The organism is Sphingomonas sp., assembly GCF_035910975.1.
Classification (GTDB): domain Bacteria; phylum Pseudomonadota; class Alphaproteobacteria; order Sphingomonadales; family Sphingomonadaceae; genus Sphingomonas.
Genome location: NZ_JAMHWM010000039.1, coordinates 111,824 through 166,630 on the forward strand (window position 1 = coordinate 111,824; position 54,807 = coordinate 166,630).

59 protein-coding genes (2 of these 59 only partly in view) are annotated in these 54,807 nt (G+C 68.7%); 31 read left to right on the forward strand and 28 right to left on the reverse strand.

Features of this window, described 5'->3' with window-relative positions:
* The 3 genes from VYI76_RS13825 to VYI76_RS13835 all read right to left on the reverse strand — a co-directional run.
* Positions 1-1,000, reverse strand: the 5' portion of a protein-coding gene (locus VYI76_RS13825) for an ATP phosphoribosyltransferase regulatory subunit (RefSeq protein WP_326525378.1). Its footprint begins 95 nt before the window's first position; the window shows 1,000 of its 1,095 coding nt (coding positions 1-1,000); its start codon is at positions 998-1,000; its stop codon lies off the left edge, out of view.
* Positions 1,001-1,142: 142 nt separating this feature from the next.
* Positions 1,143-2,720 (reverse strand): phosphoglycerate dehydrogenase, encoded by a 1,578-nt coding sequence (serA, locus tag VYI76_RS13830; protein ID WP_326525379.1) that lies wholly within the window; start codon positions 2,718-2,720, stop codon positions 1,143-1,145.
* A 102-nt stretch (positions 2,721-2,822) separates the two neighbouring features.
* The gene (locus VYI76_RS13835; protein WP_326525380.1) at positions 2,823-3,953 is read right to left on the reverse strand and encodes a phosphoserine transaminase; all 1,131 of its coding nucleotides are present in this window, start codon (positions 3,951-3,953) and stop codon (positions 2,823-2,825) included.
* 171 nt (positions 3,954-4,124) lie between these two features.
* On the opposite strand from VYI76_RS13835, the gene VYI76_RS13840 reads away from it, so the two are divergent.
* Positions 4,125-5,081 carry a hypothetical protein gene (locus VYI76_RS13840; RefSeq protein ID WP_326525381.1) on the forward strand — a complete coding sequence of 319 codons (957 nt, stop codon included), beginning with the start codon at positions 4,125-4,127 and terminating at the stop codon, positions 5,079-5,081.
* A gap of 90 nt (positions 5,082-5,171) precedes the next feature.
* Here VYI76_RS13840 and VYI76_RS13845 read toward each other — a convergent pair whose 3' ends face one another.
* Entirely contained in the window at positions 5,172-5,774 is a 603-nt protein-coding gene (locus tag VYI76_RS13845; RefSeq protein WP_326525382.1) for an EF-hand domain-containing protein, read from the reverse strand.
* A 185-nt stretch (positions 5,775-5,959) separates the two neighbouring features.
* Here VYI76_RS13845 and purB point away from each other — a divergent pair, with 185 nt between their 5' ends.
* The gene (gene purB, locus VYI76_RS13850) at positions 5,960-7,273 is read left to right on the forward strand and encodes an adenylosuccinate lyase (protein WP_326525383.1); all 1,314 of its coding nucleotides are present in this window, start codon (positions 5,960-5,962) and stop codon (positions 7,271-7,273) included.
* 73 nt (positions 7,274-7,346) lie between these two features.
* On the opposite strand, the gene VYI76_RS13855 is transcribed toward purB, so the two are convergent.
* The 5 genes from VYI76_RS13855 to dnaK form a co-directional block, all read right to left on the reverse strand.
* Entirely contained in the window at positions 7,347-7,490 is a 144-nt protein-coding gene (locus tag VYI76_RS13855; RefSeq protein ID WP_326525384.1) for a hypothetical protein, read from the reverse strand.
* Positions 7,491-7,576: 86 nt separating this feature from the next.
* The gene (locus tag VYI76_RS13860) at positions 7,577-7,975 is read right to left on the reverse strand and encodes a bactofilin family protein (RefSeq protein ID WP_326525385.1); all 399 of its coding nucleotides are present in this window, start codon (positions 7,973-7,975) and stop codon (positions 7,577-7,579) included.
* Positions 7,965-9,017: a M23 family metallopeptidase gene (locus VYI76_RS13865; RefSeq protein ID WP_326525727.1), complete on the reverse strand. Its 1,053-nt coding sequence runs from the start codon at positions 9,015-9,017 to the stop codon at positions 7,965-7,967. The genes VYI76_RS13860 and VYI76_RS13865 overlap by 11 nt, the downstream gene beginning before the upstream one ends.
* A 189-nt stretch (positions 9,018-9,206) precedes the next feature.
* Entirely contained in the window at positions 9,207-10,343 is a 1,137-nt protein-coding gene (gene dnaJ / locus VYI76_RS13870; protein WP_326525386.1) for a molecular chaperone DnaJ, read from the reverse strand.
* A 129-nt stretch (positions 10,344-10,472) separates the two neighbouring features.
* Positions 10,473-12,383: a molecular chaperone DnaK gene (gene dnaK, locus VYI76_RS13875; protein ID WP_326525387.1), complete on the reverse strand. Its 1,911-nt coding sequence runs from the start codon at positions 12,381-12,383 to the stop codon at positions 10,473-10,475.
* Between the two features lie 174 nt (positions 12,384-12,557).
* Here dnaK and VYI76_RS13880 point away from each other — a divergent pair, with 174 nt between their 5' ends.
* Complete coding sequence (locus tag VYI76_RS13880; protein ID WP_326525388.1) at positions 12,558-13,016, forward strand: copper chaperone PCu(A)C; 459 nt, start codon at positions 12,558-12,560, stop codon at positions 13,014-13,016.
* A gap of 6 nt (positions 13,017-13,022) precedes the next feature.
* On the opposite strand, the gene VYI76_RS13885 is transcribed toward VYI76_RS13880, so the two are convergent.
* Positions 13,023-13,406, reverse strand: a complete 384-nt coding sequence (locus VYI76_RS13885) for a hypothetical protein (protein ID WP_326525389.1) — start codon at positions 13,404-13,406, stop codon at positions 13,023-13,025.
* Positions 13,407-13,635: 229 nt separating this feature from the next.
* Positions 13,636-14,460, reverse strand: coding sequence for a flagellin N-terminal helical domain-containing protein (locus VYI76_RS13890; protein ID WP_326525390.1), 825 nt, complete (start codon positions 14,458-14,460; stop codon positions 13,636-13,638).
* 279 nt (positions 14,461-14,739) lie between these two features.
* Between VYI76_RS13890 and VYI76_RS13895 the strand changes: the two genes are divergently transcribed.
* From VYI76_RS13895 to VYI76_RS13990, 20 genes are all read left to right on the forward strand, one after another.
* Positions 14,740-16,023: a sigma-54 interaction domain-containing protein gene (locus VYI76_RS13895; protein WP_326525391.1), complete on the forward strand. Its 1,284-nt coding sequence runs from the start codon at positions 14,740-14,742 to the stop codon at positions 16,021-16,023.
* A 23-nt stretch (positions 16,024-16,046) separates the two neighbouring features.
* Positions 16,047-16,379, forward strand: a complete 333-nt coding sequence (gene fliE / locus VYI76_RS13900; protein WP_326525728.1) for a flagellar hook-basal body complex protein FliE — start codon at positions 16,047-16,049, stop codon at positions 16,377-16,379.
* A 3-nt stretch (positions 16,380-16,382) separates the two neighbouring features.
* The gene (gene fliF / locus VYI76_RS13905; protein WP_326525392.1) at positions 16,383-18,074 is read left to right on the forward strand and encodes a flagellar basal-body MS-ring/collar protein FliF; all 1,692 of its coding nucleotides are present in this window, start codon (positions 16,383-16,385) and stop codon (positions 18,072-18,074) included.
* Complete coding sequence (fliG, locus tag VYI76_RS13910) at positions 18,071-19,096, forward strand: flagellar motor switch protein FliG (RefSeq protein ID WP_326525393.1); 1,026 nt, start codon at positions 18,071-18,073, stop codon at positions 19,094-19,096. Before fliF ends, fliG begins: the two co-directional genes overlap by 4 nt.
* Before the next feature lie 132 nt (positions 19,097-19,228).
* Complete coding sequence (locus VYI76_RS13915) at positions 19,229-19,960, forward strand: FliH/SctL family protein (protein WP_326525394.1); 732 nt, start codon at positions 19,229-19,231, stop codon at positions 19,958-19,960.
* Positions 19,954-21,273, forward strand: a complete 1,320-nt coding sequence (locus tag VYI76_RS13920) for a FliI/YscN family ATPase (RefSeq protein ID WP_326525395.1) — start codon at positions 19,954-19,956, stop codon at positions 21,271-21,273. The genes VYI76_RS13915 and VYI76_RS13920 overlap by 7 nt, the downstream gene beginning before the upstream one ends.
* Entirely contained in the window at positions 21,266-21,697 is a 432-nt protein-coding gene (locus VYI76_RS13925) for a hypothetical protein (protein WP_326525396.1), read from the forward strand. Before VYI76_RS13920 ends, VYI76_RS13925 begins: the two co-directional genes overlap by 8 nt.
* A 38-nt stretch (positions 21,698-21,735) precedes the next feature.
* Positions 21,736-23,895, forward strand: coding sequence for a flagellar hook-length control protein FliK (locus VYI76_RS13930; RefSeq protein ID WP_326525397.1), 2,160 nt, complete (start codon positions 21,736-21,738; stop codon positions 23,893-23,895).
* Between the two features lie 19 nt (positions 23,896-23,914).
* Positions 23,915-24,544: a flagellar basal body-associated FliL family protein gene (locus VYI76_RS13935; protein ID WP_326525398.1), complete on the forward strand. Its 630-nt coding sequence runs from the start codon at positions 23,915-23,917 to the stop codon at positions 24,542-24,544.
* 4 nt (positions 24,545-24,548) lie between these two features.
* Entirely contained in the window at positions 24,549-25,496 is a 948-nt protein-coding gene (locus VYI76_RS13940; RefSeq protein ID WP_326525399.1) for a flagellar motor switch protein FliM, read from the forward strand.
* A complete protein-coding gene (fliN, locus tag VYI76_RS13945) occupies positions 25,493-25,789 on the forward strand; it encodes a flagellar motor switch protein FliN (RefSeq protein WP_326525400.1) in 297 nt (98 codons plus the stop codon). The genes VYI76_RS13940 and fliN overlap by 4 nt, the downstream gene beginning before the upstream one ends.
* Before the next feature lie 5 nt (positions 25,790-25,794).
* Complete coding sequence (locus VYI76_RS13950) at positions 25,795-26,067, forward strand: flagellar biosynthetic protein FliO (RefSeq protein ID WP_326525401.1); 273 nt, start codon at positions 25,795-25,797, stop codon at positions 26,065-26,067.
* Positions 26,068-26,152: 85 nt separating this feature from the next.
* Positions 26,153-26,911: a flagellar type III secretion system pore protein FliP gene (gene fliP / locus VYI76_RS13955; RefSeq protein ID WP_443018978.1), complete on the forward strand. Its 759-nt coding sequence runs from the start codon at positions 26,153-26,155 to the stop codon at positions 26,909-26,911.
* A gap of 5 nt (positions 26,912-26,916) precedes the next feature.
* Positions 26,917-27,186: a flagellar biosynthesis protein FliQ gene (gene fliQ / locus VYI76_RS13960; RefSeq protein ID WP_326525402.1), complete on the forward strand. Its 270-nt coding sequence runs from the start codon at positions 26,917-26,919 to the stop codon at positions 27,184-27,186.
* Between the two features lie 2 nt (positions 27,187-27,188).
* Positions 27,189-27,968, forward strand: coding sequence for a flagellar biosynthetic protein FliR (gene fliR, locus VYI76_RS13965; protein ID WP_326525403.1), 780 nt, complete (start codon positions 27,189-27,191; stop codon positions 27,966-27,968).
* Positions 27,968-29,092, forward strand: coding sequence for an EscU/YscU/HrcU family type III secretion system export apparatus switch protein (locus tag VYI76_RS13970; RefSeq protein ID WP_326525404.1), 1,125 nt, complete (start codon positions 27,968-27,970; stop codon positions 29,090-29,092). Before fliR ends, VYI76_RS13970 begins: the two co-directional genes overlap by 1 nt.
* A 45-nt stretch (positions 29,093-29,137) precedes the next feature.
* A complete protein-coding gene (gene fliD / locus VYI76_RS13975; RefSeq protein WP_326525405.1) occupies positions 29,138-30,544 on the forward strand; it encodes a flagellar filament capping protein FliD in 1,407 nt (468 codons plus the stop codon).
* The gene (locus VYI76_RS13980) at positions 30,544-30,942 is read left to right on the forward strand and encodes a flagellar export chaperone FliS (RefSeq protein ID WP_326525406.1); all 399 of its coding nucleotides are present in this window, start codon (positions 30,544-30,546) and stop codon (positions 30,940-30,942) included. Before fliD ends, VYI76_RS13980 begins: the two co-directional genes overlap by 1 nt.
* Before the next feature lie 32 nt (positions 30,943-30,974).
* On the forward strand, positions 30,975-31,511 hold the full coding sequence (locus VYI76_RS13985; protein ID WP_326525407.1) for an NADPH-dependent FMN reductase: 537 nt from the start codon (positions 30,975-30,977) through the stop codon (positions 31,509-31,511).
* A 50-nt stretch (positions 31,512-31,561) separates the two neighbouring features.
* Complete coding sequence (locus tag VYI76_RS13990) at positions 31,562-33,139, forward strand: amidase (RefSeq protein WP_326525408.1); 1,578 nt, start codon at positions 31,562-31,564, stop codon at positions 33,137-33,139.
* An 18-nt stretch (positions 33,140-33,157) separates the two neighbouring features.
* Here VYI76_RS13990 and VYI76_RS13995 read toward each other — a convergent pair whose 3' ends face one another.
* Genes VYI76_RS13995 through VYI76_RS14005 form a run of 3 tightly spaced genes read right to left on the reverse strand, consistent with a single transcriptional unit; the run spans position 33,158 to position 34,821 of the window.
* Entirely contained in the window at positions 33,158-33,772 is a 615-nt protein-coding gene (locus VYI76_RS13995; RefSeq protein ID WP_326525730.1) for a YbhB/YbcL family Raf kinase inhibitor-like protein, read from the reverse strand.
* 15 nt (positions 33,773-33,787) lie between these two features.
* Entirely contained in the window at positions 33,788-34,120 is a 333-nt protein-coding gene (locus VYI76_RS14000; RefSeq protein WP_326525409.1) for a hypothetical protein, read from the reverse strand.
* Positions 34,121-34,146: 26 nt separating this feature from the next.
* Positions 34,147-34,821 carry a glutathione S-transferase family protein gene (locus VYI76_RS14005; protein WP_326525410.1) on the reverse strand — a complete coding sequence of 225 codons (675 nt, stop codon included), beginning with the start codon at positions 34,819-34,821 and terminating at the stop codon, positions 34,147-34,149.
* A 57-nt stretch (positions 34,822-34,878) separates the two neighbouring features.
* On the opposite strand from VYI76_RS14005, the gene VYI76_RS14010 reads away from it, so the two are divergent.
* Positions 34,879-35,391 carry a hypothetical protein gene (locus VYI76_RS14010; protein WP_326525411.1) on the forward strand — a complete coding sequence of 171 codons (513 nt, stop codon included), beginning with the start codon at positions 34,879-34,881 and terminating at the stop codon, positions 35,389-35,391.
* On the opposite strand, the gene VYI76_RS14015 is transcribed toward VYI76_RS14010, so the two are convergent.
* Positions 35,385-35,834, reverse strand: coding sequence for a hypothetical protein (locus tag VYI76_RS14015; RefSeq protein WP_326525412.1), 450 nt, complete (start codon positions 35,832-35,834; stop codon positions 35,385-35,387). The two genes, VYI76_RS14010 and VYI76_RS14015, sit on opposite strands and share 7 nt — an antisense overlap.
* Positions 35,835-35,954: 120 nt before the next feature.
* Here VYI76_RS14015 and crtY point away from each other — a divergent pair, with 120 nt between their 5' ends.
* The 6 genes from crtY (at position 35,955) to VYI76_RS14045 (ending at position 41,024) form a co-directional block, all read left to right on the forward strand.
* Positions 35,955-37,115 (forward strand): lycopene beta-cyclase CrtY, encoded by a 1,161-nt coding sequence (crtY, locus tag VYI76_RS14020; protein WP_326525413.1) that lies wholly within the window; start codon positions 35,955-35,957, stop codon positions 37,113-37,115.
* The gene (locus tag VYI76_RS14025; protein WP_326525414.1) at positions 37,112-38,590 is read left to right on the forward strand and encodes a phytoene desaturase; all 1,479 of its coding nucleotides are present in this window, start codon (positions 37,112-37,114) and stop codon (positions 38,588-38,590) included. The genes crtY and VYI76_RS14025 overlap by 4 nt, the downstream gene beginning before the upstream one ends.
* 64 nt (positions 38,591-38,654) lie before the next feature.
* Entirely contained in the window at positions 38,655-39,236 is a 582-nt protein-coding gene (locus tag VYI76_RS14030; RefSeq protein WP_326525415.1) for a TIGR00730 family Rossman fold protein, read from the forward strand.
* Positions 39,233-40,168, forward strand: coding sequence for a phytoene/squalene synthase family protein (locus VYI76_RS14035; RefSeq protein ID WP_443018969.1), 936 nt, complete (start codon positions 39,233-39,235; stop codon positions 40,166-40,168). Before VYI76_RS14030 ends, VYI76_RS14035 begins: the two co-directional genes overlap by 4 nt.
* A 38-nt stretch (positions 40,169-40,206) precedes the next feature.
* Complete coding sequence (locus VYI76_RS14040; RefSeq protein ID WP_326525416.1) at positions 40,207-40,410, forward strand: hypothetical protein; 204 nt, start codon at positions 40,207-40,209, stop codon at positions 40,408-40,410.
* Positions 40,411-40,451: 41 nt separating this feature from the next.
* Complete coding sequence (locus tag VYI76_RS14045; RefSeq protein ID WP_326525417.1) at positions 40,452-41,024, forward strand: response regulator; 573 nt, start codon at positions 40,452-40,454, stop codon at positions 41,022-41,024.
* On the opposite strand, the gene VYI76_RS14050 is transcribed toward VYI76_RS14045, so the two are convergent.
* The 6 genes from VYI76_RS14050 to VYI76_RS14075 form a co-directional block, all read right to left on the reverse strand.
* Entirely contained in the window at positions 41,011-42,594 is a 1,584-nt protein-coding gene (locus VYI76_RS14050) for a GMC family oxidoreductase (protein WP_326525418.1), read from the reverse strand. The genes VYI76_RS14045 and VYI76_RS14050 overlap by 14 nt on opposite strands.
* Before the next feature lie 79 nt (positions 42,595-42,673).
* The gene (locus VYI76_RS14055) at positions 42,674-44,017 is read right to left on the reverse strand and encodes a PQQ-dependent sugar dehydrogenase (protein WP_326525419.1); all 1,344 of its coding nucleotides are present in this window, start codon (positions 44,015-44,017) and stop codon (positions 42,674-42,676) included.
* 131 nt (positions 44,018-44,148) lie between these two features.
* Positions 44,149-46,332: a catalase/peroxidase HPI gene (katG, locus tag VYI76_RS14060; RefSeq protein WP_326525732.1), complete on the reverse strand. Its 2,184-nt coding sequence runs from the start codon at positions 46,330-46,332 to the stop codon at positions 44,149-44,151.
* A 221-nt stretch (positions 46,333-46,553) separates the two neighbouring features.
* On the reverse strand, positions 46,554-47,465 hold the full coding sequence (locus tag VYI76_RS14065) for a hemolysin family protein (protein ID WP_326525420.1): 912 nt from the start codon (positions 47,463-47,465) through the stop codon (positions 46,554-46,556).
* Between the two features lie 9 nt (positions 47,466-47,474).
* Positions 47,475-47,987, reverse strand: coding sequence for an rRNA maturation RNase YbeY (gene ybeY / locus VYI76_RS14070; RefSeq protein ID WP_326525421.1), 513 nt, complete (start codon positions 47,985-47,987; stop codon positions 47,475-47,477).
* On the reverse strand, positions 47,980-48,978 hold the full coding sequence (locus VYI76_RS14075; RefSeq protein WP_326525422.1) for a PhoH family protein: 999 nt from the start codon (positions 48,976-48,978) through the stop codon (positions 47,980-47,982). Before VYI76_RS14075 ends, ybeY begins: the two co-directional genes overlap by 8 nt.
* Before the next feature lie 268 nt (positions 48,979-49,246).
* Here VYI76_RS14075 and VYI76_RS14080 point away from each other — a divergent pair, with 268 nt between their 5' ends.
* Positions 49,247-49,678 carry a pyridoxamine 5'-phosphate oxidase family protein gene (locus VYI76_RS14080; RefSeq protein ID WP_326525423.1) on the forward strand — a complete coding sequence of 144 codons (432 nt, stop codon included), beginning with the start codon at positions 49,247-49,249 and terminating at the stop codon, positions 49,676-49,678.
* Here VYI76_RS14080 and VYI76_RS14085 read toward each other — a convergent pair.
* The 7 genes from VYI76_RS14085 to VYI76_RS14115 form a co-directional block, all read right to left on the reverse strand.
* Positions 49,668-50,579 carry a DMT family transporter gene (locus VYI76_RS14085; RefSeq protein ID WP_326525424.1) on the reverse strand — a complete coding sequence of 304 codons (912 nt, stop codon included), beginning with the start codon at positions 50,577-50,579 and terminating at the stop codon, positions 49,668-49,670. The two genes, VYI76_RS14080 and VYI76_RS14085, sit on opposite strands and share 11 nt — an antisense overlap.
* A gap of 10 nt (positions 50,580-50,589) precedes the next feature.
* The gene (gene miaB, locus VYI76_RS14090; protein WP_326525425.1) at positions 50,590-51,894 is read right to left on the reverse strand and encodes a tRNA (N6-isopentenyl adenosine(37)-C2)-methylthiotransferase MiaB; all 1,305 of its coding nucleotides are present in this window, start codon (positions 51,892-51,894) and stop codon (positions 50,590-50,592) included.
* 35 nt (positions 51,895-51,929) lie between these two features.
* Positions 51,930-52,685 (reverse strand): lysophospholipid acyltransferase family protein, encoded by a 756-nt coding sequence (locus VYI76_RS14095; RefSeq protein WP_326525426.1) that lies wholly within the window; start codon positions 52,683-52,685, stop codon positions 51,930-51,932.
* Between the two features lie 105 nt (positions 52,686-52,790).
* On the reverse strand, positions 52,791-53,213 hold the full coding sequence (locus VYI76_RS14100) for a Fur family transcriptional regulator (protein ID WP_326525427.1): 423 nt from the start codon (positions 53,211-53,213) through the stop codon (positions 52,791-52,793).
* Positions 53,214-53,266: 53 nt separating this feature from the next.
* Positions 53,267-53,752 carry a GNAT family N-acetyltransferase gene (locus tag VYI76_RS14105; protein ID WP_326525428.1) on the reverse strand — a complete coding sequence of 162 codons (486 nt, stop codon included), beginning with the start codon at positions 53,750-53,752 and terminating at the stop codon, positions 53,267-53,269.
* A complete protein-coding gene (gene tsaB, locus VYI76_RS14110) occupies positions 53,749-54,354 on the reverse strand; it encodes a tRNA (adenosine(37)-N6)-threonylcarbamoyltransferase complex dimerization subunit type 1 TsaB (RefSeq protein ID WP_326525429.1) in 606 nt (201 codons plus the stop codon). The genes VYI76_RS14105 and tsaB overlap by 4 nt, the downstream gene beginning before the upstream one ends.
* On the reverse strand, positions 54,351-54,807 hold the 3' portion of the coding sequence (locus tag VYI76_RS14115; protein WP_326525430.1) for a malonic semialdehyde reductase. The gene runs 137 nt beyond the window's last position; only the last 457 of its 594 coding nucleotides appear in the window; its start codon lies beyond the right edge, outside the window; the stop codon is at positions 54,351-54,353. The genes tsaB and VYI76_RS14115 overlap by 4 nt, the downstream gene beginning before the upstream one ends.

The window sequence follows — 54,807 nt, forward strand, 5'->3', positions numbered from 1 at the left end:
CTTCGCCCCGCAGGCGCGCGCCGACATCCGCGGGCGTACCCATGGGCAGGAACAGGCGGCGGCGCTCCGGGCGCACGGCGGTCGCATCGACCAGCGCGTCGGGATAGAGCGACACCCCGACCGCGGCCTCCTCGCTGCCGTCGGCGCCCAGCACGACATAGCTGCCGCCGCGCCCGATCTCGCCGGACAGCCCGGCCGCGAACAGCGAGAAACCGAACCAGCTTTGATATTCGAACCCATGGCGCTCGGTCGGATCGAGCGTCAGCGTCACGCCGCCGGGCAGTGCCCCGGCGATGGCGACCAGCCCGTCGATCCGGCTCGCGAGCGCGCCGCCGGTGTCGTGCGCGCGCAGCCGCGCGATCGCGCGGTCGAACGGCCCGGCCGCCTCGATCAGCGGCAGGTAGGCCGGATCGATCGCCGCGACGCGGCCGGCGTCCTTGGCGTCGAGCGCGTCGCGCAGTTCGGTCAGCCGTGCATCGGGCCAGCTCTCCGCCAGCGTCGGCACCAGATCGGGCAGGGTGAAATCGACCGACACGCCGGCAACGCCCGCTGCCGCCAGCGCCTCCACGGCCACCGCCACCACCTCACGCGCGGCGGCGACCGAATCGCGCCCGATCAGCTCGAAGCCGATCTGGCGCATCGCCCGCGCCGGACGCAGCTCGCTGCCGCGCAGCTTCAGCACCGGCCCGGCGTAGGACAGGCGCAACGGGCGCGGGTGGTGCCCCATGCGCGTCGCCGCGATCCGCCCGATCTGCGCGGTGATGTCGGGCCGGATCGCCAGATTGCGCTGCGACAACGGATCGACGAAGCGTACCGCGCCGCGTGCGCCGCCCTCTTTCAGCCGCCGGGCGAGTTCGTCCTCATATTCGGCGAGCGGCGGATCGACCTGCTCATAGCCATAGCCGTGCGCGGTATCGAGCATGCGCCGCTCGACCCGCGCCGCGACGTCGGCGAACGGCGGCAGGCGATCGTCGAATCCTTCGGGGAGAAGACCGGTCATAGGTTCAGAACCCCTACGGGCCGAGCCTGTCGAAGCCCTGCCCTTCCTTTCAACCGTCGGCTAGAAGAAGGGCGGCCCTTCGACAAGCGTGGGCCGAACGGCTGGAGAAGAATGGGCGAAAGTACCACTTCCGCCCAGACCGTCAGAACGCCAGCGCCATCGCGGTCTTTACGCCGGGCAGCGCCTTGACCTTGGCCAGCAGCTCGGGCGTCACCGCCTCGTCGATGCTCAGCAGCAGCACCGCCTCTCCGCCCGCCTCGCGGCGGCCGAGGTGGAAAGTGCCGATGTTGACGCCGCTTTCGCCAAGAAGCGTCCCCAGCCGGCCGATGAAGCCCGGCGCGTCCTCGTTGACGACATAGAGCATATGGCCTTCGAGATCGGCCTCGACCTTGATCCCGAACAGCTCGACCAGCCGGGGAAGGGTGTTGCCGAACAGCGTGCCGGCGACCGAACGCTCGCCAGCGTCGGTCTTCACCGACACGCGCACCAGCGTGTGATAGTCGCCCTCGCGCTCGGTCCTCACCTCGCGCACCTCGATGCCGCGTTCCTTCGCCAGGAACGGTGCGTTGACCATGTTCACCGTCGCCGTCTGGGTGCGCAGGAAGCCCGCCAGCACCGCCGAGACGATAGGCTTCTGGTTGAGCTCGCTCGCGGCACCCTCGGTATGGATCGAGACGCGCGGGATCGCGCCGTGCGAGAGCTGGCCGATCAGGCTGCCCAGTTCCTCGGCCAGCGCCATATAGGGCTTGAGCCGCGGCGCTTCCTCCGCCGACAGGCTGGGGACGTTCAGCGCATTGGTGACGCCGCCCGACAACAGATAGTCCGCCATCTGTTCGGCGACCTGGATCGCGACGTTGACCTGGGCTTCGGACGTCGATGCGCCCAGGTGCGGGGTGGCGACGAAATTCTCGGTGCCGAACAGCGCATGTTCCTTGGCCGGCTCGGTCACGAACACGTCGAGCGCGGCACCGGCGATATGGCCCGAATCGAGCCCCGCCTTCAGCGCCGCCTCGTCGATCAGCCCGCCGCGCGCGCAGTTGATGATGCGCACGCCCTTCTTCGCCTTCGCGAGGTTTTCCGCCGACAGGATGTTTCGCGTCTGATCGGTCAACGGCGTGTGCAGGGTGATGAAGTCAGCCCGCGCGAGCAACTGGTCGAGCTCGACCTTCTCGACGCCGAGTTCGACCGCGCGTTCGGGCGACAGGAAGGGGTCGAAGGCGATCACCTTCATGCGCAGGCCCAGCGCGCGATCGGCGACGATCGACCCGATATTGCCGGCGCCGATCAGCCCGAGCGTCTTGCCGGTCACCTCGACGCCCATGAAGCCGTTCTTCGGCCACGTCCCCGACTGGGTCTGCGCATTCGCCTCCGGCAGCTGGCGGGCGAGCGCGAACATCAGCGCGATGGCGTGTTCGGCGGTGGTGATCGAGTTGCCGAACGGGGTGTTCATCACCACGACGCCCTTGGCGCTGGCGGCGGGGATATCGACGTTATCGACACCGATGCCGGCACGGCCGACCACCTTCAGGTTGGTCGCCGCGTCGAGGATCGCCTTCGTCACCTTAGTCGACGAGCGGATGGCGAGGCCGTCATAGTCGCCGATGATCGCGATCAGTTCCTCCGGCGTCTTGCCGGTGATCTCGTCGACCTCCACTCCGCGCTCGCGGAAGATCTGCGCGGCCTTGGGATCCATTTTATCGGAAATGAGGACTTTGGGCATTTTCATTCACCTCGTCACCCCAGCGAACGCTGGGGTCTCGTGCGTCGAAGCGCACGGATTGTAGAGAAAGGCTCCAGCGTTCGCTGGAGCGACGTATTTGAATTACGCAGCCTTCGCGGTCTCGTAGGCCCAGTCGAGCCACGCCCCGAGCGCCTCGATATCGGCGGTATCGACGGTCGCGCCGCACCAGATGCGCAGGCCCGGAGGGGCGTCGCGATATCCGGCGACGTCATAGGCCGCGCCGGCCTTTTCCAGCGCGCCGGCCATCGCCTTGATGAACGCCTCATCGGCGCCCGCGACCGTCAGGCACACGCTGGTCTTCGATCGCGTCGCCTCGTCCTGCGCAAGATGGCCCAGCCAGTCGCGTTCGGCGACGATGCGGTCGAGCGCGGCGGCATTGGCGTCGGACCGGGCGACCAGCCCGCCCGCGCCCAGCGACTTCGCCCATTCCAGGCTGAAGATCGCATCCTCAACCGCCAGCATCGACGGCGTGTTGATCGTCTCGCCCTTGAACACGCCCTCGGTGAGCTTGCCCTTGGAAACGAGGCGGAACAGCTTGGGCAGCGGCCACGCCGGAGTGTAGCTTTCCAGCCGTTCGACCGCGCGGGGGCCGAGGATCAGCACGCCGTGACCGCCTTCACCACCCAGCACCTTCTGCCAGCTGAAGGTGGCGACATCGATCCTGTCCCACGGCAGATCATAGGCGAACACCGCGCTGGTCGCGTCGGCGAAGGAGAGGCCCTCGCGGTCCGCGGCGATCCATTCGCCATCGGGTACGCGCACGCCGCTGGTGGTGCCGTTCCAGGTGAACAGCACGTCGTTCGACCAGTCGACCGCGCCCAGGTCGGGCAGCTGGCCGTAATCGGCGCGGAGCACGGTGGGATCGAGCTTCAGCTGCTTGGCGGCATCGGTGACCCAACCTTCACCGAAGCTCTCCCACGCCAGCGTCGTGACCGGCCGCGCGCCGAGCATCGTCCACATCGCCATCTCGAACGCGCCGGTATCGCTGCCGGGGACGATGCCGATGCGGTGGGTGTCGGGCAGCTTGAGCAGCTCGCGCATCAGGTCGATGCAATAGGCGAGGCGCGCCTTGCCGATCTTCGACCGGTGCGAACGGCCAAGGCTGTCGGTGGCGAGTTTTGCGGGGGTCCAGCCCGGCGGCTTGGCGCAGGGACCGGAAGAAAAGAACGGACGCGCCGGCTTGATTGCCGGGGCGGCGGGTAGATCAGTCATGTCAGACTCTCCTCACAGAGAGCACGCGCGGCGTTGGGACCGCGTGGCCCGGCGCCGCCCCTAACGATCCTCCGGCCCGCGTCAACCGCGATTGTACCAAACCGCGATTGTAAGTTGCGCGAAAAGCGCCCGTGGCGACAATTCCGCGCACCTCATCGAGGGAGAAGGGTCGTGAAGAAATTTTCCATCATCGCCGCGCTTGCGGCGCTCGCCTTGCCGTCCGCGGCATCCACGCAAACCGCGTTTCCGCTCAAGATGACCGGCCAGCATGGCTCGCTCGTCAAGGGCAAGACCAGGGTCGCGATCGCATCCTACGGGATCAACTTCATCGTCGCGCAGAAGGGCACCGCCGTTGCCGGCGTCGGGCTGAACAGCCGCGTCGTCACCGGCCTGTCGGGGGTTGACGAGGCGACGATGCGGCGGCTGGCCAACGAAGGCTATGCCGACCTGAAGGCACAACTGGCCGCCGCCGGCCTGACCCTGGTCAGCGAGGCGGAGACGCGCGGCGCGATCCAGCAGGCGGGCACGGTGCTGCTGCCCGGCAATACCGAAAGCAACCGTGACGGCGGGATCACCATCGGCAAGGGTGTGAAAAAGGCCAGTGTCGCGTACGGCGCGGACGGCGCGCCGTTGACCGACATTTACCCGGCCAGCGGCAAGGCCGGCGGATTCGGGATGCTGGCGGCGATCGGCAAGGTCAACAAGCTCGCCGCGCCGGGCAAGGCGCTCGACACCATCCTGCTGTTCCCACTGCTGACGGTGGACTATGCCGATACCGAGGCGAAGCAGACCCGCACGCTCACCGGCGCCCGGCGCGGCATCGTCGAGACCAACGTCGCGTTCGGCATCCGCATGCAATCGCCCGTCAACGTGGTGAATCCGGGGTATATGGCCGGCGCCTTCTATCCGTCGAAGGACGTCTGGGTGGATACGCCGTTCAGCAAGGGCGCGACTGAAATGACCGCGATGGCCAACGACAGCGCCTATATGATGAACGTCCTGAAAGAGCAGAAGGCGGGCAATGTCGCCGTCGATCTGCCGGCGTGGACCGCGCTGGTGAAGGATGCCTATCGCGCCTACAATGCGTCGATCGTGGCGATCCTGAAGGACCTGAAGGCGAAAGGCTGATCCGGTTCCTCCCGGCCCTCCGACGAAAGCAGCCGCCGGACCCTTGGGGAGTCCGGCGGTCGCTCCCCGGGAGGAACGGGACGTCAGCGATTACTCGCCGCTGTTCTGCGACAGATAGGTCGTCAGTTCCGCCTTGGTGACCGTCGCCGACTGGTCAGTGTCCGCCGAGGCGAAGGCACCGCTGATCCACTGCACCGTGGCGGGATCGTCCGCCTTGGTCGCCGGATCGCTGGCGGTCTTCAGCGCGACCATCCAGGCACCGAATTCACCCTTGTCGAGCGCGTTGTCGGCGTTCTTGTCGTAGGCCGGGAACTCGGTGTCGACGACCTGTGCGATCTGCGACGCGCCCGTCACCGGAGCATTGGCGTCAGCCGGGGCAGGGGCCGACGCAGCGGCCGTCTGGTCGGGCTGGGCCGGCGGCTGCGCGGGCGTCGTCTGCGGAGCCGGCGTCGCTGCTTCTGGCGGAGTCGGCGCGGTTACCGGAGCACCGGGAATCGGATCGCCCTGGGGCGCGGCGGGCGGCGTATCCTGCGCCGTTGTCGGCGTATCGGCCTCCGTAGCCGGTTCGGCAGCAGGGGTTTCATCCTGCGCTGGAGCAGTGGTGTCGGTGTCCTGCGGCGGGACCGGCTTGTCCTGCGCGAAGGCGGGGGCGGCAAGCGCAATGGCGCTGGCAAACATGACGGTCTTGAGCATCGAATTCTCCTGTTGTGATGTTGCCCAGTACTTCGCGGAAAGCCGCGGACCGGACGGAGGTCTTTCCTTGGACTTCGAGATGTTCAACGATGTTTTTATGTCACGGTTCCGGAATTTCGCATTTTGCGGGCTCGACTCAACCCTGCTACCGGCACGGTTCATCCCGCTAGCCGCTGAGAGGTCCCATGATTCCCCGCTATTCGCGGCCCGAGATGGTCGCGATCTGGTCACCCGAGACCCGTTTCGCGATCTGGTTCGAGATCGAGGCGCACGCGACCGAGGCTCTGGCCGATCTGGGTGTGGTGCCGAAATCGGCGGCGAAGGCGCTGTGGGACTGGTGGGCGACCCGGCCCGTCATCGACGTCGCCGCGATCGACGCGATCGAGGCGGTGACCAAGCACGACGTCATCGCGTTCCTGACATGGGTCGCCGAACAGGTCGGCGACGAGGCGCGCTTCATGCACCAGGGGATGACGTCCAGTGACGTGCTCGACACCTGCCTGGCGGTGCAGCTTGCGCGCGCGAGCGACATCCTGCTCGCCGATCTCGACGCGCTGCTGGCGGCGATCCGGCGCCGCGCGCACGAGCACAAGCTGACCCCGACGATCGGCCGCAGCCACGGCATCCATGCCGAGCCGGTCACCTTCGGCCTCAAGCTGGCGCAGGCCCATGCCGAGTTCGACCGTTGCCGTGCGCGGCTGGTCGCGGCGCGGGCGGAGATCGCTACCTGCGCGATTTCCGGCGCGGTCGGCACCTTCGCCAATATCGATCCGCGCGTCGAGGCGCATGTCGCGGCGAAGCTAGGCCTCGCGGTCGAGCCCGTCTCGACCCAGGTGATCCCGCGCGATCGCCACGCGATGTTCTTCGCGACGCTGGGCGTCATCGCCTCGTCGATCGAGCGGCTGGCGACCGAGGTCCGCCACCTGCAGCGGACCGAGGTGCTGGAGGCGGAGGAGTATTTCTCGCCGGGCCAGAAGGGCTCGTCGGCGATGCCGCACAAGCGCAATCCGGTGCTGACCGAGAATCTGACTGGCCTTGCCCGTATGGTGCGCGGCTACGTCACCCCGGCGCTGGAGAATGTCGCGCTGTGGCACGAACGCGACATCAGCCATTCGTCGGTCGAGCGCTATATCGGCCCCGACGCGACGATCACGCTCGATTTCGCGCTGGCGCGCCTGACCGGCGTGATCGACAAGCTGCTGGTCTATCCCGAACGGATGGAAAAGAACCTCAATCGCATGGGCGGGCTTGTCCATTCGCAGCGTGTATTGCTGGCGCTGACCCAGGCGGGGGTGAGTCGCGAGGATGCGTACCGGCTGGTCCAGCGCAATGCGATGAAGGTGTGGGAGAGCGACGGCGCGCTGTCACTGCTCGATCTGCTCCTGGCCGATACCGAGGTTACAGCGGCGCTGGCCGCCGACGAGATCGCGGCGAAATTCGACCTCGATTACCACCTGGCCCACGTCGACACGATCTTCGCGCGGGTGTTTGGCGATTGAGGGTAGCGCAATCGTTTCGCTGGCGGTTGCGTTTCTTGCAACGGTAATGATCGTGTTTGCGGTTGTAATTTAATTACTGATCGTTGAAATATGGCGCACCGCACAAAAGCGGTGTCGCCGGTGCGATTTCCGCGCCGGTCATTCGGAGATCAACGATGCGCAATCTGGAAACCTCGGCGTTCGGCGCCGCGGCTCTGGTTGCCCAGGCGCTGGTCATCGCCGCGATCCTCGTGGCCTAACCAAGCTCTGGGCACCCCGCCCGCCGCGTATTCCACGCGCGCGGGCGGACGACCAGCGGCCTCGTCACTCCGCCGCAGCGATCACTTTCAGCGTAGGCGCGGTTGCCGATCGCGGCGACATCCGCCCCTCGATCGCCGCGCCGACCTCCACCTGGAGCGAGCCATAGCTGCAGTCGCCGGTGATCCGCGCGCCGCGCTCCACCACCAGTTCGTCGGCGGTCACGCCGCCTTCGATCGTGCCGGCGACCCGCGCCGTCTTAGCGGTGATGTTGCCTCGGATCACGCTGTCCGCGCCCTGCACCAGCGCGGCGCACGACACGTCGCCTTCGATCCGGCCATCGACGTGAAGATCGACGCTGGCGGTGATGCTGCCCGTCAGCACCACATCCCCGCCGATCAGCGAAAACGGCGCCTGTTTGGTGCCGGTGGCCGGCGTGCCTGCGGGCCGCTTGTTATTGAACATCGGCGATCTCCCCGTGGAGCGACAGGAAACGGATCGGGTTGACGGCGACCCCGTCGATCCGGACCTCGAAATGCAGGTGCGTGCCGGTCGATCGGCCGGTCGATCCCATCCGGCCGATCTGCTGCCCGCGGGCCACGACCGCGTCCGGCCGGGCGTCGAAGCCGGACAGATGGGCATAGCGGGTCAGCGTGCCGTTCCCGTGATCGATCTCCACGACCTGGCCGTAACCGGCCCGCTGCCCCACGAAGACGACGCGGCCCGACGCCGCCGCGCGGATCGGCTGGCCATAGGCGCCGGTGAAATCGAGCCCCGCATGGAACGCCGGCCCGCCGGTGAAGGGATCGCCGCGCACGCCGTAGGAACTGGTCACCGGCGTCCCGTCGGTCGGCGCCGCGGACGGCAGCGCCAGCAGATTGTCGCGCAGCACCGACCAGCGCCCCACGGCGTCGGCGAGGCGCGTGAGCGCGGGGGTCATCGTCGCCCGATCGGCTACCGGGACCAGCGGACCGCCCTGCGCACGACGCCCCGCCGTCACCATCTCGTCGGGATCGAAGCCGAGCCGCGCCAGCGTCGCGGCGGCGACGCGGCTGCGTGCATCGAAGCTGGCTGCGAGCCGTTCCGCGAACCGGTCCTGCCGCGCGGCGAGTGCCACAAGGGTCGCACTATCGGGCAGCGCCGTCGTCTTGGTGCCTGCCGGCGCCGGCTTTTCGGGCGGCGGCGCATCGGGTTCGCCGAGGCGCGAGGTCACCAGGCGCTCGATGATGGCCTGCCGCCGCGCTAGGTCTTCGGCGACATTGCCGGAGGTGCGGCGAAAATCGGCGACAGCGCGGGCGTCACGCGCAACGTCGGCCTGTCGCCGCTCGAACGCCGAACGCTCGGCCGCACCATGGAGCTGCAGCGCGAGCATCGTCACCGTGACCAGCGCCCACAGGCCGATCGCGGCCGCGACGGCGCCGGCGACGCGCAGTTGGGCGGTGCGGGTTACGTGCAGAAAACGCACCCGACCCTGCGACCGCAGGAAAATCTCGCGATCGACGAACATGGCATTCACGCGCGCCGGCCACGCGCCGATATTTCGCCTGAAGAACAACAGCGACCCGCCCCCCGAGTTCGGACAGGGGGGGCGTCTATCAACCCGTCCGCGATTCGCCGAATCGTTGCGGAACCGAATCGTTGAGTCGAGCGAGTCGCACGGCGAGCCGATCCGGTCCGTCAGCGCGTTTCGCCAGCGTCAGCCGCCGACCGCCTTCTTCACCCGCGCGAAGAAGCCCTGGCTTTCGGGGCATTCGTCGCCCGTCTCGGTTTCCCGGAACGCCTCGAGCAGTTCGCGCTGCCTGGCCGACAGCTTCGTCGGCGTCTCCACCTCGATCCGCACCACCAGGTCACCGCGCCCGCGCCCCTGCAGCACCGGCATGCCCGCCCCGCGCTGGCGCAGTTCGCGGCCGGACTGGATGCCGGGCGTGATGCGGATCGTGTTGGGCTTGCCGTCCGGGCCGGGAATCTCGATCTCGCCACCCAGCGCGGCGGTGGTGAAGCTGATCGGCGCGCGCGCGTAGAGCGTGGTGCCCTCGCGCTCGAACAGCGCGTGCTTGCTGACATGCAGGAAGATGTAGAGGTCACCCGGCGGCGCGCCGCGCTGGCCCGCCTCGCCTTCGCCCGACAGGCGGATGCGCGTGCCTTCGTCCACGCCCGGCGGCACGTTGACGCTCAGCGTCTTGGTCTTCTCGACCCGGCCTTCGCCACGGCACTTGCCGCACGGATCGGTGATGACATGGCCGGCGCCGTTGCAGCCCGGGCAGGCGCGTTCGAACACGAACGGCCCCTGCTGCGACCGCACCTTGCCATGGCCGTTGCACAGCGCGCAGTCGCGCGTCCCGGTGCCCGGCGTCGCCCCCGATCCGTGGCAGGTATCGCACGCGCTGGAGACATCGACGGTGATCTCGGTGGCCTTGCCGTGGAACGCCTCTTCCAGGCTGATCTCCAGGTCGTAGCGCAGGTCGGCGCCGCGGCGCTGCTGGGGACGGCCACCCTGGCGCCCGCCGCCCATGAATTCGCCGAACACGCTTTCGAAGATATCGGAAAAACCGCCGAAATCGGCCCCGCCGCCGCCGAACGGCCCCTGTCCGCCGCCGCCGCCGTTCTTGAATGCGGCATGGCCGAACCGGTCATAGGCCGCCCGCTTCTGCGGGTCCCTCAGGCAATCATAGGCTTCGCTGACCGCCTTGAACTTCGCCTCGTGATCCTTGCATCCCCCGTTCTTATCGGGGTGATACTTGATCGCGAGCTTGCGATACGACGCCTTGATCGCGCCGTCGTCGGCGGTGCGCGAGACCTCGAGCAGTTCGTAGTAATCGACTTCGGTACTCATCGCTTCATAGCCCTCTCCCCTTCAGGGGAGAGGGTCGGGAGAGGGGGAGGTCTCACCGAGACAATCCGCCTGCCGCACCGCCCCTCTCCCCGACCCTCTCCCCGCAAGCGGGGAGAGGGAGAAGAGTCTTCACGCCTTCTGGTTGTCGTCCACTTCCGAGAATTCGGCGTCGACGACGTCTTCCTTCGGAGCCTCTTCACCGGCGCCGTCGGCAGACGGCGAGGCTTCGGCCTGCTGCTGCTTCTCGTAGATCGCCTGGCCGAGCTTCATCGCGACCTGCGCCAGCGCCTCGGCCTTTTCCTTCATCGCATCGGCGTCGCCGCCCTCGACCGCAGCCTTCGCCTCGGCGACCGCACCCTCGATCTCGGACTTGAGCGAGGCATCAACCTTGTCGCCATGCTCGGCGAGCTGGCGTTCGGTCGTGTGGATCAGCGATTCGGCGTTGTTCTTCGCCTCGGCCGCCGCGCGACGCTTCTTGTCCTCGTCGGCGAAGGCTTCGGCGTCCTTGACCATCTGGTCGATGTCGGCGTCGCTGAGGCCGCCCGAGGCCTGGATGCGGATCTGCTGTTCCTTGCCGGTGCCCTTGTCCTTGGCACTGACGTTGACCAGTCCGTTGGCGTCGATGTCGAACGTCACCTCGATCTGCGGGACGCCGCGCGGCGCCGGCGGGATGCCGACCAGGTCGAACTGCCCGAGCAGCTTGTTGTCCGCCGCCATCTCGCGCTCGCCCTGGAACACGCGGATCGTCACCGCCTGCTGGTTGTCGTCGGCGGTCGAATAGGTTTGCGCCTTCTTGGTCGGGATCGTCGTGTTGCGGTCGATCATCCGGGTGAACACGCCGCCCAGCGTCTCGATGCCCAGCGACAGCGGGGTCACGTCGAGCAGCAGCACGTCCTTGACGTCGCCCTGCAGCACGCCGGCCTGGACGGCCGCACCGATGGCAACGACCTCGTCCGGGTTGACGCCGGTGTGCGGCTCCTTGCCGAAGAAGTCCTTCACCACCTCGCGCACGCGCGGCATGCGCGTCATGCCGCCGACCAGCACGACCTCGTCGATCGCATCGGCCTTCATGCCCGCGTCGGCCAGCGCCTTCTTGCACGGCTCCAGCGTGCGCTTGATGAGATCCTCGACCAGCTTCTCCAGGTCGGCGCGCGTGATCGTCTTGACGAGGTGCTTCGGCCCGTTCTGGTCGGCGGTGATGAACGGCAGGTTGACCTCGGTCGAGGCGGCCGACGACAGCTCGATCTTCGCCTTTTCGGCCGCTTCCTTCAGACGCTGGAGCGCCAGCTTGTCCTTGGTCAGATCGATCGATTCGTCCTTCTTGAACGCGTCGGCCAGATACTGAACGATCTTGGCGTCAAAATCCTCGCCGCCCAGGAAGGTGTCGCCGTTGGTCGCCTTCACCTCGAACACGCCGTCGCCGATCTCGAGGATCGAGATGTCGAAGGTGCCGCCGCCGAGGTCATAGACCGCGATCGTCTTGTTGGTGTCCTTCTCCAGACCATAGGCGAGCGCGGCCGCGGTCGGCTCGTTGATGATGCGCAGCACTTCCAGGCCGGCGATCTGGCCGGCGTCCTTGGTCGCCTGGCGCTGCGCGTCGTTGAAGTATGCGGGCACGGTGATGACCGCCTGGGTCACCGTCTCGCCGAGATAGCTTTCGGCGGTTTCCTTCATCTTCTGGAGGATGAACGCGCTGATCTGCGACGGCGAATAATCCTCGCCGCCGGCCTTCACCCACGCATCGCCGTTCTTGCCCTTCACGATCGTGTAGGGGACCAGTTCGGTGTCCTTCTTGGTCACGGGATCGTCGAAGCGGCGACCGATCAGGCGCTTTACCGCGAAGATCGTGTTGTCGCCGTTGGTCACCGCCTGGCGCTTCGCCGGCTGGCCGATCAGCCGCTCGCCGTCCTTGGCGAAGGCGACGATCGACGGCGTGGTGCGCGCGCCTTCCGCATTCTCGATCACCTTGGGCTTGCCGCCTTCCATCACGGCGACGCAGCTGTTGGTGGTGCCCAGATCGATGCCGATAACTTTTGCCATAGTCTTGCCTGTACCCCCAGGGTTTCAACGCATTGAAATCGCAGCCCGCGCCCCGATGAGAGGCGACGCGGAACCGTTCGCTACCGGCGCGATATAGGTGGGGTCCGCCTTGCCGCAAGGGTGCCGCAACCCCTAGGGACGATTCGGTTTTCCGTGGCTTGGGGAGTGGGTTCCATGCGTTTGGTGATGATGGGCGCGATGGCGGCGGTGTTGCTGGCGGGGTGCGGACAGCGCGCGGAACCGCAGGTGGAGGGTGCGTGGGTACGCCTGCCCGCCGTGGAAGGGCGGCCGGCGGCGGCCTATTTCACGCTGAAGGCAGGCGGCGCGCCGGTGACCCTGCTGTCCGTGCGCACGCCCGCCGCGGTGCGCACCGAACTGCACGAAAGCATGAAGGGCCACGGCGGCATGATGACGATGAAGCCGCTGAAACAGATCGATGTCGCGGCAGGTGCGACGCTCGCCTTCGAGCCGGGGGCCAAGCACGTCATGCTGTTCGACGTGAACCCCGCGCTGAAGCCCGGCGGCGAGATGGTGCTGACGCTCGCCTTCGCCGACGGCAAGACGGTGGAGGCCAAGGCGGCGCTGCGCGGCGCAGGCGACGCCGGTGCCGGCGGCCACGGCGCCGGCCACTAAGGCTCGTCAGTCGACGAACTCGCAGGTCGTCGGCGCCGCGGCGAGGCGGAACCTGTACTGCTGGTTGGCGGGCACCTTGACGAAAGCCTTGCTGCCGTCGGCCAGCGTATAGTCGATGACATAGTCGCTCGGGCGGCGGCACGGCTTGAGTGGGCTCTTGAACGTGGCGCAGTGGACGACGCCCGGTCCGTTGGAAAGCGACACCGTCCCGCCCGCAGAGACGCTGGCGGTGCCGCTGGCGGCGCCCGCGGCGATAGCGGCGGCATGATCGGCGGCGGTGATGGCGGTGCACGGCCGCCCCGGCGCGTGGATCGACGCGAATGGCTCTCCGCAGCCCGCGACCAGGCACCCGCCCGCCGCCACATATATAAGAAGCGTCGTCCGCCGCATCTTTCCCGCCCCTTGAAGGAAGAACCCGCGATCCCGGCGGTATCCTACGCCGTTCGTTCCGGGGATCAATCCGCCTCGTCGCCGTCGTCGTCGATGGCCGGACGACAAGAACCCCGGCGGTCCGTGGACCACCGGGGCTCTGCCTCGCCCTGCCTTGCGGCCGGGCATCTTTGCGGGAAGAGGCGCCCTGTCAGGGGGGTGACGCCACCCCCGCTAAGCCAGGTTTCCCTTAGCGCAGCAGCTGGAGGACCGACTGCTGGCTCTGGTTCGCCTGCGCCAGCATCGCGGTCGATGCCTGGCTCAGGATCTGCGCCTTCGCCAGCGCCGCGGTTTCCGCCGAGAAATCGGCGTCCTCGATGCGGCTGCGGGCGTCGGTCAGGTTCACGGTCGTCGTGGTCAGGTTGTTGACCACCGACTGGAGGCGGCTCTGCGAGGCGCCCAGCGTGGCGCGCTTGCTGGCGACCGACTCAAGGGCGGTATCGACGGCGCCGATCGCGGTCTGCGCGTTCGCCGAGGTATCGACCGCCGTCGCGTTGACGCCCAGCGTGGTCGTGGTGGTCGAGGCGAAGGTCAGGCCGACCGTCACGTTCGCGTCGCTGCCGACCTGGACGTTCACCGTGCCGCCCGAACCGGCGTTGCCGTCGAACAGCTTGACGCCGTTGAATTCCGAGTTGGTCAGGATCGCGGTGATCTGGCTCTTCAGCTCGGTGACTTCGGTGTTCAGGTTGGTGCGGTCCGACGTGCCGTAGGTCTGCGACGCCGACTGGACGGCCAGTTCGCGGATACGCTGCAGCATGTTGCCGACTTCTTCCAGCGCGCCTTCAGCGGTCTGCGCCATCGAGATGCCGTCATTGGCGTTGCGGATCGCCTGGCCCATGCCGCGGATCTGCGAGGTCATCGACTGGGCGATGGCGAGGCCGGCGGCGTCGTCCTTGGCAGAGTTGATGCGCTTGCCGGTCGACAGGCGCTCCATGCTCTGGTTGAGCATCTGGGTGGCCTTCGTCGAAGCGTTTCCGGCGCGAAGCGAGCCCAGGTTGGTTCCGATAACAGTCATGTCATGTCTCCATTCCAGCTGACGATCCCGCCACCCCCCCAACTGCGGAAGTTCGAGCCGTCGAGATGGGTAACGGCCGGTTCTCGGGCGGCTTAAGCGATTTTCTGACATGAATGTTTTTCGGGTGCCACAGCCCTGAATCACGAATCCCGCACGCGATACGCGAGGGCGCCCGCCCGGAGAGCAGGGGCAAAAATTTGCCGGCAGGCAATCGTGTTTTACACGCCGTTAACCATTGCTGGCGCATCTCCATCCTCGTTCAGGGGATGAATTTCAGCGATGGTGTCTCTCTTTCCTTCGGCCGCGGTGCTCCGCCAGAAATACGCACTGGTCTCCGGCCTGCGCGCCCAGGGCTTCGCGATCGGCTCGTTCGAGACCGGCAAGCCGACGCCGGGCGACCTGTTCCTGATCGCGGACGGGGAAACCCCGCCGGTCGCCGGCCGCACGATGGTGGTGGGTGACGGCGCGCTGGTCGCGCTGCCCTTTGCCGACGGCAACCCCGCGCGGCTGAGCTTCGGACAGGACGACGCGGCACTCGGCGCGGGCTTCGCCGCCGCTATGCTCCGCCCCGGCGCACCGGTCGCCGCCGATCCCGAGAGCCTGGCCCTGTTCACCCTGGCCGAGCGGATCGCCGCGTCAGACATCACCGTGCTCATCAATGGCCCCACCGGCACCGGCAAGGAAGTGCTGGCCAAGGCGATCCACAACGGCAGCCCCCGCGCCGAAGGGCCGTTCATCGCGATCAACTGCGCCGCGCTGCCGGAGACGATGCTGGAGGCCATGCTGTTCGGCCATGTGAAGGGCAGCTTCACCGGCGCGTCCTCGGGCGGCGACGGCTTCTTCCGCGCGGCGAACGGCGGCACGCTGCTGCTCGACGAGATCGCCGAGATGCCGCTGGGTCTCCAGGCCAAGCTGCTGCGCGCGCTGCAGGAGCGCGAGGTGGTGCCGATCGGCGCGACCGTGCCCGAAAAGATCGATGTCCGCGTCATCGCCTGTGCCAACCGCGACCTGCAGGCCGAAGTCGCCGCCGGCCGCTTCCGCGCCGACCTCTACTATCGCCTTTCCGTCTTCCCGCTCGCCACCCGCGCGCTCGCCGACCGGCGGCAGGACATTCCCGCGCTCACCGCGGCGATGATCGTGCGGCACGCCGGCAACCGCGCGCAGCTCCCGTGGATCGCGCCCGCCGCGCTCGACATGCTGATGGCCCACGACTGGCCCGGCAACGTCCGCGAGCTGGAGAATGTGATCCAGCGCGCGATGCTGCTGGCGCGCGGCGACGCGATCGAGATCGCCGACATCATCTTCGACCGCCCGACCCCTGCCGCGCCCGTGTTCACCGCGACCGAAAGCTCGAACGACGACGAGCCCCAGACCCTGGGCAAGGTCGTTCAGATGAGCGAGTTCGCCGCGATCCGCGAGACGCTGGCGGCGTGTGGCGGCAGCCGGATCGAGACCGCGAAGCGGCTCGGCATCAGCGAACGCACGCTGCGCTATCGCCTGGCCAAGGCGCGCGAACAGGGCGACACCATCGCCGCCCCGCATAGCCGGAGTGCCGCGCTGTGAGCATCGGGAAGATCGACGGTGCCATGGGCATCGACCGGGTGATGGCGCTGCGGAGCCAGATCCTGGAACGCAACGCGGCGCTGGCCCGCGCGGCCGACGCGCCGTCGGCGCCCGACGCCAGCAAGGCGGCCGGGCCGACCAGCTTTGCCGACACGCTGGCCGATGCGGTCAAGTCGGTCAGCAAGTCGCAGTCCCAGGCCAGCGACCTGAGCGCGCAATATGAACGCGGCGAAACGATCGACATCGCGAAAGTGATGATGGCGCGCCAGCAGGCGTCGATCGGCTTCGAAGCCACCCTCCAGGTCCGGAACAAGCTGTTGAGCGCGTACAAGGACATCATGAGCATGCCGGTATAATCGATGGCCACGCAACTCGCCCCCATTCCGAACGGCGCGGTTCCCGGTGAACCGCGCTTCGCCAATCCGCTGACGCAGATCGGCGGATTCCTGACGCAACCAGCCGTGAAGCGCAGCCTGCCGCTGATCTTCATGATCGGGCTGATCGCGGCCGCCGCGCTCGCCTGGGCAAGCCTGCGCACGCCGCCGCAGAAGGTGCTGTTCGGCGGGCTTGCCGACGCCGACAAGTCGGCCGTCGTCCAGGCGCTGGATACCGCCAACATCGCCAATGCCGTCGACGGATCGGGCAATGTGACGGTCGGCGAGGATGATTACCACAAGGCGCGGATGCTGCTCGCCGGGCAGGATCTGCCGAAATCGGCGCCGGGCGGCTATGCGCTGCTCGACCAGTTGCCGATGGGCGTCAGCCGCGCGGTGGAGGGCGAACGCGTCAAGCAGGCGCGCGAGACCGAGATCGCGCGGTCGATCCAGGAAATCGACGTCGTGGCGGAGGCGCGCGTGCACCTCGCCACGCCGGAATCGACCGTGTTCGTCCGCGACCGCGCGGCGCCGACCGCATCGGTCGTCGTCAAGCTCCAGCCGGGCCGCGTGCTCAGCGACGCGCAGGTGCGTTCGATCGTCAACCTCGTCGCCGCGTCGGTGCCGGGGATGAAGCCCGACAACGTCACCGTCGTCGACCAGATGGGCACGCTGCTCAGCAAGTCGGGTGACGGATCGGGCGCCACCGACGGCGATCGCCGCATCGCCATCCAGCGCCAGGTGGAGGACAAGGTCCGCACCCAGATCGCCCAGTTGCTCACCCCGCTGGTCGGCGCCGGCAATTTCACCGCCGAGGTGCAGGCCGACGTCAACCTGGACGAGACCCAGGCGACGCGCGAAAGCTATGACAAGGAAGGTATCGTCCGGGCCGAACAGGGCAGCTGGACCGGCAACCAGCCGGCCGCCGGCGCGCCCGGCGGCATTCCCGGCGCGTTGAGCAACCAGGTGCCCGCCACGGCGTCGCTGGCGACGCCAGCGACCGGCGGCCAGCAGCCCGCGCCGAACACGCCGGGCCAGACCACGCCTGCCGGCCCGGTGACCGACGCGATGAAACAGTCGGACAGCTTCGCCCGCTCCTACGACCTCGGCCGCGAGGTGTCGGTGACGCGCAATGCGCCGGGTGGCGTTCGCCGCCTGTCGGTCGCCGTGCTGCTGCGCGATCCCGAGCAGGGCCGGCGCACCGCGCTGGAAATCCAGCAGATCACCGGCCTGATCCAGGCGGCGGTCGGCTACAACGCCCAGCGCCAGGACCAGGTCAACGTCATCTCCAAGAAATTCACCCCTTCCGCCACCGCCGGTGCGGAGGAACCCGCCTGGTATCAGGCCGAATGGGTGCCGATGGTGATGCGCAACGCCACCGCGCTGGTCATCGCGCTGCTCGTCCTGTTCCTGGGCGTCCGTCCGATGGCGAAGGCGCTGATGAAGAAGCGCGACGATGCGGCGGCGGGTGCGCGGCTGGCCTTCGCCAATCCGAACGCCGATCCGCAGGCGCCGGGCGTGCCTGTCCAGCCCGGCCAGCCGGTGACGGTAGAGATGCTCGACAGCGCGCGCGGCTATGACGACCGCGTCGGGCTGGTGCGAGGCTTCACCCGCGAGAACCCGGCGCGCGCTGCCCTGGCTGTCCGCGACATGATCAAGACGGAGGGCGCGCAGTGACCGAGATCGCCGGCGGGGGTGCCCGTAACTATACCGGCGTCGAACGCGCCGCGGTGCTGATGATGCTGGTCGGCGACGAGGAAGCCGCCGCGATCCTGCAAAAGCTCGATCCGGAAGAGGTCCGCCAGCTCGGCAAGGCGATGTTCGCCGTCGCCGACGTGAGCGAGCGCGAGGTTGAGGACGTGCTCGACGATTTCGTCGGCCATGCCAAGCAGCGCACCGCGATCGGCTTCGATCCGCGTCCCAAGATCGAGGGGATGATGACGATGGCGCTGGGCCAGGACAAGGCCGACAGCGTGCTCGCACGCATCACCCCGGCGGAGGCCGCGTGCCAGATCGACCTGCTCGACTGGCTCGACGCGCACGAGATCGCCGCGCTGATCGAGGAGGAACACCCCCAGGTCGCCGCGATCATTATCGCCAATCTCGATTCGGGCGTCGCCGCGCAGGTGCTGGAAATCCTGCCCGAGGGCATCCAGCCCGACATCCTGCACCGCATCGCCAAGCTGGGGCCGATCACGCCCGAGGCGGTCGAGACGCTGAAGGCGATGCTGTCGAGCCGCGCCGGCAAGGGCGGCACGACCAGTTCCGCCGCCGTCCAGCTCGGCGGCACGCGTGAGGCGGCGAAGATCATGCAGTCGGCGCGCAAGGCGACCGAGGCGCGGGTGATGCCCAAGCTGCACAAGATCGACAAGGACGTGGCGAAGGCGATCGAGGAGGCGATGTTCGTCTTCGACAATCTGCTCGAGCTCGACGACAAGAATTTGGGCGTGCTGATCCGCAACATCGACAGCGACAACCTCGTCCGCTCGCTCAAGGGCGTGGACGAGGCGGTGCGCGAGCGTTTCCTCGGTTGCATGTCCAGCCGCGCAGCCGATGGCATCCGCGACGAGATGGAATCGCGCGGGCCGATGCGCCTGTCGGAAGTGCTGGAAGCGCAAAAGAACGTCATCGGCATCGCCCGCGGCCTGGCCAAGGACGGCACCATCATCATGGGCGGCGGCGAAGACGATTATGTGTGATCGCCTTAGTCAGGCGCCCGCCTCCGTTCGCCCTGGGCGTGTCGAAGGGCTGTCTTTCTTCGTGCCGCATGGCGCGTTGCTTGAAGAAGAAGGGCAGTGCTTCGACACGCTCAGCACGAACGGACTGACACGATGACCGAATTCCGCGCCGGCTTCGCCAGCCGTCATGACGCCGCCGCCGCCGCGCTGGACGCCGCCTTCTCGCTGCCCAGCGGCTTCGAGGCGCGCGATCCCGCCGCGCGACGCGCGCCGCGCAGCTTCAGCCCGCAGGCCGAGGGGGGACCGCGCCACTTCAGCCCGCAAGACCCCGACGGCAACCCGACCGAGGGCTGGGACCCGCTCGATCCCCAGGCAAGCCGCGAGGGCGGCGACGGCTTCGTCGATCCACTCGTCGCGGCACGTACCGCCGGCCATGCGGAAGGGTTCGCCGCCGGCCTGGCCCAGGCGGCGGCGGATGCGGGCCGCGATCGCGCGCTCGCCGACACATTGGGCGCCGCGCTCGCCGGGGGCGTCGCGCTCGACCGTGACCGCTTCGCCCGCCAGTTGCGCCAGACGGTGTTGCTGCTCGTTAGCCGCCTGGTCGGAGAGACCGGCGTGTCCGCCGAACTGCTGACCGCGCGGATCGAGGCGGCGACCGACGCGCTGGCCGATTCGGCGGAAAGCGCGTTGCTGCGCCTCAATCCCGACGATGTCGTGCTGGTCGACGGACGCTTGCCGAAGACGCTGTTCGCGGTCGGCGACCCCAACGTCGCGCGCGGCAGCTTCGTGCTCGAAAGCGCTTCGACGATCGTCGAGGACGGCCCCGACCAGTGGCTCGACCAACTGTCGCAAGCGATCGAGAAGGTGGCGCCGCCGACATGCTGAACGCCTTCGTCGATCAGTATCTCGACGGCCTCGCCATCGCAGATTTCGCCCCGCGCCCGCGCATTTCGGGCCGGCTGTCGTCCTATGACGGGCTGCTGATGGAAGCGGTCGGGCTGTCGCTGCCGGTCGGCACGGTGTGCATGATCGGCGACGCGGTGGAGGCCGAGGTGATCGGCTTTCGCGGCGGCAAGACACTGCTGATGAACCTGGGTGGCCCGGCCGCCCTGCTGCCCAACGCCCCCGTTCGGCCGATTGGCCCGCCGGGCGAGGCGGAGGTCGGCGGCGCCCTGCTAGGCCGCGTCGTCGATGGCGCGGGCAAGCCGATCGACGGACAGGGCCCGATTCGCGGTGCGGATCGCTGGCCGCTCGCGGGCAAACTGCAATCGCCGCTAGATCGGGGCCGGGTGCTCCAGCCGATGGATGTCGGTGTGCGCGCGATCAACGGGTTGCTGACGATCGGCCAGGGCCAGCGCGTCGGCATCATGGCGGGATCGGGCGTCGGCAAGTCGGTGCTGCTCGGCATGATGGTGCGCGCGGCGAAGGCCGATGTCGTCGTCGTCGGGCTGATCGGCGAGCGTAGCCGCGAAGTCGCCGACTTCCTGGAAACCAAGGTGTTCGGCGAGGCGCGCGCGCGCAGCGTCGTCGTCGCCGTTCCTGCCAATCATTCGCCGGTGCTCCGCATCCGCGGCGCGTTGCGCGCGACCGCCATCGCCGAAAGCTTCCGTGCGGAAGGCAAGCGCGTGCTGCTCATCATGGATTCGCTGACCCGCGTCGCGCATGCGGGCCGCGAGATCGGCCTGGCGCTGGGCGAACCGGCGTCGGCGCGCGGCTATCCGCCCAGCGCCATCGCGATGCTGCCCAATCTGATCGAACGCGCGGGCACGTGTGCGCTTTCGGGTGGGTCGATCACCGCGATCTACACCGTGCTGGCCGACGGCGACGACGGCAATGATCCCGTCGTCGATTCGGCGCGCTCGATCCTCGACGGGCATATCGTGCTCAGCCGGGCGCTGGCCGAACGCGGCGTCTATCCGGCGATCGACATCGGCCCGTCGGTCAGCCGCGTGATGACCGACATCACGCCCAAGGTTCACCAGCACGCCGCCCGCGTGTTGCGCCGGCATCTGGCAACCTATGAGGAAAATCGCGACCTGGTGCTGATGGGCGCCTATCGCGCCGGCGCCGATCCCGCGATCGACGCGGCCATCGCCTATCACCCTGCCGTGATGGACTATATCCGCCAGGATGCCGACGCCGTCGTCGGCCTGGACGAGGCGGTGACCGAGCTAACCGGCGTGTTCGGTGATGGCTGACGCCAAGCACAAGAAGAAGCTCGACCGGCTGCTGCGCGTCCGCACATTGCAGCTGACGTTGAAGCAGGGGCAGGAAGCCGCCGCCCACGCCAAGCTGGACAGCGAGGCGCAGTTGCAGTCGCGCATCGCCCAGTTGGCCGCCAACGTCACCCCGCGCGCCGAGGATGCCGGCTTCGCGGCGTCGTTCGCCGCCGCCGCCTATTATCGCGACCGGCTCCACGCCTCCGCCGTCGCGGCCGAAACGCGCCGCGCGATGGCCGAGGCGGGGGTCGAGCGCGCGCGCGCCGCCACGCAGGAAGCCCGCCGCGACCAGTCCGCGATCGAGAAGCTGATCGTCCGCGCCGAGGCGAAGATCGCGCTCAAGGAACTGCGCGCGATGGAAGACGCGCCGGCCTTTCGGAAGAATCGGCACGCTCCTTGCTGAGAGGCTGACGAAGCTTCGCCACGAGGACGCGCGTACCGATGATCCAGCTTTCGACCCTGTCCGTCCCGGCTGTTGTTCCGGGCGCCACGCCGGCGGGGTTCCCCTTCACGACGACCAGCGATTTCGCGCTCGCGCTCGCCGATCTGGCGGGCGCGGCGGCGCCGCCAGCGCCCGTCGCGGCGCTGCCGCCCGGCGGCCTCACGCTATCGCCGCCCCGGCAGGATGCTGCCGCGACCGGCAAGGATCTGCCGGATGTGCCCGTCGGCGCGCCCGCGCTGCCCATCCCGCCCGCGACGATGCCGATCGCCGCGATCGAGGCTGAGGTCGCCGCGCCCGTGACCCCGGTGGTTCCCGAGATCGAAATGGCGACGACCACGCCGGCCGAGACGTCGCTACCCGTCGCCACGCCGAAGGTGAAGTCGCCGCGACGCATGCCCCAACCCGAAATCCCGGTCGCCGCCGCACCTGCACCGTCTGTGATGCCGGATTCGGCCGAGGGCACGAAGCTTCCGCGCGCGATCGCGATGGACGCGGTCCCGACGGGGACCCCCGCGCCGGAGGTGACGGGCGATGCCGCACCGCCAATGCCGGCGCTGGCTGTGCCGGCCGTTCCGCTCCAGCACGCCGCCACGACGCCAGTCGAATCCACGCCGTCGATCGACCTCGCCGACGTTCCGGTTCCGACACGGCGCACGCGCGGTGCGGTCACACCGCCCGTTGCCTCCACCGTCACACCGACGCGGATCGAAGATCCTGGGGCATTGCAGGCCGATGCGCCCATCGTGACCGCCGCACCGGCCCCGCGTCCGAGCGCAGCAACGGCGGCTGCCCGCGTCGCCCCGCATTCGCAAGCCACGCCGCCCGCGCCGGCCGATATCTCCGCCACGCCGGATAGCACGGCTCGGCCCGCCGCACAGGCGACCGATACGACAGCGCCGTCACCCGATTCGATGCCTCCGCGCCGCGCCGCCGCGCTGGCGCCCGAGGTTCCGGCGAAACTGCCCACAGTCGATACGTCAGCGGATTTTCCCGCGCAGCAGCCGACCGAGCCGGCTTCATTCCCCGCGACGCGCGTCCCGCCGGCCGTGGCCCCGCCCCCCGGCATCGCATCCGGCGCGCAGACGATCACGAAGACGGTCGCCCGACCGACCCAGCCCGGCGTCCGTGTCGTGCCGACCCAGCCAGGCCCAACCACCGCCCGCGCGCTACCGGCCAGCGTAACCGATGAAACCCGCGCGGCCGCACTCTCGCCATCGCCGTCCCCGCTACCGCCGGCCCATGCCTCTGTGCCCGAGGCGGAAGCCCTGCCACCGGCGGTCGCGGCCCGCATTGCGCGCGCCGTCGTTGCCTCGCCGGTTGCTGCGGCAGTCGCCGCGCCACTTGCTGCGCCGATCGTATCGAGCGGCACGCCCACGCCGCCGCTCGCCACCTCGCTGGCACCGGCCACACCGCAAACCCCCGGCGCTGCCCCGATCGCGGCGCCAACCCCGCGCATCGAGGCACCGGCCGTCATCGCGCCGCAACCGCCCGTCACCCGCGATGCCGCCGGTCAACCTATGCCCGTGCCGGTCACGGTCACCATCGTCGCGCTGCCCGTGACGCCGCCGCCCGTGACGGTGCCGCAACCCGCCGGTCAGGCGTTCGCCGCCGCGATGTTCGCAGCGAGCGAAGCGCCCCGCGCGCCCGATGAGCGTGAGGCAGCGCCGGCGCTGTCGCCGCCGTCTGCGATCCAATCGTCCCACGGCATCACGATGCCCGTCGCTCCGCCCGCTTCCGGACAACAGGCGACGCTCGACATGACCAGGGGCGACTGGATGGCGTCGATGATCGACCAGATCGAGGCGCTGCGCGACGAAAGCGGCGCGGTGCGCGAGACGCGGATGAAGCTGGCGCCGGACGCGCTCGGCAAGGTCGAGGTCTCGGTCCACCGCGATGAAACCGGAACGCTCCAGGTGCGCATCGCCGCCGATACGCCACAGGCGCGCGCGCTGCTGGCCGACGCCGCGCCGCGCCTCGCCGAAATGGCCGAGCAGCGCGGGCTGAAGATGGGCGGGGCCAATGTCGATGCCGGCACCGCCTTCGCCGATTCGAACCGCCGCGACGCGCAGGGCCAGCCGGCCCCCGTGCGCCACCGTCCGGCATCCGCCGCCGCCAATGATGCCGGCACCGACACCATCGCCGATTCGCGAATCGCCTGAATCTAGGGGGAACTGAACCATGAGCGACAAGACCGACGCGCCCGATGGGGCGCCCAAGAAGAAAAAGGGCAAGCTGGGCAAGCTGCTGGTGATCGGCGTCGGACTGATCGCGCTGGTCGGCGGCGGTGTCGGCGCCGGGCTGTATGCGGCGTCGAGCGGAATGATCGGCGGCGGCCACGCGGCAGAGGCCGAAGGCGAGAAGATCGACGCGCCGCGCCTGATCCCCAAATCAGAACAGAAGCGCGTCTCGGCCGCCGGCGGTGAAGGCGGCGAGGGCGAAGGCGCGGCAAAGGGCGGATCGCCCACCCCGATGGGCAAGGGCGGCGACAAATACGCCTCCAACTACTTCACGATGGAGAAGGAGTTCACGTCCAACCTGAAGGAGAGCGTGCATTTCATCCAGGTCGGCATCGCTGTCTCGACCCCTTACGACGACCGCGTCATCGGCAACCTGAAGACGCACGAGATCGCGGTGCGATCAGCGATCCTGATGACGCTGGGCGATACCGACGAGGACGCCGTCTTCACCCCCGACGGCAAGGAGCAACTCCAGAAGAAACTGGCCTCCGCGATCAACGCGACCCTGAAGCAGAAGGAGGGTTTCGGCGGGATCGGTAACGTTTACTTTACCAATTTCGTTGTTCAGTGACGCCATGGTTAACGCCGCGGCAACCACGAACGACGAACGCAGGGTGAAGGATCGCCCGGCGGCGGAGCATGCGCCGTCGTTGGGCGTCGCCAACCTCAACCCGTTCGGCGACCTGCACACGCTGCAGCATCTGTCGGCGCGACTGGCGCGCAGCTTCCGCGGCGTGTTCGAACCCGTCCTGCGCCGCAACCTGCGCACCTGGGCCGAGCCGCTGGTCGTCCAGCGTTTCGCCGATTATTCGGCCGAGCGTGACGGGCGGCTGACGGCCTGGCTGCCGATGGCGATGACTCCGGGTGACTGCCGCGCGCTCGCGGTGTTCGACGGCGGTTTCGTGATCGAGACGCTCGACCTGTTCTTCGGCGGTTTCGGCGAACGCCCCAAGACGCTGCCCACCGAATTCTCCCCCGCGGCCGAAGCGATGATCGTCCGGCTGGGTCAGATGATCGCCGGCCCGCTCGGCAACGCCTGGGAACCGCTCGCACGGGTCGCCTTCGCGCCGGCCGGTCCGGAGGCCTCGCCCGCAATGCTCCAGGGCATCGACGGCGACGATGCGATGATCGTCACCCGTTTCGGCATCGCCGCGAGCGAGGACGCTCCCGCCTTCATCGACCTGGTCTATCCGGTCGCCGCGCTGAAGCCGTTCGCGCCGACGCTGACCGGCAAGGTGCTCGGCCGCTCCGCCGCGCCCGAGCCGAAGTGGCGCGCCGGGCTGACCCGCGCCGCGATGAACGTGAAGTTCCCGGTCCGCTCGGTGCTCGCCGAACCGACCATTCCGCTTGCGCAGCTGATGGACATGAAGGTCGGCGACGTCATCCCCGTCAGCTTCGGCGCCGACGTGCCCGTGATGGTCGGCAACGACCGGCTCGGCACCGGCACCGTCGGCACCTCCAACGGCAAGGCCGCGATCCGCATCACATCCCTGCACCGTCTCGACGAAGAGGAAGACCAATGAACGACATGACCGGCGGATTCCCGGTCGACGCATCGGTGGCCGCCAATTTTCGGCTGCTGCAGGATGTCGACGTCAAGCTGACCGTCGAGATCGGATCGACCCAGCTTTCCCTGCGCGAGCTGCTCGCGCTGGGCGAGGCGAGCGTCATCGAACTCGACCGCCACGCCAACGAACTGCTCGACGTGTTCGTCAACGGCACGCTGATCGGGCGTGGCGAGGTCGTGACCGTGGGCGACCGCTTCGGCGTGCGCATGACCGAACTGGTCAGCCCCGACAAGCGCGGGAGCCGCTGACCGCCATGATGTGGTCCTATGTCCTCAAGCTGGTGATCCTGCTGCCGCTCTTGTGCGGCCTGCTGATCGGCTGCCTGTACCTGTGGCGCAAGCTGGAGGCGCGGATGCCGGGCAACACCGGCGAGCGGCTGCTGAAGGTGCGCGAGACGATGATGATCTCGCCCGGCACCCGCCTGGCGGTGCTCGATTTCGAGGGGCGCCGCCTGCTCGTGTCGGTCGGCCGCGGCGGCGTGACCCTGATCGACAAGTCCGACAGTCGCGTCCTTCCGGGTAGCTGACATGACCCTGTCCCAAGTTCTGCTGCCGTCGATGGCGAGCGGTTCGGGCCGCACCCTGCGCGGCCTGCTGATCGTGTTCGCGGTGATGACCGCGTTTCTGGTCGCCTTCCCGGCCTTTGCCCAGGCGGCACCCGCCGCTCCGATCCCGCCAGCAGCGCCCGGTGTCGGCGACGCGATGGACCGCGCGCTGAGCCAGTTGGGCGGCGGCGAGGCGCCGCTCAGCCTGTCGTTGCAGGTCCTCATCATCATGGGCCTGCTCACGGTCCTGCCGGGCATCCTGCTGATGATGACCAGCTTCACGCGCATCGTCATCGTGCTGGCGATCCTGCGTCAGGCGCTCGGCCTGCAGAATTCGCCCCCCAACCAGGTCATCATCGGCCTGTCGCTGTTCCTGTCGCTGTTCGTGATGGCTCCGGTCGTCAACCAGGTGAACGAGAATGGCCTGAAGCCCTATGCCGCGGGCACCATCACATCGACCCAGCTGATCGAGCGGGGGGGCGACGCCTTCCACGCGTTCATGCTGAAGCAGACGCGCGTGAAGGACGTGACGATGTTCGCCGATCTGGCGAAGTCCGGCCCCTATGCGAACCCTAAGGACGTGCCGTTCGCGGTCCTGCTGCCCGCCTTCGTCACGTCCGAACTGAAGACCGCGTTCCAGATCGGCTTCCTGATCTTCCTGCCCTTCATCATCATCGACCTCGTAGTCGCGACCGTCCTCATGTCGCTCGGAATGATGATGCTGTCTCCACAGATCATCTCGCTGCCGTTCAAGCTCCTGTTGTTCGTCCTCGTCGACGGCTGGGCGCTGACGATGGGCAGCCTGGCCAACAGTTTCGTGAGTTAGCGGGCGTGGACGCCGATTATTTCCTGACCGTCGCGCGCCAGGCGATGTGGGTGATGGCGCTCGCCGCCGCGCCGATCCTGATCCCGGCACTGCTGTCGGGGCTCATACTGGGCATGATCCAGGCCGCGACCTCGATCAACGAACAGACCCTGTCGTTCGTCCCCAAGCTGATCGTCGTCGCGCTCAGCCTGGTGATCTTCGGCGCGATGATCCTGGGCCTGCTCAGCGACTTCACGGTCAGCATCTTCGAGCGCATTCCCGAACTGGTCCGCTAGCCGTGTTCGGCTTCGGCCTTGCCATAGAACCCCAGCTCTGGGCGTTGCTCTTCACGATGCTGCGCGTCGGCGCTGCGTTCGTGGCGGCGCCGGTATTCGGCGCGGTCGCCGTGCCGCTGCCGGTGCGCATCAGCCTGGCCGGGGCGATCTCCGTGCTGGCACTCAACACCGGCACCATCACGCCGCCGACCGAGGTTTTCGCGCTCGCCACCTTCGTCGCGGTGATCGCGGAGGTGCTGGTCGGCGTCGCGCTCGGCCTCGTCCTCCAGGTCGCCTTCGCCGCGCCGTTCGTCGCGGGCGAGCTGATCGGCACGTCGATGGGCATCGGCTTCGCCCAGGCGGTCGATCCGCTCAACGGCCGTTCGACCCCCGCGCTCGGCCAGTTCCTGTCGATCCTGCTGACGCTGCTGTTCCTGTCGGTCGATGGGCACCTCGTGCTCGTCGAGCTGATCGTGAAGAGCTATGAGGCGCTGCCGCCCGGCCAGGCCTGGCTGTCGCCCGAACGGTTGCGCGGCATCGCCTTCTTCGGCGGCTACGCGATGCTCGCCGGCCTGCTGCTGGCGCTGCCGGTCGGCTTCCTGCTGCTCTGCCTCAACCTCGTCGTCGGCATGCTCTCGCGCTCGGCGCCCGCGCTCAACCTGTTCGCGGTCGGCCTGCCCGCCAGCCTGCTGGTCGGCGTCGTCGCGCTGTTCCTCGCGATGCCAGCGATGGGCGACTACATGCTGGTCATCGTCCATGAGGCGATCGAGATGACCGGCAAGCTGGTTCTGGCCCAGCCCTGATGGCGGAGTTCGGCGAAAAGACCGAAGCCCCGACACCCAAGCGCCGGCAGAAGGCGCTTGACGAGGGACAGCTGCTCAAGAGCCGCGAGTTCGCCTCGGCATTGGGCGTGCTGGTCGGCTGCGGCTGGCTGGCGATGTTCGGATCGGGCCTGCTCGGCGCGTGCAAGGAACTGATGGCGGCGGGCTTCAGCTTCGGCCGCGCCGAGGTTGAGCATTTCGAGCCGTTCCGCCCGATCGCGGAGGCCGGGTGGAAGCTCGCGCCGTCGCTGACGGTGCTGTTCGCCATCTCGGTCGGTGCCGCGATCCTCAGCCAGGCCGGCCTCGGCGCGCTGCGCTTCAATCCCAAGCTGTGGCAGCCCAAGGCGTCGAAGCTCAATCCGGCGTCGGGCCTGAAGCGCATCTTCGGCGCGAATGGCTGGATCGAGCTCGGCAAGTCCTTGCTCAAGGTCGTGCTGCTCGGGTCGATCGGCGGCTATATGCTGTGGTCGATGACCGAGGCTTCGGTCGGCCTCGTCACCGCCGACTTCCGGCAGGCGATCGAAAGCCTGGGGGGCACTTTCGTGACCCTGTTGTTCGCCATGGCGGGCGGCCTCGTCCTGATCGCGCTGCTCGACGTGCCGATCCAGGCGGTGCGCCTCATCAACCAGCTCAAGATGTCGAAGGACGAGATCAAGCAGGAGCACAAGGAGGCCGAGGGCAATCCCGAGAACAAGGCGCATCAGCGCCAGCGCCAGCGCGAGATACTGAAGGGCGGTTTCCGCAAGGCTGTGGCCGAGGCGCATGTCGTGCTGACCAACCCGACCCATTTCGCGGTCGCGTTGCGCTACGACCAGGGCCGCGATCAGGTGCCGGTGGTGGTCGCCAAGGGACGCGGCCAGACCGCGCTGGCGATCCGCGAGCTCGCCGCGGAGCTGGCCGTGCCGGTGCTCGAATATCCGCAGCTGGCGCGCGGCATCTACTACACCAGCCGCGACGGGCAGGAAATCCGCGACGACCTGTATCTGGCCGTTGCGACGGTGCTGGCCTTCGTGTTCGGCGTGAACCAGGCGGCCGGCGGTCTCCAGCCGTTCGTTACCGTGCCCGATACCGCGCACTTCGACGAAAATGGCGTGAAATCGTCCTAAAAATTCACCGCGTCCGGTCGATCTTAGGGGCGAAGGGAAACTGCGTTGGTCGATTCGATTACCAAGACGCTGGGCGCCGGATCGGGCATCGACATCGGCCAGCTGGTTACCAGCCTGGTCGATGCGCAATATTCGACCAAGGCCAAGCTGTTCGAGACACGCAACGAGACGCTGGCCACCCAGATCTCGACCGTCGCCAGCCTGAAGAGCGGGATCACCGGCTTCGCCTCGGCGCTCGCCAATCTCGTCAAGGGCGGCAGCCTGGCGACCCAGCCGACCAGCAGCAACACCGGCATCGTCAAGGCATCGACGCTGGCGGGCAGCCAGTTGACCAGCCTGTCGCACAGCGTCGAGGTACGCAGCCTCGCTAGCCCGCAGGTCGTCGCGTCGCCGACGCTGGCCGCCGCGACCGAGCTGGGCGCGGGCCAGATCAAGATCCAGTTCGGCAGCTATGACACCGGCGGCAGTTTCATCGCCGACGCGACCGACATCCCGGCGATCGACATCGACGCGGGCGCGGGATCGACGCTTTCCGCCATCGCGGCGAAAATCAACGCGACCGCCGATACCGGCGTGACCGCGTCGATCATCACCGACGGCGGTGGGCAGCGGCTGGTGCTGAAGGGCGCGAACGGCGCCGAACGCGCCTTTACCGTCACCGCGACCGGATCAAGCGACTTCGCCACCGCGCTCAACGTCGCGGCGAATGATGCCAAGATCGCCACCCACGCCACCGACGCGCGCGTCGCCGTCGACGGAGTGGAGGTGCGCCGCACCAGCAACAGCATCGACGACCTGATCCCCGGCGTCCGGCTCGACCTGCAGGCCGCCGCGATCGGCACCCGCGTCGCGCTGGGAACCGCGCCCGCCACCGACGCGCTGAAACAGGCGGTCAACGATGTCGTCGCCACCTTCAACGAGCTCTACAAGGAGCTGGCGGAGGCGACCAATCCGGTCAACGGCCCGCTGGCGCGCGATCCCGCCGCGCAGGAAATGAAGCGCCAGTTGCGCGCGATGACGTTGACCGACCTGACCGGCGCCACAGACGGCAGCCCGAAATCGCTGGCGGAAATCGGCGTCACCACCAACCGTGACGGCACGCTGTCGGTCGATTCTGGCCGGCTGACGAAGGCGCTGGCGACCTATCCGGCGGCGGTCGAGACGATGTTCACCGATCGCGGCGTCGGCGCGAGCGGCCGGGGCCTGTCGGCCGCGCTCAACACCGTGTCGTCGAGCGTGACCAGCTTCAGTTTCGGTCTGGGCGCGTCCGAAATGCGTTATGGCAAGGCGAAGACCCGGCTGGTGGAAGATCAGGGCAAGCTGACGACCGCGCAGGACAAGGCAAGGACGCGGCTGACCCAGCAGTTCGCGTCGATGGATTCGCGCGTCGCCGCCTACAAGGCGACGCAGACCTTCCTGCAGAACCAGATCGACGCCTGGAACAAGAACTGATGGCCCGCTACGCAACCGCCCTGGCGGGCCCCGAGGCGACCTATCGCTCGATCGACCTCGCCGGGCGCACCGGCGGCGAGGATGCCGCGGGCCTTGTCTCTCTGCTCTATGCCGAGGCATCGCGCGCGCTCAAGTCCGCCGCCTGGGCGGCCGAACATGGCCGCTACGACGTGAAGAGCGAGCGCGTCACTCGTGCGATCGCGATCCTGTTCGCGCTGGAAAGCGGGCTCGATTTCAACGCCGGCGGCGAGATATCGCGCACCTTGTCGCGCGTCTATCAGGGCGCCCGGAGCGAGGTGGTCGATGCGAGCCTCGGCACCGATCCCGCGCCGTTCCTGACGGTCGCGGCGACGCTCGACGAGATCGCGGGCGCATGGGAGGCCGCACGCCGGGCGTGACCTTGCCGTGCGGGTCGGCTAGCCGGGTCGCGATGAGCCAGCCGCATATCGTCGCCCTGGGCGGCACCACCCGCCCCAATTCCTCCACCGGTCGCGCGCTCGCGATGGCGCTGGCGATCGCCGAAGGGGCGGGCGCGCGCACCACGCTGTTGACCGGCGATGCCATCGCGTTCCCCAATTTCGAACCCGGCTCGACCGGTGGCGACGCCAATGTCGGGGCGTTCCTGGCCGCGCTGCGTTCCGCGGACGGCATCATCATCGGTTCGCCGGGCTATCACGGCACCTTTTCCGGCATGGTCAAGAACGCGCTCGACCATGTCGAACTCATGTCGGGCGACGCACGCCCCTATTTCCACGGCATGCCGGTGGGCCATGTCGCGACGGCGGCCGGATGGCAGGCGGCGGTGGCGACGCTGATCGGCCTGCGCAGCATCACCCACGCGCTGCGCGGCTGGCCGACCCCGCTGGGCGTGGCGATCAACACGGCGGAAGGGCCCGACGCGATCGACCAGGCCGAGCCGCAGATGCGGGTGATGGTCGGCCAGATGCTGGAATTTCTGGGACGGTAGCGTTCGATCGCCGCGCTGCTAGGATCGCCCGATCATTCGGGGGGTCAGGCATGCGTGGATGGATGATCGGGATGGCGTTGGTGGCGGCTGCGCTGCCCGCCCAGGCACAACGCCGGCCGAACGTTGAGGAGTTGTCGCTCGCCGAACTGTCGGCGCAGATCGCGGATGGACGGATCACGTCGGAGGCCGCGACCCGCGCCTATCTCGCCCGCATCGCCGCGATGGACCGCAAGGGGCCGACGCTGCGCAGCGTCATCTCGATCAATTCCGATGCCATCGCGCAGGCAAGGGCGCTCGACGCCGAGCGACGGGCGGGGCGCACGCGCGGGCCGCTGCACGGCGTGCCGATCCTGGTGAAGGACAATATCGAGACCGCCGACCCGGTGCCGACCACCGCGGGCAGCCTCGCGCTCAAGGGCAATCTCACCCGTCGCGACGCACCCGTCGTCGCGCGGCTGCGCGCGGCCGGGGCGGTGATCCTGGGCAAGGCGAACCTCAGCGAATGGGCCAACATCCGGTCGAACCGGTCGATGAGCGGCTGGAGCGCGGTGGGCGGGCTGGTGCGCAATCCCTATGCGCTCGATCGCACGGCGTGCGGATCGTCCTCCGGCTCCGGCGCGGGCGTGGCGGCGAGCTTTGCTGCGGCGGCACTCGGCACCGAGACCGACGGATCGATCATCTGCCCGTCAGCGGTCAACGGGCTGGTTGGGCTGAAGCCCACGGTCGGTGCGGTCAGCCGCACCCATGTCGTGCCGATCAGCCACAGCCAGGACACGCCCGGCCCGATGGCGCGCAGCGTCCGCGACGCGGCGATTCTCTATTCGGCGATGATCGGCAGCGATCCCGCCGACGCCGCGACCACCGGGGCCGACGCCCACCGCCGCGACCATGCCGCCGGGCTTTCGACTGCCGGTCTGCAGGGCGTTCGCGTCGCGGTGCTGCGGCCCGACATGGCGCCAGACCTGAAGGTGCGGTTCGACGAAGCGCTGGCGGCGATGGCGCGCGCCGGGGCGGTACTGGTCGATGTCCAGCGCCCGCCGACGCCGGGGCTGGGCGAGGCCGAGCAGCTGATCCTCTATACGGAGCTGAAGGCCGATCTCGACGCCTATCTGGCGACCACCCCGCCCGCGGTGACGGCGCGGACGCTGGACCAGATCATCGCCTTCAACGATGCCAATGCGGCGGCCGAAATGCCCTATTTCGGGCAGGAGACTTTCCTGTCGGCGGCGAAGACGAAGGGGCTGGCCGATCCAGCCTATCTCGCCGCGCTGGAGAAGGGCCAGCGGATGGCGCGCGAGGCGATCGACACGATGCTGAAGGCCGCCGACGCTGCCATCCTGGTCGCGCCGTCGCTGGGCGCGGCATGGTTCGCCGATCCAGTCCACGGCGACCGATCGACCGGCCCGAGCGCCAGCCAGTTGCCCGCGGTCTCCGGCTGGCCGCACCTGACGGTGCCGATGGGTCTGGTCCGCTCGCTGCCGGTCGGCGTCAGCTTCATCGGCCGCGCGTGGAGCGAGCAGCAATTGTTCGCCGCGGGCTATGCCTATGAACAGGCCGCCCAGGCGCGCCGAGCGCCGCGCTATTTGCCGAGCGCCGATGCCGGACCGGGCATGGACGGCCATCGCTGAGCCGACTGGGGGTGCCGTTCAGGCAGGCGCTGCCGATCCGACCGGCCCGACGCCCGCCGGCTCACCACGCGAATAGGTGCCGGTCAGCAGGCCCGCCGCCAGCACCCGGCCGCGCATCGCCGCGACGATCTCGCCGCGAGTCGGGGTCTCGCCGGGTTCCTCGACCTCGGCCAGCGCGAAAAGCTGAAAGGCATAGCGGTGCTCGCCATGGCCGGTCGGCGGATCGGGCGGCAGCCAGCCTTCGCGCAGGAAGGAATTGCGCCCGACATCGCCGTGGGCGTCGCCCTCGCCGTCCGCGACGACTGCGCCCTCCGCAAGTTGCCCGTCGCGCCCCGGCAGGCCCCAGACGATCGCATGGACCAGCGGGGTGGGCGTCGGCGCGTCGGCATCCTCGACCAGCAGCGCGAGCGTCACCGCCTCCGCCGGCACGCCCGACCAGTACAGCGGCGGCGACGCGCCCGCGCCATCCGCCGTGAACCGTTCGGGCAGCCGCGCGCCATTCGCGAAGGCCGGGCTGCGCAGGTCGATCGCGGCGAAGCTGCCTAGCCCTTCCTGAGCGATCGCCAGCTTGTCGGTGCCGGCGCGCAGGCCGGACAGCGCCTTGCCGAGCCAGTGTGGGACGTGTTCGAGTATGACGCGCTCCGTCGGTCAGTAAGGATGGAACCAGTAGACGCCGTGACCGAGGTTCCGGTGCCGAAAAAGTTGGCCGGGCGAGGGCTGCGGCGACCGTGGCACATAATATCCCCAGCCACCGTCGAAAAACGCCGTCGTCACTATATCGATTCCGTCATCGTGCACGGAGATGAAATCGGGTTTGAGGGCGGCGATCACGGGCGGGAGTTGATAGGCTGGCTGGCTGGCGAGCCAGTCAGACCCAGGCCGACTCATGAGTTCATGCGCTTCTCCCGCGATTGCGCGCAGGGTGCTCGCGCTCTCGGACGGGGCTGGCCAGCATGACGGCAACAGCAGAAATACCGCCATCGCGATCAACGCCCGCCACGGCATCGCTACAGGTCCAGCTTCTCGTAATCTGCCGGCGGGCTGACGATTTCCATTCGCTCGGCGAGCAGCGGGCGGAAGCTGGGGCGGCTCTTCATGCCAACGTACCAGCGCTTGGCCTGTTCGTGGCTCTTCCAGTCGATCCCGCCGAGATAGTCGGCGACCGAGATTTGCGCCGCGGCGGCGAGATCGGCGAGGCTCATCGTCGCGCCGGCCAGCCAGGTGCGGTGATCGAGCAGGAAATCGATGTAGTCCAAGTGGCCGACCGCCGCGCGCATCGATTCGCGCAGCGCCGAAGCGTCGGGCGCCATGCGGTGGACGACGCGCTTCAGCATCCGTTCGTTGAGCAGGGGCGCCGTGATATCGCGATAGAATTGGGTGTCGAACCACGCCACCAGCCGGCGGATTTCCGCGCGGTTGGCGGCGGTGCCGTTGAGCATCGCCGCCTTGTCGACGGTCTCCTCGAAATATTCGCAGATCGCCATCGAATCGATCAGCGGCGCGCCCGGACGTTCGCTGTCGACCATCACCGGCGTCTGGCCGGCGGGGTTCATGTCCAGGAATTCGTCGCGCCGCGCCCATGGCGATTCGCGCACCGGTTCGTAACCGACGCCCTTTTCCGCCAGCAGCAGCCGGACCTTGCGCGAAAAGGGGCACAGGGGGAATTGATAGAGCTGCCACATGGATACGATCCATAGGCGAAAGTGGCGGGCGCCGGAAAGGGCTGTAAGAACGCGGCAATGCGCGACGCGGGCGATCACAGGGGCAGGACGGTCGCGCTGGTGCTCGGCGGGTTCGCGGCGGGGCTGGCGCTGCCCGATGTTGACCAGGTGCTGCCGTTCCTGGCGCACCGCAGCGCGCTGACCCATTCGCTGCTGCCCGCGCTGCTCCTGCTGCTCCATCCCGAACGCGGCCGAATCGCCTGCGGCGTGGCGCTGGGCATCGGCGTCCATCTGGCGGCCGACAGCTTTCCCAACGCGATGACGGGCTATGCAACGGTCAAGCTGCCGTTCGCGGGCAGCTTGGGGGCGTTATGGTCCTACGTCTGGCTGGGCGCCAACGCGCTCGCGGCGTTGTTGCTCGGCGGGATGATGGCGCTGCGCGCGCTGCCGCAGCCGTGGGGCAGGGCGATCCTGGCGGCGGTAGCGGCGGGATCCGTGCTCTACCTCGCCACGACCGATGGCGGCTGGCCGGTGCTGGCGATCATCGCCTCGCTGGGCGGCATCGGCTGGTATCGTCGGCGCGCTCAATAACCGTCGTAGTCGTCATAGTCGTCATAAGCGGGCGCGCGGCTCGTCAGCACGCCGGCGAGCGGGGCGACAGCGCCGCGCAGGCGGTCGGCGGTGCGGGCGAGTTCGCCCGACATCGCGACGGCGTCTCCCGCGACCATGCCGGCAGTCGCCACCGCGCGGCGCGTGTCGTCACGCAGGCGACGCTCGAAGTGCGGATCGTCGCGCCGCTTCACGTCGCGCAGCGTATCGCCCGGACGGATGTCGTCGCGCCGGCCTGTGTAGCGCGCGAGCGGGCCGACGCGGGTATCGAGGACGATGCCGGCGAGAGCGCCGACGGCAGCGGCGATCCCTTCCTGAACGACGGGGTCGTTCAGCCGGTCGGCAGCCTCCACCCCGGCGCGGCTCTGGGCAGCGGCGGGCAGCGCGACGACCGACAGGACGGCCGCGGCAAACGCGATACGCATGACAAGTTCCTCGAATCGTTCGAACAACGCCTGACCCATAACAGATAGCGTGCCAAAGCTGAACCTGCGCTGTCGATCGTCGCCCTTTCCCGCCCGCCCGCCTTGGGCTAGGCGCGGTGGGTGACGGAGACGATTTCCTGCGATGTCGCGATCGTCGGCGGCGGCCTTTCGGGCGGGCTGATCGCGCTGGCGCTCCGGGCGCGGCGGCCCGACGTGCGCGTGGCGATCGTCGATCGCGGCGCGGCGCTGGGCGGCAACCACATCTGGTCGTTCTTCGGCAGCGACGTTGCGCGCGTCGATCGCGACCTGGTGATCCCGATGATCGCCCATGTCTGGCAGGGCTATGACGTCGCATTTCCCGCGCGCCGCCGCACACTGCCCGCCAACTATTATTCGGTGACCAGCGAGAAGCTCGACGCCGCCGTGCGCGCCGCCTTGCCGCCCGAGCTTGTCCTGACCGAACGCAAGGTGCTGGGCGCGAGCGCCACCGCCGTCGTGCTGGCCGACGGCGAGCGGATCGAGGCGGGCGGCGTGATCGACTGCCGGGGCGCGGCCGACCTGTCGGCGTTCGATCTCGGCTGGCAGAAGTTCGTCGGACAGGAACTGCTACTCAAGCGCCCGCACGGCGTGGAGCGGCCGGTGGTGATGGACGCGACCGTGGACCAGATCGACGGCTATCGCTTCGTCTACACCCTGCCGTTCGCCGCCGACCGCATGTTCGTCGAGGACACCTATTACAGCGATACGCCCGACATTGATCGCAACATGCTCGCCGCACGGATCGGCACCTATGCCGCCGCCAAGGGGTGGAAGGTCAGGGCCGTCGAGCGCGAGGAGGCGGGCGCGCTGCCGGTCGTCATCGACGGCGATTTCGACCGTTATTGGGCGAGCGGGGGCAAGGGCGTGGCCAAGGCGGGGGTCCGCGCCGGGCTGTTCCACCCGACCACCGGCTATTCGCTGCCCGACGCGGTGCGCACCGCCAGCCTGATCGCGGGCGCGGGCGACCTGTCGGGCGCAGCGCTGGCGACGCTGACCCACGATCACGCGCGCGCGGCGTGGAAGGCGCGGGGGTTCTACCGGATGCTCGACGCGATGCTGTTCCGCGCCGCCGAGCCGGCGGAGCGATATCGCGTGCTTGAGCGCTTCTACGGCCTCGACGCGCGGTTGATCGCGCGTTTCTATGCCGGGCGATCGACCCTGACCGACAAGGCCCGCGTGCTTATGGGCCGCCCGCCGGTGCCGGTCGGCCGCGCGATCCGCGCGATCCGGGGCCGGCGATGACGATCCGCAGCGCGGTGATCGTCGGCGCGGGGTTCGGCGGCCTCGCGCTCGCCATCCGCCTGCAATCGGCGGGCGTCGCGACAACGGTGGTGGAGGCGCGCGACCGACCCGGCGGGCGGGCGTACGTCTGGGAGCGGGACGGCTTCACCTTCGACGCCGGCCCCACCGTCATCACCGCGCCCGACACGCTGAAGGAACTATGGGCGCTCAGCGGCCGCGACATGGCCGAGGACGTGACGCTGCTGCCGGTCAATCCCTTCTACCGGCTCAACTGGCCCGACGGCACCAGTTTCGACTATACCAACGACGACACGCTGCTCCGCGCCGAGATCGCCAAGCTCAACCCCGCCGACATCGCTGGCTATGCGAAGTTCCTCGACTATTCGGCCGGCGTGTACCGCGAGGGGTATGAAAAGCTTGGCCACGTGGCCTTCCTCGACTTCAAGTCGATGCTGTCGGCCGCGCCGAATCTGGCCAGATACCAGGCGTGGCGATCGGTCTATGCGATGGTGTCGCATTTCGTGAAGGACGAGAAGCTGCGCCAGGCGCTCAGCTTCCACACCCTGCTGGTCGGCGGCAATCCGATGACGACCAGCGCGATCTATGCGCTGATCCACAAGCTGGAGCGCGACGGCGGCGTGTGGTTCGCGCAAGGCGGCACCAACCGGCTGGTCGCCGGCATGGCGCGCCATTTCGAGCGGTTGGGCGGCACGTTGCGCCTGTCCGCCCCGGTCGCCTCGATCGACACGCTGGGCGACCGCGCGACGGGCGTCACGCTGGCCGGCGGCGAGCGGATCACGGCCGACGCGGTGGCATCGAACGGCGACCTGATCCACACCTATCGCACCCTGCTGGCGGGATCGCGATCAAGCCAGCGGACCGCGGTGAAGCTTGAACGCAAACGCTTCTCGCCCTCCCTTTTCCTCGTCCATTTCGGGATCAAGGGGACGTGGCCGGGGATCCCGCACCACATGATCCTGTTCGGACCGCGTTACAAAGGGCTGCTGAACGACATCTACGAGACGGGGATGCTGAGCGAGGATTTCTCGCTCTACCTCCACCACCCCACCGTCACCGATCCGACGCTCGCGCCGGAGGGGCATTCTACCTTCTACGCGCTGGCGCCGGTGCCGCACATGGGCAAGTTCGTCGGTGACTGGGACGCGCTGAAGCCGGTGATGGAGAAACGCATCCTCGACGAGGTCGGCCGCCGCCTGATCCCTGACATCCACGATCGTATCGTGACGAAGTTCAGCTACGCGCCCGCAGATTTCGCCCGCGACCTGGGCGCGCATCAGGGCAGCGCGTTCAGTCTTGAGCCGATCCTGACCCAGAGCGCCTATTTCCGCGCCCACAACCGCGACGATGCGATCCCCAACCTCTATTTCGTCGGCGCCGGCACGCATCCGGGGGCGGGCATTCCGGGCGTGGTGGGGAGTGCAAAGGCGACGGCGAAGCTGATGCTGGAGGGTTAAGGGCAGGCAGGAAAGGCCGCGAACAGCCTTCTTCTTTCCGCCCAATCACGGTACGGACAAACCCATGAAGCGCCTCGCCATCTACTGCGGTTCCGCAACGCCCACCGACCCCGTCTACATCGAGAATGCCCGCTATGTCGGTCGCACGCTGGCCGAGCGCGGGATCGGCGTCGTCTATGGCGGCGGGCGGCTGGGGCTGATGGGCGCGGTGGCCGATGCGGCGCTGGCGGCGGGCGGCGAGGTGATCGGGGTGATCCCCCAGGCGCTGGTCGATGCAGAGGTCGCGCATCGCGGCTGCACCGAACTGCACGTCGTCGGCACCATGCACCAGCGCAAGCAGGCGTTCACCGACCTGTCCGACGGCTTCATCACCCTGCCGGGCGGCACCGGCACGATGGACGAATTGTGGGAAGCGATGAGCTGGGCGCAGATCGGCTATCATGCCAAGCCAGTCGGGCTGCTCAACGTCGCGGGCTATTACGACGGGCTGATCGAATTCGTGCGGACGATGGGCGATGTCGGTTTCATGCGGGCGCAGCACCGCGACCTGCTGATCGTCGACCACGGCCTCGACGGGCTGCTCCAGCGGATGGCGGCGTTCACCCCGACGACGACGGTCGGCGCGATCGGCGCGAAGGATCTGTGACGGTCCGCGCCGCGCTGGTCGCCGCGGCGGGCACGACGATCGCGCACGGATCGAAAAGCTTCGCGGCGGCGAGCCGGCTGTTCGATCGGAGGACGCGCGAGCGGGCCTGGCTGCTCTACGCCTGGTGCCGCGCATGCGACGACATCGCCGACGGACAGGAGCTCGGCCATGGCCAGCAGCGCGTGGCCGATCCGCAGGCGCGGATCGCGCGGATTCGTGACTGGACCGCGATGGCGCTCGCCGGCAACGCGACAGGCGATCCGGCATTCGACGGGCTGGCGCTGGTCGTCGACGAAGCCGGCATCCCGCGTGCCTTCATCGAGGATCATATCGCCGGCTTCCAGCTCGATGCCGACGACTGGCGTCCGCGCAGCGAAGCCGATCTGCTGCGGTACTGCTACCACGTCGCCGGCGTCGTCGGCTGCATGATGGCGGTGGTGATGGGCGTGCCGCCCGGCGACGAGGCGACACTCGATCGCGCCTGCGACCTTGGCATCGCCTTCCAGCTCGCCAACATCGCCCGCGATATCGAGGAGGATGACCGTTCCGGCCGCTGTTACTTGCCCGAGGAATGGCTGGTCGAGATGGATTTCCCGCCCGGCCAGCACATGAAGCCGCCGTTCCGCCCGCGCCTGACCGTCCTCGCCCGCCGGCTGGCGGCGATGGCGGGAAGGTACGAGGCGAGCGCACGACACGGCACGCTCGCGCTGCCCTGGCGTTCGGCCTGGGCGGTGCTGGCGGCGGCCGACATCTATGGCGGTATCGCGCGCAAGGTCGCGGCGGCGGGTGACCATGCATGGGATCACCGCGTCACCACCAGCCGGGCGGAGAAGCTGGCGGCGATCGCCCGCGCCGCGCGACAGGCGACGGCGCGCGCGCGCCTCTATCCCCCGGCGCCGCCCGATCCGGCGCTGTGGAGCCGCCCGCGTTAACCTTTTGTTGACCGGGCGCGGGCACGATTCCCGGCATCATGAGCCTGTTGTCCGTCCGCCTCTCCCGCGCGCTCGATCGCGAACCGGTGCGGGTCACCGCGAAATCGCGTGCGGACCTGTTGCGCGCGCTGCTCGCCAGCCGCGCGGCCGGGTCGGCTGCCCGCGATCTCGCGCTTGACGATCCCCTGGCGCCGCCCACCGCTTGCCCGTGGCCGCTGGAACCCTCGTTGACGCGGCGTTAACCATCCCGGCCTAGCATCGGCGCGATGCGAAAGGATCGACGATGACCGACAGCGCCGGACGCCGCGGGACCGTGCGAACGATCCTGGCGGTCGACGACAGCCGTACCAACCTCGACGTGCTGGGCGCTCGGCTGGGGGCGCTCGGGCATCTTATGGTGTTGGCCGGCGACGGGCGCGAGGCGCTGGACCTGATCGCCGGGCGCGGCATCGATCTCGTGCTGCTCGACATGGTGATGCCGGGCATGTCGGGCATCGACGTGCTGACCGAATTGCGCGGTAGCCGCGACACTGTCGACCTGCCCGTCATCATGGTGACCGGGCGCAGCGAGCCGCAGGCGGCGGTCGAGGCGCTGGCCGCCGGCGCCGACGACTGGATCGCCAAGCCTTTCTCCTTCGACGTGCTGGCGGCCCGGATCGAGCGTATCCTGGCACGATCTACCCGCCTTGCCGACCTCAAGCGTTCCAACGCAGCGCTCGACGCGCGGATCGCCGCGCGGGCGATCGAGCTGGGCGAGGCGCGTGCCGAACTCGCCCGCACCCGTGCCGACCGCGCACGCCTTGTCGCCTCGATCCAGGCGCTGCACGACGAGGTCGAGCGGCTCAGCGCGCGCTGAGATCGGCCTTCACGAAATCGGCGCAGCGTTCGCCTATCATGATCGTCGGGGCATTGGTGTTGCCGCTGACGAGGCGCGGCATGATCGACGCATCGGCCAGATAGAGCCCGTCCGCGCCCCGTACCCGGAGCGCGGGATCGCACACCGCATCCGCATCCGACCCCATCCGCGCGGTGCCGACGGGGTGATAAACCGTGTCCCCGCGCGCGCGGATCAGCCGTTCGAGCGCGATATCGTCCGTCAGGTCGATCGGATAGCGGTCGCGCCCGGCGAAGGCGCGCATCGGCGGTGCTTCCAGGATGCGGTACATCGCGCGGACGCCGCGCAGCATCACATCCATGTCGCGGCGGTCCGACAGGAACGCCGGATCGATCAGTGGCATCGTCCGCGCATCGCCATTGGCCAGCCGCACGCTGCCCCGGCTCTCGGGCCGCAGCACGCAGACGTGGCAGCTGTAGCCATGTCCCTTCACCTGCGCGCGGCCGTGATCCTCGACCATGCCGATCACGAAATGGAACTGCACGTCAGGGGCGGGCAGGCCCGCCAGCGTCGACAGGAAGCCGCCGGCCTCGGCGAACGGCGTGGTCATCGGCCCCGTCCGGTTGCGGAACCAGCGCCACATCGCCGAAAGACCGGCGAGCGAGCCTTTCAACGATCGCCCCATGAACGCGCCGACGTCGGTTTCGAACGACGCGACATAATCGATGTGGTCCTGCAGGTCGGCGCCCACCGCCGGCCGGTCGATCCGCACCGCTACGCCGTGTTCGATCAGGTGCCGCGCCGGCCCTATGCCCGACAGCATCAGCAGCTGCGGCGTCGCGAACACCCCGCCCGCCAGAACCACCGCGCCGCGCGCGCGGATCGTCCGGGTCTCGCCGCCGCGCGTGTAGGCGACACCCCAGGCGCGGCCATCCTCGAACAGCACGCGCTCGACTGTCGCGTCGGTGATCGTCGCCAGGTTTGGACGCGGTGTCAGATAGGCGCGTGCCGCCGTCCAGCGCTCGCCGTCCTTCTGCGTCACCTGATAGAGGCCCAGCCCCTCCATCGACGCGCCGTTGAAATCGGGATTGACCGGGATCTGCAGGCTGGCGCCGGCATCGACGAACGCCTGGCTGCCGGGATGGGCGAAACGCTGGTCGCTGACCCATAGCGGGCCGTCGGCGCCGTGGAAGGCGTCGGCCCCGCGCACGTTGCGTTCGGCGCGGCGGAACACCGGCAGCACGTCATCCCAGCCCCAGCCGTCGCAGCCGAGCGCCGCCCAATTATCGTAATCCCAAGGCGCGCCACGGATATAGAGCATCGCGTTGATCGCGCTCGATCCGCCCAATCCCCGCCCGCGCGGCTGATATCCGCGCCGGCCGTTCAGCCCGGCCTGCGGCACCGTCTCATATTGCCAGTTTGTCGCCGTCGTCTGGAACGGCATCGCGCCGGGCATCGTCGTGCGCCAGCCGGCGTTGCGCCCCCCGGCCTCGATTACCGCGACGGTCAGGCGCCCGTCCTCGGCAAGCCGCCCGGCCGCCGCAGCACCGCCCGATCCGGCGCCGATCACGACGATGTCGGCTTCGTCCATTTCTGCCCTCCCGTTCGCCACGCCGTCAGACGGAACGGCTTTGCCATTCCGCTGCCCGCCGTGGCGAGTCCGCGATCAGCTATCGCTGATCGCCGGCCGCCCGCGCGCTCACCCGCCAGATCACATTGCCCACGTCATCCGCAACCAGCAGCGCGCCGGCCTTGTCGGTGATGACGCCGACCGGGCGGCCCTTCGCCTGCCCTTCGCCGTCGAGGAAGCCGGTCAGCACGTCGATCGGCTTTGCCTGCGCGTCGGGAAATCCGTTGGCGGCGAAGGGGACGTACAGCACCTTGTAACCGGCCGCCGGCTTGCGGTTCCACGATCCGTGCTGGCCGACGAAGGCGCCGTTGGCAAAACGCGCGCCCAGCTTCGCATCGGCGGCGAAGGTCAGCCCCAGCGAGGCGGTATGCGCGCCCAGCGCGTAATCGGGCCGCTTCGAATATTCCTGAAGGCCAGGATTGCGCGGCTCCACGCGCGCGTCCGGCCAGCCGCCCCAATAATACCAGGGCCAGCCGAAATTGTCGCCGAGATCGACCGCCGTCATGTAATCGGGCGGCAGATCGGACCCGAGCATGTCGCGTTCGTTGACCACCGTCCACAGCCGGTTCGACTGCGGCTCGATCGCGAGGCCGACCGGGTTGCGCAGGCCCGCGGCGAACAGGCGCTTGTACTTCGTGTCGGGGAACACCTCCAGGATGCCGGCGCGGTTGCGCTCCACATCCATGCCGTTCTCGCCGATGTTGGAGGCCGAACCGACGCTGACGTAGAGCGTGCGGCCGCCCGGCGCCGCGACCAGTCCGCGCGTCCAGTGATTGCCGCCGCCGGGATAGGTGACGACCACTTCGGGCTTCGCGTCGATGCGCGTCGCGCCCTCGGCATATTTCACCCGCACCAGCGCGTCGGTGTTGGCAACGTAGAGCCAGTCGCCGACCAGCGCCATGCCGAACGGCGAGTTCAGCCCGGTCATGAACGCCGACCTGGTCTCCGCGACGCCGTCGCCGTCGCCGTCGCGCAACAGGGTGATGCGGTTGGCGGACGGCGTGCCCGCTCCGGCGCGGCCCATCAGCTTTTTCATCACCCAGCCGGTGATCCCGCCGCCCTCGCGCGGGGGCGAGTTGCTTTCGGCGACCAGCACGTCGCCGTTGGGCAGCCGGTACATCCAGCGCGGATGATCGAGCCCGCTGGCGAAGGCCGCGACCTGAAGCCCCGGCGCGGCGGCGGGCTTTTCGCCCGCGCTCCAGCCGACCGCCTTGGCGATGCCGATCGTCGGCAACCACTGGCGGCGCGGTGGCGTGATCTCCGGCCGCGGGCCCATCACCGCCTCGACCGGCAGCCGCGCCTCGTCGGGCCGGCTCAAATACCAGAAGGCGCCGCCCGCCAGCACGAGGATGATGGCCAGGACGATCAGGACGTGTTTGCGCATAGGGCGAAACTACGGGGCGCGGGCCCCGGACGCAATCATCTCCCGCCGTTCTCCCGCACATGCTGGAACCAGAGACGCGAAACGGCCGCGGAGCTTTCCCCTCCGCGGCCGCTCCTGTCGTCCGTCGTGCCTCAAGCCGCCAGATCGAACCGGTCGGCGTTCATCACCTTGGTCCAGGCCCTCACGAAATCGCGCGCGAACTTCTCCTCATGGCCCGTCTCGGCATAGACTTCCGCGACCGCACGCAGTTCGCTGTTCGATCCGAACGCCAGGTCGGCGCGGGTGGCGCGCCACGTCTCGCCGCCGCTGGTGCGATCGGTCGCGACATATTCCTCGTCGTCGCTGCCCTCGACCGCCTTCCACACGTTGGTCATGTCGAGCAGGTTGACGAAATAGTCGTTGGTCAACTGGCCCGAGCGTCTGGTGAAGTGGCCGTGGCCGCGCTCGCCGTGGTTGGCGCCCAGCACGCGCAAGCCAGCTAACAGCACCGCCATCTCCGGCACCGACAGGCCGAGCAGGCTGGCGCGGTCGAGCATCATCTCTTCGGTCAGCACGCGAAGCTTCTTCGGCAGATAGTTGCGGAAGCCATCGGCCTGCGGCTCGAGCGGCGCGAAACTGTCGACGTCGGTCTGATCCTGCGTCGCGTCGCCGCGTCCGCCGGTGAAGGGCACGTCCTTTGCGCCCGCCTTTTCCAGCCCGACCACACCGCCGAGCACGATCGCGTCGGCCATCGACAGATCGCCCCGCAGGCCGTCGAGGGTGTCGAGCACACTGGCGAGCATCGCCGGTTCGTTGACGTCCCAGTCCTTCTGCGGCGCGAGCCGGATGCGCGCGCCGTTGGCGCCACCGCGATGGTCGGACTTGCGATAGGTCGAGGCCGAGGCCCAGGCGGTCTTGACCAGTTGGCTGACGGTCAGGCCGCTCTGCGCGATCTTCGCTTTCACCGCCGCGACCTCGGCGTCCGAGGGTGTCGTGCCGGCGGGGACGGGGTCCTGCCAGATCAGGTCCTCGGCCGGCACTTCCGGGCCCTGGTAGCGGGCCTTCGGCCCCATGTCGCGGTGGGTCAGCTTGAACCACGCGCGGGCGAAGGCGTCCTTGAACGCCTCGTGATCGCTCCGGAACTTCTCACTGATCTTGCGGAATTCGGGATCGACCTTCAGCGCCATGTCGGCGGTGGTCATCATCGTCGGCACGCGCTTCGACGGATCGTGCGCGGCGGGAGCCATGTCCTCCTCGCGCTGATCGATCGGCTGCCACTGCTGGGCACCGGCGGGCGAGCGGACCAGTTCATATTCGTAATCGAGCAGCAGGCGGAAGTAATTCTCGCTCCACTCGGTCGGCGTGTTGACCCATGCACCTTCCAGGCCGCTGGTGACGGTATGCTCGCCGATGCCGCCGCTTTCGTGGGCGCTGACCCAGCCGAAACCCTGCGCGGCGAGATCGCCGCCGGCCGGCGCGTTGCCCAGCAGCGAGGCGTCGCCATTGCCGTGCGCCTTGCCGAAGGTGTGACCGCCGGCGGTCAGCGCGACGGTCTCCTCATGGTTCATCGCCATCCGCTCGAACGTCGCCTTGATGTCGCGCGCCGACAGCAGCGGATCGGGGTTGCCGCCGGGGCCCTCCGGATTGACGTAGATCAGTCCCATCTGGATCGCGGCCAGCGGCCCGTCGAGTTCATCCATGCCCTTGTCGGGATCGATGCGGGTCTGCACGCCTTCGTTCACCCACTGGTCTTCCTCGCCCCAGTAGATGTCCTTCTCGGGCTGGTAGACGTCGGCGCGGCCACCGCCGAAGCCGAACACCGGGCCGCCCATCGATTCGATCGCGACGTTGCCGGCCAGGATGAACAGGTCGGCCCAGCTGATCGACTGGCCGTATTTCTGTTTGATCGGCCACAGCAGGCGGCGCGCCTTGTCGAGGTTGCCGTTGTCGGGCCACGAATCGAGCGGGGCGAAGCGTTGCTGTCCGCTGTTGGCGCCGCCGCGGCCATCCCCCGTCCGGTACGTACCGGCGGCGTGCCACGCCATGCGGATGAAGAACGGGCCGTAATGACCGTAGTCGGCCGGCCACCACGGCTGGCTGTCCGTCATCAATGCGGTCAGATCGGCCTTCAGCGCGGCATAGTCGAGCGCCTTGAACGCCTGGGCATAGTCGAAATCGTCGCCCATCGGGTTGACCGCGCCGTTGGGCGCCAGGATGTCGACGGCGAGCGCCTGCGGCCACCAGTCGCGGTTGGTGCGGCCGAGCAGGCCGCGCACGCTATGGTCGAACGGGCAGCCGCCGCCGTTCCCGTCGATCGATCCGGTTTTCGCGTCCATCGTCATCGTCTCCTCTTCCCCGGCCCGGCTCTTCACCGCCCGGTGCGGGCGGACGGCAAGGCTCATGCGATCGAGCGGCGCCCCGGCGTGCGCCCGGCGCATCCGCACCGGCGCACGTCCGCGACGCGCCTTCAACGCATGGCTACCGGGTTCGGCCTGATCGACAAAACGCGAAATTGCGAAGTCTTTGATCGCCTCTCACGATCAAGCTGGGAATTGGGCTATTCCTCTACGCCTTCCGGTACCGGACGGGGCGGATGCAGCCGCAGCTTGGACACTCGCTTCGCGTCCGCCTCGACCACCTCGATCTGCCAGCCGCTCGGGTGGATCAGGCATTCGCCCGCCTCGGGCACATGGCCCGCCAGCACCACGGCGAGGCCGCCCAGCGTATCGACGTCCTCGTCGATCTCGGCGAGGCGCGGATCGATCGCCTCCGCGATGTCCTCCAGTTCGGCGCGCGCATCGGCCTGCCACGCACCGCCACCCAGCGGCACGATCAGCGCTTCGGGCGCCTCGTCATGCTCGTCCTCGATCTCGCCGACGATCTCCTCGATCAGATCCTCGATCGTGATGAGGCCCTCGGTGCCCGAATATTCGTCGAGCACCACCGCCAGGTGCGTCCGGCTGGCGCGCATCTGGGCGAGCAGATCGATCGCGCCCATCGACTGGGGCACGTAGAGCGGCTGGCGCATCAGCCCCCCGATCGTGTCCGGCGGGGCGGCGCCCGTCGCCAGGATCGCGAAGACGTCCTTGATGTGGATCATGCCGACGATCGTATCGAGCTTCTCGCGATAGACCGGCAGGCGGCTGTGCCCGGCCTCGGCGAACAGCGCGACCAGGCTGGCGAAGGCGGTGCCTTCCTCGACCGCGATGATATCGGCGCGCGGCACGCCGATGTCGCCCGCGTCGCGTTCGCCGAAATGCAAGAGATTCTTGAGCATCTGGCGCTCGATCGGCGCGAGATCGCCGGCGATCGGCCGGTTCTGCTCTTCGTCATGCCGCTCGATGACTTCCTCGAGCTGGTCACGCAGCGTTTCGGTCGATTCGTCACCGAAGATCAGGGTCCGCAGACCCTTCCATATGCTGCCATTGTCGGAGTCGCCGTTGCCGGCGCTACTTCGGTCTTCTGCCATGGTTAGGCGTCAATCCTCCCGGATCAGATAGGGATCGGCGATGCCGAGGCCGCGAAGCACGTCGCGCTCCAGCCCCTCCATCGCCTCGGCCTCCATATCGGTGCCGTGATCGTGGCCTAGCAGATGGAGCGTGCCGTGGACAATCAGGTGCGTCGCATGATCGGCGACGCTGATGCCCTTGTCCGCCGCTTCGGCCGCGCAGACGCCGTGGGCGAGGACGATATCGCCCAGCAGCACCTCGCCATCGTCGGACCCTTGCGTGACGGTATCGAGCAGGTCGGGCTGGACCATCGGGAAGGACAGGACGTTCGTCGGCCTGTCCTTCCCGCGGTACTGGCGGTTGAGCAGGTGGACTTCGTCATCGGAGGTCAGGCGGACGGCGACCTCGATCTGCACCTGATGTTCCAGCCAGTCGCGCTGCGGCGTCCGCTCGATCGCGGCCAGCGTGGCGCGGGTGGCGAGCCGCTCCCAATCGGGACCGTCAGGCCAGGGGTCTTCTCGCAGGACGGCAACGTCAAGCATCGCTGCCCTCATAGGCTTCGACGATCCGCCCGACGATCGGGTGGCGCACCACGTCGGCGGTGGAGAAGCGGCTTACCGCGATCCGTTCGATCCCCTCCAGCCGGGCGACCGCATCGTTGAGGCCCGAGGCGGCGACGCCGCCGGGAATATCGACCTGTTTGGGATCGCCGCAGACCACCATCCGGCTGCCCTCGCCGAAACGCGTCAGGAACATCTTCATCTGCATCGGCGTGGTGTTCTGCGCCTCGTCGAGGATGATGAAGGCATCGGCCAGGGTGCGCCCGCGCATGAAGGCGATCGGGGCGATCTCGATCTCTCCGCTCGCGATCCGCCGTTCGACCTGCTCGGCGGGCAGGCAATCGTGCAGCGCGTCGTAGAGCGGGCGGAGATAGGGATCGACCTTTTCCTTCATGTCGCCGGGCAGGAAGCCCAGCTTCTCGCCCGCTTCCACCGCCGGGCGCGACAGGATGAGGCGCTGGACGCTGCCGGTGATGAGCTGCGACACCGCCTGTGCGACCGCGAGATAGGTCTTGCCCGTGCCCGCAGGCCCCAGCGCGAAGATGACGTCGTTGGCGATCAGATCGCGCATGTAGTGCGTCTGGGCGATGGTGCGGGGCACGATCGTCTTCTTGCGCGTGCGGATCATGATCGGCGGAATGCCGCCACGTTCGGCCGAGATGATCCCGTCCAGCGTCGGCTGGGCGGCGAGCGCGATGACCGCATCGACCATGCCGGGATCGATGTCCTGCCCCTGGAGGATGCGGGTGTGTAGGCCGTTCAGCACGTCGCGGGCGAGCGCGACCTGTTCGGCCGTCCCCTCCACCTGCACCCGGTTGCCGCGGGCGGTGATGTAGACGCCCAGCCGGTTTTCCAGCGCGACCAGGTTGGTGTCATATTCCCCGAACAGCTGCGGGAGCAGTTCGGGACGGTCGAAGGTCACCTCGGCACGGCTGCGTTCGCCGGACTGGGCAGGGACGGGCTTGCGGCTCATCGGGCTCCTTGAGGACCAGGCGCGCGAAAGTTGATAAAGTTGAGACTTGCCACGCGCGCGAGGGCGGCAAATCGGGGCGGGGGCTGGCGGGGGTAACGAGGGAGGGAGCGGGTTCGCTGCATCGTCGGGCGCGAATGTGGCAGAGGCGGCGCGTGTAGGACAGCGATAAAGTGCGCGGCGACGCGATTTCCCCGACAGGCGTGACGACGGTGCCACAGCGGAACCGGCGGGCCGGCCGACCGCTTTGCATGGCGAAGGAGACACGCCCGTGCCCAAGACCATGCAGGACGTCGCCGAAATCATGCGCGACATCGATTTCACCATGCTGTCGACCAAGACCGCCGACGGCGGCATCGCCGCGCGGCCGATGAGCAACAACCGCGACGTCGATTACGACGGAGACAGCTGGTTCTTCGCGCTCGACACCACCGATACGGCGCGGGAGATCGCCGCAGACCCGAACGTCGGCCTGACGCTCCACGGTAACAAGGGGCTGCTCGGCAAGCCGCCGGTGTTCGTCGCGGCCGAGGGAAAGGCCGAGCTGATCCGCGACAGGGCGGCGTTCGAGGCGCATTGGGTCAAGGATCTTGATCGCTGGTTCGAACAGGGCGTCGATACGCCGGGTCTCGTCCTCATCAAGGTCCATGCCGATCGCGTGCATTACTGGGACGGCGAGGATCAGGGAGAGATCAGGCCGTAGCGCCCGGCTTCGCCACGCGTCGCGATCCGGCGATCCCGACCGCCAGCCCGGCGAGGATCATCGCCATGCCGGCAACGTGATAGGGGTGCAGCGCCTCGCCGAGCAGTCCGGCGGCGAGCAGCGCGCCGAATACCGGCATCAGATTGATCGCCTGTCCCGCCGCGCCGGCGCCGATCGTCGCCACCGCCTGATTGAAGAAGAGGTAGGCGACCAGCGAGGGCAGGATCGCGACATAGGCGATCGTGCCGATCGTGGTCGGGCTCCACCGCACCGTCGCGCCGCCGAGCAGTTCGAGCGCGGTGATCGGCGCGAGCGCGACGACCGCGACGAGGAAGGTTGCCGCGAGGAAGCTCAGCGGATGCACCGCCGGCCGGGTCCTGAGCAGGCTGGTGTAGATCGCCCACAGGCCCACCGCGATCAGGATGACGACGTCGCCGCGCCCGAGCGCCAGCGACCTGAAGGCGTGATAGTCGCCTCGGAAGACGATGACGGCGACCCCCAGCGTCGCGAGCGCCACCCCGGCCACCGCGAGACGGCCCGGCCGGACGCCGAAGATCGCGCGATCGAACGCCAGTACCAGTCCGGGGATCAGCGCCTGGAGCAGCAGGCCGTTGCTGGCGGTCGTATCGTGCAGGCCGAGATAATAGAGCGTGTTGAACGACGCGACACCGATCAGGCCGAGCACCACCACCTGGCGCCATCGCGCGACGAGCGCCGCGCGGTCGCGGCGGAGATGCGTCCAGGCGAACGGCAGCAGCAGTGCGAGCGCCCCCGTCCAGCGCAGCAGGCTCAGGGTCGCGGGCGGGATGTCGTCGCGCACGACGCGGCCGGCGATCGCGTTGCCCGCCCAGAAGAACATCGTGCACGCGAGCATGGCGTAGGCGCGGTAGTCAGCGCGCATCGACGTCGGCTCAGGCCGCCCTGGCGAGGACCGGGACGCCCGTCAGCGAATTCGGCCCCGCCGCCGTGATCTCCACATCCAGCAGCGTGCCGACCGGTGGTCCGTCCTCGACGATCACCGATTGCAGCCAGGGCGACTTGCCGAGCATCTGTCCGGGCCGCTTGCCGGTGCGCTCGATCAGGATCGTACAGCGGTTGCCCACGGTATCGGCGTTGAACGCTGCCTGATCGCGGCCCAGCGCGTCCTGCAGCCGGGCGAGACGATCGACCATCACTTCCGCTGCGACCTGATCGGGCAGGTCGGCGGCCGGGGTGCCGGGACGCGGCGAATATTTGAAGCTGAACGCCATCGCGTGGCGTACCTCGGCGACCAGGCTCAGCGTGTCGGCGAACTCGGCCTCCGTCTCGCCGGGGAAGCCGACGATGAAATCGCCCGACAGCGCGATATCGGGCCGCGCCAGGCGGACGCGATCGAGGATGCGCAGATAGCTGTCGCGCGTATGGCTGCGGTTCATCGCGCGCAGGACGCGATCATTGCCCGATTGCACCGGCAGGTGGAGGAACGGCATCAGTTTCTCGACGTCGCGGTGCGCGTCGATCAGCCCCTGCGTCATGTCGTTGGGGTGGCTGGTGGTGTAGCGGATGCGCGCGAGGCCGGGAATGCGATCGAGCGTGCGGATCAGGCTGCCCAGATCCTCGCCGCCCTCCGCCCAGGCGTTGACGTTCTGGCCCAGCAGGGTGATTTCGCGCGCGCCGGCATCGACCAGCGCCTTCGCCTCGTCGACGATGGCGGCGAACGGCCGGCTGATCTCCGCCCCGCGCGTGTAGGGGACGACACAATAGGTGCAGAACTTGTCGCAACCTTCCTGGACGGTGAGGAAAGCCGACGGGCCGACGCGGCGGCGGGCGGGAAGCGCGCCGAACTTGCTGAGCGCGGGCATATCGGTGTCGATCGCCGCCTTGCCCTTCGCCGCATCCGCCACGAGCTGGGGCAGGTTGTGATAGGCCTGCGGGCCGACGACGACGTCCACCTTGGCGCGGCGAACGATCTCCGCGCCTTCCGCCTGCGCGACGCAGCCGGCGACGGCAATCATCCGGTCCGGCCGGCCTTTGCGCATGCGGCCGATATCCGAATAGACCTTTTCGGTTGCCCTTTCGCGGATATGGCAGGTGTTGAGCACGACCAGGTCGGCATCGCCCTCCGACGTGGCGGCGGCATAGCCGGCGGCGGCCATCGCCTCGGCCATGCGCTCGCCGTCATAGACGTTCATCTGGCAGCCGAACGACTTGACGTGGAAGGTTTTCGGGGAGGTCATGGTGCGGCGCCCTTAGCCGCAAATCGTCCGTCTCGCTAGCCGAGCGCCGCGTCCATCCGCGCCCGCGCCGCCGCCGCGACGGCCTTGCGACCGGGAAAGGCGGCGGGATCGAAGGGTTCCAGAAAGGTCAGCGTCGCGGTGAAGCCGCCGGGCCGCGACAGGATGCGGCGGGCGTTCACCGTGCCGTGTTCGCCGTCGGGCCAGTAGATGTCGGCCATCGCCGCGCCGTAATCCACCAGCACCGGCTGGACCACCAGCTCGGGCGGCGGCGGATCGAGCACCGCCAGCAGCGAGGCCTTGAACGGCAGCAGCGTCCGGCCGTCGCCCGTCGTACCTTCGGGAAAGATGGTGATCGCCCAGGTTTCCGCCAGCGCATCGCGCAGCGCGGCGATCTGGTCCGCGACGCCCATCCGCGCCGCGCGATCGACGAACAGCGTCTTGTTGAGGCCACACAGCCAGCCGATAACCGGCGTGCGCTGGAGCTCTCCCTTGGCGACGAAGGCGCTGCCGCTGCGCCCGGCGAGCAGCGGGATGTCGAGCCAGCTGAGGTGGTTCGACAGGAACACGACGTTGCGGCGCACCGGCCACCCGATCGTGCGACGTCGCGCACCCGCGATCCACGCCACGGCGGCAAGGAAGTACATCGGCCAGGGCGACGAGATGCGGACCAGCCGCCAAAGGCCGTGGAACGGAAGCGCGAGCAATAGGACGAGGATGATGCCGCCGAGGCGCGCGCCGAAGCGGAGATTCGCCGCAAGCGAATAGCGCGGCTCGAGGGCGGCGATCGTCATCGAATCGCCGATGTCGCCGCGACGAGGCCGCATCGCCGGACAGGCACGAGGTCCGCGGGCCGGGCCTGCGCGTCGCGAAGCCAGCACGGGCTGGCAGCGTGCACGCTACGCCTTGCGATCGAGACTGACGCCGTACAGCTCCATGCGATGATCGACCAGGCGGAAGCCCAGCCGCTCGGCGATCTGCTTCTGGAGCAATTCGAGTTCGGGATCGACGAATTCGATCACCCGGCCCGTCTCGACGTCGATCAGATGGTCGTGGTGCGTGTCGGGCGCGGGTTCGTAGCGGGCGCGTCCGTCGCCGAAATCATGCCGGTCGAGGATGCCGGCCTCCTCGAACAGGCGGACGGTGCGGTACACCGTCGCGATCGAGATGCCCGGATCGATCGCCGAGGCGCGTTCATACACCTTCTCGACGTCGGGATGATCCTCGGCTTCGGACAGGACGCGCGCGATGACCTTGCGCTGTTCGGTGATGCGCAGGCCCTTTTCATGGCACAGGGCTTCGAGATCGATCTTGCGGGGCATGGAACGGATGTAGTGCGAACGCTCCCCAGTTGGAAGCGCAAGCGACTCGCAATTCAATCCAGCGTCAGCGCGTAGGTATGCGCGTCGTGGCGCTCGCCGGTGGACCCCCGATAATAGTCGCGGCGCGCGCCGACCTGGACGAAGCCGTGCGCGCGATAGAGCGCGACGGCGGAATTGCCGGCGCGCATCTCGAGATTGAGCCGTTCGCCGTCGCGGTCGCGGGCGTCGGCGATGACGCTACGCAGCAGGGCAGCACCGATTCCGCGGCCGCGCGCCGGCGGGCGGACGGCAAGCAGCAGCAGCTCCGCGTCGCCCGCGACGACCCGCGCCATCGCGAAGCCGGCGACCGCCGCGTCCTCGTCCCGCGCCAGCGTCAGCCACACGCCGGGCAGCGCGAGCATTCCCAGGCATTGCGACGACGACCATGCCTCGCCGAAACGCGGATCGAACGCGGCCGCCATTACCGCGGCGACCGCGGCCATATCGGTCGCGGCGCCGGCGCGAAGCTCGACGAAGCGCGGCTGCGGCGCGGTGCTCATGCCCGCTGCGGCACCTTGGCATCGGGCGCGCGGCCGTAGATCGGGCGCGGCGGCAGCGCGCGCAGCGGGTCGGGCAACAGGATGGCGCGGGCGGCGTCGGGCAGCGCTTCGGTGCCCGACCCAAGATACTTCACCCCGCTGCCGATCGCGGGACGGCCATCGAGTGCGGCCAGGGCCGCCTCGGGCGAGAGCGAGGCAAGCGCGCCTGCGGGCGCTGTCGGGCGGTCGAACGCCTGCATGAACACCTCACCGTGCCCGCCTTCCAGGACGACGGCAAGCTGCGACCAGTCGGCATGGTCCGCAAAGGCGGCGGCGGCGACCAGCGTCATCGACGAATAGCCCGCCACCGGCACGCCCCAGCCGATGCCCAGCCCGATCGCGGCGGCGATCCCGACGCGCAGGCCGGTGAAGCTGCCGGGGCCGCAATCGACCAGCACCGCATCGGCGCGGCCGCCGCCGGGCAGCTCGGCGATCATCGGCACCAGCCGTTCGGCATGGCCGCGCCCGACGACCTCGTGGATCGCCGCAACGATACGGTCGCCGTCGAGCAGCGCGACCGAACAGGCCGCGGTGGCGGTATCGATGACGAGAGTCGTGCTCAAAGGACGGTGTTGAACTTCTCGAACGCCGGGCGCGGGCTGCGATCGAAGATCGTCGCGGCATCGAGATGGCCGAAGGTGGCAACGAAGTTCGACTTGACCGACGTGCCGTCAAAGAATTCGGCATCGACCTTGGCGTTATCGAAGCCCGACATCGGCCCGACGTCGAAGCCAAGCGCGCGCGCGGCGACGATGAAATAGGCGCCCTGCAGCGAGGAGTTGCGCAGCGCGGCGACCTCGCGCGCGGCGGGATCGGGGAACCAGGTCTTCGCGGTCTGATCGTGCGGGAACAGCCAGGGCAGTTCCTCATGGAAATCGACGTCCATGCCGATCACGACCGCGGCCGGGGCAGCGCGGATCTTCTTGGCGTTCGATCCGCTCGAATGCTTGGCCAGCCGGTCCTTCGCTTCGTCCGACACCAGCCAGACGAAGCGCGCCGGCTGCATGTTGGCCGAG

Coding starts and splice junctions, on each gene's coding strand:
- serA (WP_326525379.1), bottom strand. CDS start 2,720: ATGCCCAAAGTCCTCATTTCCGATAAAATGGATCCCAAGGCCGCGCAG.
- VYI76_RS13835 (WP_326525380.1), bottom strand. CDS start 3,953: ATGACTGATCTACCCGCCGCCCCGGCAATCAAGCCGGCGCGTCCGTTC.
- VYI76_RS13845 (WP_326525382.1), bottom strand. CDS start 5,774: ATGCTCAAGACCGTCATGTTTGCCAGCGCCATTGCGCTTGCCGCCCCC.
- purB (WP_326525383.1), top strand. CDS start 5,960: ATGATTCCCCGCTATTCGCGGCCCGAGATGGTCGCGATCTGGTCACCC.
- VYI76_RS13855 (WP_326525384.1), bottom strand. CDS start 7,490: ATGACCAGCGCCTGGGCAACCAGAGCCGCGGCGCCGAACGCCGAGGTT.
- VYI76_RS13860 (WP_326525385.1), bottom strand. CDS start 7,975: ATGTTCAATAACAAGCGGCCCGCAGGCACGCCGGCCACCGGCACCAAA.
- VYI76_RS13865 (WP_326525727.1), bottom strand. CDS start 9,017: ATGTTCGTCGATCGCGAGATTTTCCTGCGGTCGCAGGGTCGGGTGCGT.
- dnaJ (WP_326525386.1), bottom strand. CDS start 10,343: ATGAGTACCGAAGTCGATTACTACGAACTGCTCGAGGTCTCGCGCACC.
- dnaK (WP_326525387.1), bottom strand. CDS start 12,383: ATGGCAAAAGTTATCGGCATCGATCTGGGCACCACCAACAGCTGCGTC.
- VYI76_RS13880 (WP_326525388.1), top strand. CDS start 12,558: ATGCGTTTGGTGATGATGGGCGCGATGGCGGCGGTGTTGCTGGCGGGG.
- VYI76_RS13885 (WP_326525389.1), bottom strand. CDS start 13,406: ATGCGGCGGACGACGCTTCTTATATATGTGGCGGCGGGCGGGTGCCTG.
- VYI76_RS13890 (WP_326525390.1), bottom strand. CDS start 14,460: ATGACTGTTATCGGAACCAACCTGGGCTCGCTTCGCGCCGGAAACGCT.
- VYI76_RS13895 (WP_326525391.1), top strand. CDS start 14,740: ATGGTGTCTCTCTTTCCTTCGGCCGCGGTGCTCCGCCAGAAATACGCA.
- fliE (WP_326525728.1), top strand. CDS start 16,047: ATGGGCATCGACCGGGTGATGGCGCTGCGGAGCCAGATCCTGGAACGC.
- fliF (WP_326525392.1), top strand. CDS start 16,383: ATGGCCACGCAACTCGCCCCCATTCCGAACGGCGCGGTTCCCGGTGAA.
- VYI76_RS13915 (WP_326525394.1), top strand. CDS start 19,229: ATGACCGAATTCCGCGCCGGCTTCGCCAGCCGTCATGACGCCGCCGCC.
- VYI76_RS13920 (WP_326525395.1), top strand. CDS start 19,954: ATGCTGAACGCCTTCGTCGATCAGTATCTCGACGGCCTCGCCATCGCA.
- VYI76_RS13925 (WP_326525396.1), top strand. CDS start 21,266: ATGGCTGACGCCAAGCACAAGAAGAAGCTCGACCGGCTGCTGCGCGTC.
- VYI76_RS13930 (WP_326525397.1), top strand. CDS start 21,736: ATGATCCAGCTTTCGACCCTGTCCGTCCCGGCTGTTGTTCCGGGCGCC.
- VYI76_RS13935 (WP_326525398.1), top strand. CDS start 23,915: ATGAGCGACAAGACCGACGCGCCCGATGGGGCGCCCAAGAAGAAAAAG.
- VYI76_RS13940 (WP_326525399.1), top strand. CDS start 24,549: ATGGTTAACGCCGCGGCAACCACGAACGACGAACGCAGGGTGAAGGAT.
- fliN (WP_326525400.1), top strand. CDS start 25,493: ATGAACGACATGACCGGCGGATTCCCGGTCGACGCATCGGTGGCCGCC.
- VYI76_RS13950 (WP_326525401.1), top strand. CDS start 25,795: ATGATGTGGTCCTATGTCCTCAAGCTGGTGATCCTGCTGCCGCTCTTG.
- fliP (WP_443018978.1), top strand. CDS start 26,153: ATGACCGCGTTTCTGGTCGCCTTCCCGGCCTTTGCCCAGGCGGCACCC.
- VYI76_RS13970 (WP_326525404.1), top strand. CDS start 27,968: ATGGCGGAGTTCGGCGAAAAGACCGAAGCCCCGACACCCAAGCGCCGG.
- VYI76_RS13980 (WP_326525406.1), top strand. CDS start 30,544: ATGGCCCGCTACGCAACCGCCCTGGCGGGCCCCGAGGCGACCTATCGC.
- VYI76_RS13985 (WP_326525407.1), top strand. CDS start 30,975: ATGAGCCAGCCGCATATCGTCGCCCTGGGCGGCACCACCCGCCCCAAT.
- VYI76_RS13990 (WP_326525408.1), top strand. CDS start 31,562: ATGCGTGGATGGATGATCGGGATGGCGTTGGTGGCGGCTGCGCTGCCC.
- VYI76_RS14000 (WP_326525409.1), bottom strand. CDS start 34,120: ATGGCGGTATTTCTGCTGTTGCCGTCATGCTGGCCAGCCCCGTCCGAG.
- VYI76_RS14005 (WP_326525410.1), bottom strand. CDS start 34,821: ATGTGGCAGCTCTATCAATTCCCCCTGTGCCCCTTTTCGCGCAAGGTC.
- VYI76_RS14010 (WP_326525411.1), top strand. CDS start 34,879: ATGCGCGACGCGGGCGATCACAGGGGCAGGACGGTCGCGCTGGTGCTC.
- VYI76_RS14015 (WP_326525412.1), bottom strand. CDS start 35,834: ATGCGTATCGCGTTTGCCGCGGCCGTCCTGTCGGTCGTCGCGCTGCCC.
- VYI76_RS14025 (WP_326525414.1), top strand. CDS start 37,112: ATGACGATCCGCAGCGCGGTGATCGTCGGCGCGGGGTTCGGCGGCCTC.
- VYI76_RS14030 (WP_326525415.1), top strand. CDS start 38,655: ATGAAGCGCCTCGCCATCTACTGCGGTTCCGCAACGCCCACCGACCCC.
- VYI76_RS14040 (WP_326525416.1), top strand. CDS start 40,207: ATGAGCCTGTTGTCCGTCCGCCTCTCCCGCGCGCTCGATCGCGAACCG.
- VYI76_RS14045 (WP_326525417.1), top strand. CDS start 40,452: ATGACCGACAGCGCCGGACGCCGCGGGACCGTGCGAACGATCCTGGCG.
- VYI76_RS14050 (WP_326525418.1), bottom strand. CDS start 42,594: ATGGACGAAGCCGACATCGTCGTGATCGGCGCCGGATCGGGCGGTGCT.
- VYI76_RS14055 (WP_326525419.1), bottom strand. CDS start 44,017: ATGCGCAAACACGTCCTGATCGTCCTGGCCATCATCCTCGTGCTGGCG.
- katG (WP_326525732.1), bottom strand. CDS start 46,332: ATGGACGCGAAAACCGGATCGATCGACGGGAACGGCGGCGGCTGCCCG.
- VYI76_RS14065 (WP_326525420.1), bottom strand. CDS start 47,465: ATGGCAGAAGACCGAAGTAGCGCCGGCAACGGCGACTCCGACAATGGC.
- ybeY (WP_326525421.1), bottom strand. CDS start 47,987: ATGCTTGACGTTGCCGTCCTGCGAGAAGACCCCTGGCCTGACGGTCCC.
- VYI76_RS14075 (WP_326525422.1), bottom strand. CDS start 48,978: ATGAGCCGCAAGCCCGTCCCTGCCCAGTCCGGCGAACGCAGCCGTGCC.
- VYI76_RS14085 (WP_326525424.1), bottom strand. CDS start 50,579: ATGCGCGCTGACTACCGCGCCTACGCCATGCTCGCGTGCACGATGTTC.
- miaB (WP_326525425.1), bottom strand. CDS start 51,894: ATGACCTCCCCGAAAACCTTCCACGTCAAGTCGTTCGGCTGCCAGATG.
- VYI76_RS14095 (WP_326525426.1), bottom strand. CDS start 52,685: ATGACGATCGCCGCCCTCGAGCCGCGCTATTCGCTTGCGGCGAATCTC.
- VYI76_RS14100 (WP_326525427.1), bottom strand. CDS start 53,213: ATGCCCCGCAAGATCGATCTCGAAGCCCTGTGCCATGAAAAGGGCCTG.
- VYI76_RS14105 (WP_326525428.1), bottom strand. CDS start 53,752: ATGAGCACCGCGCCGCAGCCGCGCTTCGTCGAGCTTCGCGCCGGCGCC.